Annotated in this window: 46 protein-coding genes, 1 tRNA gene and 1 riboswitch (1 of these 48 running past the window's edge); of the genes, 18 read left to right on the forward strand and 29 right to left on the reverse strand. The window is 41.0% G+C overall.

Annotation, left to right across the window (positions count from 1 at the left end; all coding sequences use genetic code 11):
* Nucleotides 1-144 precede the first annotated feature (144 nt).
* From QZR76_RS08640 to QZR76_RS08660, 5 genes are all read right to left on the reverse strand, one after another.
* Entirely contained in the window at nucleotides 145-606 is a 462-nt protein-coding gene (locus QZR76_RS08640; protein WP_294142252.1) for a hypothetical protein, read from the reverse strand.
* Between the two features lie 12 nt (nucleotides 607-618).
* Nucleotides 619-1,014: a hypothetical protein gene (locus QZR76_RS08645; RefSeq protein WP_294142254.1), complete on the reverse strand. Its 396-nt coding sequence runs from the start codon at nucleotides 1,012-1,014 to the stop codon at nucleotides 619-621.
* Nucleotides 1,015-1,038: 24 nt separating this feature from the next.
* The gene (locus QZR76_RS08650; protein ID WP_294142256.1) at nucleotides 1,039-1,599 is read right to left on the reverse strand and encodes a sigma-70 family RNA polymerase sigma factor; all 561 of its coding nucleotides are present in this window, start codon (nucleotides 1,597-1,599) and stop codon (nucleotides 1,039-1,041) included.
* A gap of 76 nt (nucleotides 1,600-1,675) precedes the next feature.
* Nucleotides 1,676-2,680, reverse strand: coding sequence for a glycosyltransferase family 2 protein (locus QZR76_RS08655; RefSeq protein WP_294142258.1), 1,005 nt, complete (start codon nucleotides 2,678-2,680; stop codon nucleotides 1,676-1,678).
* Nucleotides 2,681-2,716: 36 nt separating this feature from the next.
* Nucleotides 2,717-3,625 (reverse strand): lysophospholipid acyltransferase family protein, encoded by a 909-nt coding sequence (locus tag QZR76_RS08660; RefSeq protein WP_294142261.1) that lies wholly within the window; start codon nucleotides 3,623-3,625, stop codon nucleotides 2,717-2,719.
* A gap of 209 nt (nucleotides 3,626-3,834) precedes the next feature.
* Between QZR76_RS08660 and QZR76_RS08665 the strand changes: the two genes are divergently transcribed.
* The 4 genes from QZR76_RS08665 to tpx all read left to right on the forward strand — a co-directional run bounded on the left by QZR76_RS08665 (nucleotide 3,835) and on the right by tpx (nucleotide 10,023).
* Nucleotides 3,835-5,694 (forward strand): DUF349 domain-containing protein, encoded by a 1,860-nt coding sequence (locus QZR76_RS08665; RefSeq protein WP_294142264.1) that lies wholly within the window; start codon nucleotides 3,835-3,837, stop codon nucleotides 5,692-5,694.
* A gap of 178 nt (nucleotides 5,695-5,872) precedes the next feature.
* Nucleotides 5,873-7,468, forward strand: a complete 1,596-nt coding sequence (locus tag QZR76_RS08670) for a CTP synthase (protein WP_294142266.1) — start codon at nucleotides 5,873-5,875, stop codon at nucleotides 7,466-7,468.
* Between the two features lie 55 nt (nucleotides 7,469-7,523).
* A complete protein-coding gene (gene yidC, locus QZR76_RS08675) occupies nucleotides 7,524-9,368 on the forward strand; it encodes a membrane protein insertase YidC (protein WP_294142268.1) in 1,845 nt (614 codons plus the stop codon).
* Between the two features lie 142 nt (nucleotides 9,369-9,510).
* Entirely contained in the window at nucleotides 9,511-10,023 is a 513-nt protein-coding gene (gene tpx / locus QZR76_RS08680; RefSeq protein ID WP_294142270.1) for a thiol peroxidase, read from the forward strand.
* Between the two features lie 79 nt (nucleotides 10,024-10,102).
* On the opposite strand, the gene ribE (QZR76_RS08685) is transcribed toward tpx, so the two are convergent.
* From ribE (QZR76_RS08685) to QZR76_RS08755, 15 genes are all read right to left on the reverse strand, one after another.
* Nucleotides 10,103-10,564, reverse strand: coding sequence for a 6,7-dimethyl-8-ribityllumazine synthase (ribE, locus tag QZR76_RS08685; protein WP_294142272.1), 462 nt, complete (start codon nucleotides 10,562-10,564; stop codon nucleotides 10,103-10,105).
* An 18-nt stretch (nucleotides 10,565-10,582) separates the two neighbouring features.
* Entirely contained in the window at nucleotides 10,583-11,845 is a 1,263-nt protein-coding gene (locus QZR76_RS08690) for a bifunctional 3,4-dihydroxy-2-butanone-4-phosphate synthase/GTP cyclohydrolase II (RefSeq protein ID WP_294142274.1), read from the reverse strand.
* A 26-nt stretch (nucleotides 11,846-11,871) separates the two neighbouring features.
* Nucleotides 11,872-12,522, reverse strand: a complete 651-nt coding sequence (gene ribE, locus QZR76_RS08695) for a riboflavin synthase (protein ID WP_294142276.1) — start codon at nucleotides 12,520-12,522, stop codon at nucleotides 11,872-11,874.
* Between the two features lie 62 nt (nucleotides 12,523-12,584).
* Nucleotides 12,585-13,700 (reverse strand): bifunctional diaminohydroxyphosphoribosylaminopyrimidine deaminase/5-amino-6-(5-phosphoribosylamino)uracil reductase RibD, encoded by a 1,116-nt coding sequence (gene ribD, locus QZR76_RS08700; RefSeq protein WP_294142278.1) that lies wholly within the window; start codon nucleotides 13,698-13,700, stop codon nucleotides 12,585-12,587.
* Nucleotides 13,701-13,770: 70 nt separating this feature from the next.
* Nucleotides 13,771-13,892, reverse strand: a riboswitch (FMN riboswitch).
* A gap of 54 nt (nucleotides 13,893-13,946) precedes the next feature.
* The gene (locus tag QZR76_RS08705; protein ID WP_294142280.1) at nucleotides 13,947-15,767 is read right to left on the reverse strand and encodes a DUF3810 domain-containing protein; all 1,821 of its coding nucleotides are present in this window, start codon (nucleotides 15,765-15,767) and stop codon (nucleotides 13,947-13,949) included.
* Between the two features lie 6 nt (nucleotides 15,768-15,773).
* Nucleotides 15,774-16,514 carry a DUF169 domain-containing protein gene (locus QZR76_RS08710; RefSeq protein ID WP_294142282.1) on the reverse strand — a complete coding sequence of 247 codons (741 nt, stop codon included), beginning with the start codon at nucleotides 16,512-16,514 and terminating at the stop codon, nucleotides 15,774-15,776.
* 291 nt (nucleotides 16,515-16,805) lie between these two features.
* Complete coding sequence (locus tag QZR76_RS08715; protein ID WP_294142284.1) at nucleotides 16,806-18,842, reverse strand: M13 family metallopeptidase; 2,037 nt, start codon at nucleotides 18,840-18,842, stop codon at nucleotides 16,806-16,808.
* A 150-nt stretch (nucleotides 18,843-18,992) separates the two neighbouring features.
* Nucleotides 18,993-19,310: a 50S ribosome-binding protein YggL gene (locus QZR76_RS08720; protein ID WP_294142286.1), complete on the reverse strand. Its 318-nt coding sequence runs from the start codon at nucleotides 19,308-19,310 to the stop codon at nucleotides 18,993-18,995.
* A 17-nt stretch (nucleotides 19,311-19,327) separates the two neighbouring features.
* Nucleotides 19,328-21,424 (reverse strand): alpha-L-fucosidase, encoded by a 2,097-nt coding sequence (locus QZR76_RS08725; protein ID WP_294142288.1) that lies wholly within the window; start codon nucleotides 21,422-21,424, stop codon nucleotides 19,328-19,330.
* A 155-nt stretch (nucleotides 21,425-21,579) separates the two neighbouring features.
* The gene (locus tag QZR76_RS08730) at nucleotides 21,580-24,216 is read right to left on the reverse strand and encodes a zinc-dependent metalloprotease (RefSeq protein ID WP_294142289.1); all 2,637 of its coding nucleotides are present in this window, start codon (nucleotides 24,214-24,216) and stop codon (nucleotides 21,580-21,582) included.
* 34 nt (nucleotides 24,217-24,250) lie between these two features.
* Complete coding sequence (locus tag QZR76_RS08735) at nucleotides 24,251-25,177, reverse strand: hypothetical protein (protein WP_294142291.1); 927 nt, start codon at nucleotides 25,175-25,177, stop codon at nucleotides 24,251-24,253.
* Nucleotides 25,178-25,188: 11 nt separating this feature from the next.
* A complete protein-coding gene (locus QZR76_RS08740) occupies nucleotides 25,189-26,667 on the reverse strand; it encodes a RagB/SusD family nutrient uptake outer membrane protein (RefSeq protein WP_294142293.1) in 1,479 nt (492 codons plus the stop codon).
* 11 nt (nucleotides 26,668-26,678) lie between these two features.
* Nucleotides 26,679-30,368: a SusC/RagA family TonB-linked outer membrane protein gene (locus QZR76_RS08745; RefSeq protein WP_294142295.1), complete on the reverse strand. Its 3,690-nt coding sequence runs from the start codon at nucleotides 30,366-30,368 to the stop codon at nucleotides 26,679-26,681.
* 92 nt (nucleotides 30,369-30,460) lie between these two features.
* On the reverse strand, nucleotides 30,461-31,624 hold the full coding sequence (locus QZR76_RS08750; RefSeq protein WP_294142297.1) for a FecR domain-containing protein: 1,164 nt from the start codon (nucleotides 31,622-31,624) through the stop codon (nucleotides 30,461-30,463).
* A 111-nt stretch (nucleotides 31,625-31,735) separates the two neighbouring features.
* Nucleotides 31,736-32,284, reverse strand: a complete 549-nt coding sequence (locus tag QZR76_RS08755) for a sigma-70 family RNA polymerase sigma factor (RefSeq protein ID WP_294142298.1) — start codon at nucleotides 32,282-32,284, stop codon at nucleotides 31,736-31,738.
* Between the two features lie 175 nt (nucleotides 32,285-32,459).
* On the opposite strand from QZR76_RS08755, the gene QZR76_RS08760 reads away from it, so the two are divergent.
* The 9 genes from QZR76_RS08760 to QZR76_RS08800 all read left to right on the forward strand — a co-directional run bounded on the left by QZR76_RS08760 (nucleotide 32,460) and on the right by QZR76_RS08800 (nucleotide 40,821).
* A tRNA-Asn gene (locus QZR76_RS08760) sits at nucleotides 32,460-32,533 on the forward strand.
* A gap of 157 nt (nucleotides 32,534-32,690) precedes the next feature.
* Entirely contained in the window at nucleotides 32,691-34,016 is a 1,326-nt protein-coding gene (locus QZR76_RS08765) for a TolC family protein (RefSeq protein ID WP_294142300.1), read from the forward strand.
* A gap of 18 nt (nucleotides 34,017-34,034) precedes the next feature.
* Nucleotides 34,035-35,195, forward strand: a complete 1,161-nt coding sequence (locus QZR76_RS08770) for an efflux RND transporter periplasmic adaptor subunit (RefSeq protein ID WP_294142302.1) — start codon at nucleotides 34,035-34,037, stop codon at nucleotides 35,193-35,195.
* Between the two features lie 20 nt (nucleotides 35,196-35,215).
* Entirely contained in the window at nucleotides 35,216-35,956 is a 741-nt protein-coding gene (locus QZR76_RS08775; RefSeq protein WP_294142304.1) for an ABC transporter ATP-binding protein, read from the forward strand.
* Nucleotides 35,957-35,973: 17 nt separating this feature from the next.
* Nucleotides 35,974-37,194, forward strand: coding sequence for an ABC transporter permease (locus QZR76_RS08780; RefSeq protein WP_294142306.1), 1,221 nt, complete (start codon nucleotides 35,974-35,976; stop codon nucleotides 37,192-37,194).
* Nucleotides 37,195-37,260: 66 nt separating this feature from the next.
* Nucleotides 37,261-38,346: a histidine kinase gene (locus QZR76_RS08785; RefSeq protein WP_294142311.1), complete on the forward strand. Its 1,086-nt coding sequence runs from the start codon at nucleotides 37,261-37,263 to the stop codon at nucleotides 38,344-38,346.
* Nucleotides 38,347-38,358: 12 nt separating this feature from the next.
* Nucleotides 38,359-39,072 carry a LytTR family DNA-binding domain-containing protein gene (locus tag QZR76_RS08790; RefSeq protein ID WP_294142313.1) on the forward strand — a complete coding sequence of 238 codons (714 nt, stop codon included), beginning with the start codon at nucleotides 38,359-38,361 and terminating at the stop codon, nucleotides 39,070-39,072.
* A gap of 172 nt (nucleotides 39,073-39,244) precedes the next feature.
* Nucleotides 39,245-40,423 (forward strand): AIR synthase related protein, encoded by a 1,179-nt coding sequence (locus tag QZR76_RS08795; RefSeq protein ID WP_294142315.1) that lies wholly within the window; start codon nucleotides 39,245-39,247, stop codon nucleotides 40,421-40,423.
* 26 nt (nucleotides 40,424-40,449) lie between these two features.
* Nucleotides 40,450-40,821, forward strand: coding sequence for a hypothetical protein (locus tag QZR76_RS08800; RefSeq protein ID WP_294142317.1), 372 nt, complete (start codon nucleotides 40,450-40,452; stop codon nucleotides 40,819-40,821).
* 46 nt (nucleotides 40,822-40,867) lie between these two features.
* Here the strand turns inward: QZR76_RS08800 and QZR76_RS08805 are convergent, their stop codons facing one another.
* From QZR76_RS08805 to QZR76_RS08840, 8 genes are all read right to left on the reverse strand, one after another.
* Entirely contained in the window at nucleotides 40,868-43,975 is a 3,108-nt protein-coding gene (locus QZR76_RS08805) for an AsmA-like C-terminal region-containing protein (protein WP_294142320.1), read from the reverse strand.
* Between the two features lie 46 nt (nucleotides 43,976-44,021).
* Nucleotides 44,022-45,164, reverse strand: a complete 1,143-nt coding sequence (locus QZR76_RS08810; RefSeq protein ID WP_294142322.1) for a DUF1343 domain-containing protein — start codon at nucleotides 45,162-45,164, stop codon at nucleotides 44,022-44,024.
* A 19-nt stretch (nucleotides 45,165-45,183) separates the two neighbouring features.
* Nucleotides 45,184-46,185: a DUF4837 family protein gene (locus QZR76_RS08815; RefSeq protein ID WP_294142323.1), complete on the reverse strand. Its 1,002-nt coding sequence runs from the start codon at nucleotides 46,183-46,185 to the stop codon at nucleotides 45,184-45,186.
* Nucleotides 46,186-46,231: 46 nt separating this feature from the next.
* On the reverse strand, nucleotides 46,232-46,993 hold the full coding sequence (locus QZR76_RS08820; RefSeq protein ID WP_294142325.1) for a DUF3108 domain-containing protein: 762 nt from the start codon (nucleotides 46,991-46,993) through the stop codon (nucleotides 46,232-46,234).
* Nucleotides 46,994-48,919: an Ig-like domain-containing protein gene (locus QZR76_RS08825; protein WP_294142327.1), complete on the reverse strand. Its 1,926-nt coding sequence runs from the start codon at nucleotides 48,917-48,919 to the stop codon at nucleotides 46,994-46,996.
* 214 nt (nucleotides 48,920-49,133) lie between these two features.
* The gene (locus QZR76_RS08830) at nucleotides 49,134-49,814 is read right to left on the reverse strand and encodes a phosphoribosyltransferase family protein (RefSeq protein WP_294142329.1); all 681 of its coding nucleotides are present in this window, start codon (nucleotides 49,812-49,814) and stop codon (nucleotides 49,134-49,136) included.
* Between the two features lie 63 nt (nucleotides 49,815-49,877).
* The gene (locus QZR76_RS08835) at nucleotides 49,878-50,642 is read right to left on the reverse strand and encodes an energy transducer TonB (RefSeq protein WP_294142331.1); all 765 of its coding nucleotides are present in this window, start codon (nucleotides 50,640-50,642) and stop codon (nucleotides 49,878-49,880) included.
* A complete protein-coding gene (locus tag QZR76_RS08840) occupies nucleotides 50,639-51,856 on the reverse strand; it encodes an FtsX-like permease family protein (RefSeq protein WP_294142334.1) in 1,218 nt (405 codons plus the stop codon). The genes QZR76_RS08835 and QZR76_RS08840 overlap by 4 nt, the downstream gene beginning before the upstream one ends.
* Before the next feature lie 253 nt (nucleotides 51,857-52,109).
* Here QZR76_RS08840 and QZR76_RS08845 point away from each other — a divergent pair, with 253 nt between their 5' ends.
* The 5 genes from QZR76_RS08845 (at nucleotide 52,110) to QZR76_RS08865 (ending at nucleotide 56,341) form a co-directional block, all read left to right on the forward strand.
* Complete coding sequence (locus tag QZR76_RS08845) at nucleotides 52,110-53,429, forward strand: pyridoxal phosphate-dependent aminotransferase (RefSeq protein WP_294142336.1); 1,320 nt, start codon at nucleotides 52,110-52,112, stop codon at nucleotides 53,427-53,429.
* Nucleotides 53,430-53,603: 174 nt separating this feature from the next.
* Nucleotides 53,604-53,831 carry a 4Fe-4S binding protein gene (locus tag QZR76_RS08850; protein WP_041504133.1) on the forward strand — a complete coding sequence of 76 codons (228 nt, stop codon included), beginning with the start codon at nucleotides 53,604-53,606 and terminating at the stop codon, nucleotides 53,829-53,831.
* A gap of 19 nt (nucleotides 53,832-53,850) precedes the next feature.
* Complete coding sequence (locus tag QZR76_RS08855; RefSeq protein WP_294142338.1) at nucleotides 53,851-54,936, forward strand: 3-methyl-2-oxobutanoate dehydrogenase subunit VorB; 1,086 nt, start codon at nucleotides 53,851-53,853, stop codon at nucleotides 54,934-54,936.
* 9 nt (nucleotides 54,937-54,945) lie between these two features.
* Complete coding sequence (locus tag QZR76_RS08860; protein ID WP_110688783.1) at nucleotides 54,946-55,707, forward strand: thiamine pyrophosphate-dependent enzyme; 762 nt, start codon at nucleotides 54,946-54,948, stop codon at nucleotides 55,705-55,707.
* An 82-nt stretch (nucleotides 55,708-55,789) separates the two neighbouring features.
* Nucleotides 55,790-56,341 carry a 2-oxoacid:acceptor oxidoreductase family protein gene (locus QZR76_RS08865; protein WP_294142340.1) on the forward strand — a complete coding sequence of 184 codons (552 nt, stop codon included), beginning with the start codon at nucleotides 55,790-55,792 and terminating at the stop codon, nucleotides 56,339-56,341.
* A 91-nt stretch (nucleotides 56,342-56,432) separates the two neighbouring features.
* Here the strand turns inward: QZR76_RS08865 and QZR76_RS08870 are convergent, their stop codons facing one another.
* On the reverse strand, nucleotides 56,433-57,671 hold the 3' portion of the coding sequence (locus tag QZR76_RS08870) for a hypothetical protein (RefSeq protein ID WP_294142345.1). 120 nt of this gene lie beyond the right edge of the window; the window shows 1,239 of its 1,359 coding nt (coding positions 121-1,359); its start codon lies off the right edge, out of view; the stop codon is at nucleotides 56,433-56,435.

Raw genomic sequence — 57,671 nt, forward strand, 5'->3', positions numbered from 1 at the left:
ATCCCGTACGACAGTTTAGCAAACTGTTGGTTTCAGCCACTCACCCATCTCTCCATTTGCGGAGACAAAAGTAGCGCTTTTTATCGTTCCCGCAAGTTTTTACGGGACTTTTTTATACATTTTTCGATTTAATCGCTAAATAATTCACTTCAAAACCGGTTTTTCCGGTTTCTCTCCCGGACATTTTCCCAACTTTTTCCACAACTGACGATGGAACTTACGCTCCGCTTCCATCATCAACCATAATTTACGGGCAGAGAGCTCTTTTATGATTTTCTGATAATAGTCTTTTTTTAGGCTTTGCATTTGCTCTTCCGCTTTCAAAATCGTTTCGATATTGGCTTGCGCCTCTTTTTCCGTTACGTTTCCGGAAAACTTGGTTGCCAAATCACGGATAACATTCCCTGCTTCGCGGATTTTCTTTTGCATCTCGTTGTACAAAGGCCAAAACTTGACAGCCTCTTCCGGAGTCAGGCTCATCTCTTGTGTGAAAAAAGCTACCTTCTGAGCCTCAAATTCTTTTCTTTTCTCCTCGCTCAATTTTCCTTGTGCAAAAAGAGAGAAAGTAATTCCCAATATTCCTATAATCAATCCTATCTTTTTCATACGACCTCCTCTTTAATTACTCAATCTGATACCGTCAAAAAAATACTTGCCCATATCCACCTCTTGGGCCAAATACTCTATAATCTCCTCCTGTGTAGGATTAAAATCTTCATCCAACTCGATTTCACGCAAACTATTTTCATCGGTTTTTACAATGTTGTCTCCCTCCTTTAACAACATCTTATTTTCGTCCACGAAATGAGGTAAAACCCATTGAACAACGAATATAGCAAACAAGAATATTACCGCCATCCCCAGGTAGGGCTTTACGATCCGCACGAAATTCATTTTCTCGGGATGTTTCTCCTGCTCCACCCGATCCATAATTTGAGATTCCAACGCATCAAAGTATCCTTCCGGAACTGCAAAAGGATTCTTTTTCTTATATTTATCATTCAAATCATCCATGATAGTTCATTTTAAGCCATTTCATTATTCAAATTCCTGTAATGTATCTGAAATTTTCAGACTCTCTTCTATTTTCTTTACCGCCATATGATAAGTCGCTTTCAATGTTCCAACGGCAACATTTAAAACCTCCGCCATATCTTCATACTTCATATCATCATAATATTTCATATTAAAGATCAGGCGCTGACGTTCCGATAACCTTAAAACAGCTTTTTGTAATTCCCGTTGTATATCATCTCCGTTAAAATAAGGATCACTTTCCAACCGATTTTCCAGCATGACTGTTATCTCCTCGGAATTCCCATAAGGTTTCCTTCGTTTTTCATTCAAAAAATTAAGCGCCTCATTGGTAGCCACCTTATACATCCATGTAAATAATTTAGCTTCATAACGAAATTCTTTAATCCCCTTCCATATCTTCACAAAAACATTTTGCAAAATGTCATTGCTATCCTCATGGCTGATCACGATCTTTCGAATATGCCAATACAGTCTTTCTCCGTATTCTTTTATCAACATCCGAAATGCTTGATCTTCTCCATGTCCGGAATGGAACATCTCTATTATCTCTTCATCCTTCATTAATCAACACTATTTTATCTATATGATTCTTTATCTGAGACAACATCTGCCTTCAAAGGTTTATTACATCACTCCATTATTTTAACTTCAAATCCGAAAATTTTTTCTTCCCGAACAGGAAGTAATCCAACACGATACTCCTCTTGTATACGCCTTTCCAAGCTATGTTTTTTCTTGCCGGAACATATTTCGGCTTTAATTTATAGTAAGCGATATAGGCCTGATACACCGACCGGGCATTGGCGAATTCCCCTTTTAGTAAAAAAAGGAAAGCAGCGAATAAATCCAACAGGAGGCGAACGGCAAAAACATTCAGTCTATGCCTGCTTCCCAGATTTTTATATAACATCAATAAATTATTGCGGTAATTCAGGAATAATTTCCGGGGATGATTCATAGGTAATGATCCTCCGCCCAAATGAAAAACCAGTGAGTCCGGAATTACCTTCAATTGATATCCTTGGTTTTTTAAACGCCAGCAAAGATCGATCTCTTCCATATGAGCGAAAAACCTTTCGTCCAGTCCTCCTGCATCCAGATAAGCTTGCCGCCTGATACACAAAGCGGCTCCGGTAGCCCAAAAAACTTCCATGACCTGATCGTATTGTCCGGTATCAGATTCGACATGATCCAGTATTCTGCCCCGACAGAACGGAAATCCCAACCAATCGATAAAACCGCCGCAAGCCCCGGCGTATTCGAATCGATCTTTTTGACAATAAGACCGAATCTTAGGTTGGACACCGACAACGTTCGGTTCTTTATCCAAAACATCGATTAAAGGCTCCAACCATCCTTCAGCAACCGCCACGTCACTATTCAATAAAACGACGTATTCAGACTCCACTTTTTCAATAACCCGGTTATATCCTCCCGCGAAACCATAATTACGATCTAACAAAATTCGCTTCACCCGAGGAAACTCCTGTTTCAACAACTCCACGGAAGCATCGGTCGAACAGTTATCCGCAACAATAACCTCTCCTAACACCATATTGGTATTACGAACAACGGAAGGAAGAAATTCCCGTAACAATTTTTCCCCATTCCAGTTCAATATAATAACAGCGACCTTACACATCCGGTATCATTTAAATTTATTGCTCTTTATCTGCTATTAACGGATTTGTCCCGAATCCGTTTTGTCTTCGTCCATATCTCCGGGCCTCGTATGTTTCCACCTCCTGTGCGACCAAAGCCAATACTCCGGTGTTTCCCGAATAAAAGATTCCAACAAACGAGTATGCATCTCGGTCAATTCTCCGGGAGCTAAATTAGCCGGATGACTGCATAAATCGACAAAATCCACCTCGTAATATCCCCGTTTAATCTTCCTCATATGCACGGAGACAACCGGAATATCATACTTTCGAGCAATCTTTTCCGTTCCCAACAAGATGGGTGTATCCTGATTTAAAAAGTTCATCCAAAAATTCAAATTACGTCGATTAGGCGTCTGATCTCCTATAAAACCTGCCAAAAACAGACGACCTTCCGAACGATAACGATTAATCACCCTCAAGACCTCTTCTTTGGGGATCGGCTTGGATCCGAAACGAGAACGGATCCGAAGGGTCATTTTGTTCATTACCCGATCGTGAATCGGTTTATACAAGGGCAAAAAATCGACGCCATCACTCCATAAACTATAAGAGGACATCCATTCCCAATTTCCATAATGCCCCAAAACACCTATAACACTACGGCCTTCTTGAAAATATTTCTGAGGAATAGAGGTATGACGAAATACACATCGTTTTCGGATCGTTTTTTCCGACATATGCCACAATTTATACAACTCGATGGATAGATCCGATAAATGCCTATAAAATTTCCGTTCTATCTGCCTGATTTCTTTCTCTGTTTTCTCCGGAAAAGAACGACAAAGATTTCTCCTGACCACGGAACGCCTGTAATGGAAAACATAATAAAGCAATCCGTAGTTCATATCCGCAATCAGATACAAAACAGGAAAAGGTAAAAAACTTACAATCCAAAGGACACCATACAGAATATATGAAAACATGACAGTATTTTATTACTTGCCAAAGATAAATCCTTTCGACATGAATTCCAAAAAGAATTTATAACGCTTCCTTATTTCGGGAAGCCTTATCCAGAATTCAAATCTCACCTATTTTTTAACTTCTCACTTTCAATTTTCAATTATTAATTGTGATTCTCAGAATTAATAATTATTTTCGTGGGTTGAATGCGTTAAAAACACGAATAGATATGGAGCAAGATAACTTACAACAATCCGAGGAACTAAACGTTAATGATAACGTATCCCCGGAAACTTCGAATAACGAAACGGAAAATGAGGTTTCAGTTCAGGGGCAACCCGCACCGATAGAAAAAATTACCGTAAAGGAACCTCCTGTATGGGATTTTTCCAGTTTTAACACCGAAGAGATCATTTCTCACGCCAAGGAATTGATCACGGACTTTCCAGTATACCAGCTGAAAGTTTTAGAAACTCTTCCCCAAATATTCGAAACGCAATACGAAAAAGAGCAAGAAAAAGCTCGGAATGAATTTGTTCAAGCCGGACATCCCGTTGAAGAATTCAGTTACCCTAATGACTCTAAAGAACGTTTTTATGGTGTATACCGGCAATATCGTGAAAAGAAAACGGCTTACTACAAAAAAACGGAAGAAGAAAAAGAGGAAAATCTAAAAATTAAACTTCAAATCATTGAAGAATTAAAAGAATTAGTCCAGAAAGAGGAATCATTGAATAAAACATTTCAAGAATTCAGATCTTTACAGGAAAAATGGAGAAACACGGGGATGGTCCCGCAATCCAATGTAAACGATTTGCTGGAGACTTATCATCTGCACGTGGAAAACTTCTACAACTACATAAAGATCAATAAAGAACTCCGGGACTTAGACCTCAAAAAGAACTTGGACAGTAAAATCAATTTATGCGAGCAAGCGGAGAAGTTACTTGAGGAGAATAATATCGGAAACGCATTCAAACAATTACAACAGCTCCATCAACAATGGAAAGAAATAGGTCCTGTTCCCAATGATCAGAAAGAGATTATCTGGGATCGATTCAAGGAGGCCACCAATAAGATAAACGATGCCTATCACAACTTCTTCGAATCCTTAAAAAAGGAGCAGGAGAGCAACCTGAAGATCAAAGAGGAGATATGTATTAAGGCTGAAAATATTTCAATAGGAGAATACAATAGTTTATCCTCTTGGAATGATGCGACGAAAGCAATTCTCGAGTTGCAAGAAGAGTGGAGGCATTCGGGGACTATTCCTCAAAAAGAGAGAAATAAAATCTATAAACGCTTCAGAACGGCCTGTGACGCCTTTTTCGAAAGAAAACGCAAATTTTATCAACAAACCCAAGAAGTTCAACAAAAGAATCTGGAATTAAAAATCGCTCTTTGCGAAAAAGTCGAAGCCATTCAGAATAGCACGGAATGGAGGACTACAACCGATAAAATTATTGCTTATCAACGGGAATGGAAAAAAATAGGCCCCGCACCCAAGAAGTATTCAAACAAGGTATGGAACCGTTTCAGAACCGCTTGTGACTTTTTCTTCAACAATAAAAACGCCCATTTAAAAAATTTAGATTCCGACCAACAAAAGAATCTGGAAATGAAAAAAGCGTTAATTGAAGAAGTTCGTAACTTTGTACTAAGTGAGAACAATGAAGAAAACATCGAAGCCTTAAAAAATTTCCAAGCCAGATGGGTAGAAATCGGTTTCGTACCCATAAAGGAGAAGGATGTCATACAGGCTGAATTCAGAAATTTGCTGAACTCGTATTTTGATCAACTTGACATCAATGAATTCGATAAAAACCTGGAGAAATTCAAATCGAAGGTCAACACGTTCGATAATAGTGAGGACAAAGACACTAAAATTATTCAGGAAAGAGAAAAATTGGTCAATAAAATCAAACAGCTCGAAGCAGATCTGCATGTTTGGGAAAACAACATCGGTTTCTTCTCAAAATCAAGTAATTCAGATTCTTTAATCAAAGAATTTTCGAATAAAATAGAAGCTGCCCGTCATAAATTATCCCTAATGTACGAAAAGCTGAAAGTGATTGATAGCATGATCTGACATGCCCACAATGATACAGAGGCGCTGTAAAAAGCGCCTTTTTTTATGTAATGCATTATATTTTTTCTTACTTTTGCGTCTAAGTTTTAATTTACCGGAATATTTTTGTTTAGACCTGTGTAACAATGATTTTCGGCATTTGGAATAGAGAATAAAAATAACTATAAAACTATATATCGTGTCAACAAAATATGTTTTCGTTACGGGAGGAGTAGCCTCCTCTTTAGGAAAAGGTATTATTGCTTCCTCTTTAGCAAAACTTTTGCAAGCGAGAGGTTATAAGGTGGCGAATCAAAAACTCGATCCGTACATTAATATCGATCCGGGTACTCTTAATCCGTATGAACACGGGGAATGTTACGTAACAAACGACGGGGCCGAAACCGATCTCGATCTGGGACATTATGAGCGTTTCACCAACTGTCCGACCTCACAAGCCAATAACATAACCACTGGAAGAATATATCAAAATGTTATTAACAAAGAACGCCGGGGAGATTATTTAGGAAAAACAGTTCAGATTATTCCTCATATTACGGATGAGATTAAGCGTAACATCAAACTGCTTGGTGCAGAAGGAGATTATGACGTGGTTATTACCGAAATCGGAGGAACAGTAGGAGACATCGAATCTCTCCCGTTTATTGAGGCTGTTCGCCAACTTCGTTGGGAGTTAGGAGAAAAATCTGTTTTTATTCACCTGACATTAGTTCCTTACCTGACAGCATCCGGTGAATTAAAGACCAAACCCACCCAGCACTCTGTAAAATCATTGTTGGAAATCGGAGTACAACCCGACATTCTGGTATTACGCACGGAACACGAGTTAAGCAGTGATCTCAGGAGAAAAGTAGCACTTTTTTGTAATGTAGACCCGAAAGCCGTCATTCAGTCCATAGACGTAGACACGATATATGAAGTACCCATTAAGATGAGAGACGAGAAATTAGATGAAATCGTATTATCTCAATTGGGCTTACCATTGAAACACGAGCCGGACTTGGAATCCTGGGAACGTTTTTTGTACAAATTCAAAAACTATAATCGCCAGATTACTGTCGCTCTGGTGGGAAAATACGTTGAACTGCATGACGCTTACAAGTCCATCGTGGAATCTTTTATACACGCGGGAGCTGTCAACGATTGTAAGGTCAACGTGAAATGGGTACATAGTGAAAATCTGACCCAAGAAAATATAGAAGAGACAATGAAGGGAGTAGACGGAATTCTGGTTGCTCCCGGTTTCGGCAACAGGGGGATCGAAGGGAAATTAATAGCTATAGAATATGCCCGGACGAATAACATCCCGTTCTTAGGAATATGTTTGGGAATGCAAATGGCCGTTATAGAATATGCCCGTAATGTTCTCCATCTGGATGGAGCCGACTCTGTAGAAATGTCGCCCAAAACCAAATATCCCGTAATTGACCTGATGGAATCTCAGAAAGAGATTACGAACAAAGGAGGAACCATGCGTTTAGGAGCTTACAAATGCGTATTGAAAGAAAACTCAAAAGCATTTGAAGCATACGGAGTGAAAGAGATAGAAGAGAGACATAGACATCGGTATGAATTTAACGGACAATTTACCGAACAATTTGAAAAAGCCGGCATGATCACCACGGGTATAAACCCGGAAACAGGACTAACGGAGATCGTTGAGATTCCGTCCCTAAAATGGTTTGTAGGGACTCAATTCCATCCGGAATACAAAAGTACGGTAACGAATCCTCATCCACTATTTGTGGCCTTCATCAAAGCTTGTTTATCTTAATATAAATAACCTGGAAATATCAATTTGAAATCGAAATTAAAATTAAAATCACCCTATGGATAAAAATTCAATCTCAGGTTTAATTATCATCGCCTTAATATTAGTTGGGTATTCCTATTTTATGAGCCCGTCAAAAGAGGAATTACGGGAAATGCATGTCCGGGATTCCATTGCAAGGGTTGAAGCTCAAAGATTAGCTGCCATTGAAAAACAGCAAAAAGAAGATTTCGCTCTTTCTCAGCAAGACAGCAGCTCAAAAATAGAAGCCCCATTTTCTTTATTCAAACAAGATTCCCTGACTCCGGAAGAATTTACGCTGGAAAATAATAAAATCAAACTCCATATTGATAGCAAAGGAGGACGAATCACTTATGTCGACTTGAAAGGGTATCGTACACATGATTCTTTACCTCTGGTCTTATGGCAGGCCCAAACCAGCTCGTTAGGCCTAAATTTCTACATTAAAAACCAGCAGATCAATACGGAAGAACTGATCTTTGTTCCCAATACGGATCATAAGAAGCTGGTTGCCGACCAACAAGAGCAAGTACTAAGCATGAGGGCTTACATTGACGAAAACAAATATCTCGAGTTTGTTTACAAGTTAGCTCCGGACACTTATATGGTGGATTTTAATATCAACACGCATAATTTAAATGAGGTTATCGCACAAAATACGTCATTTCTAACCTTATACTGGGGTGTTGATATGCCTCAATTAGAAAAAAGTAAAGATTTCGAGAACAGGTACACGGGAGTATATTACAACTTCTCCGACGACGACGTGGAGCATCTTTCTCCCTCCGGTAAGGAACAAACGGAATTACCGACCAAAATCAAATGGGTTGCCTATAAGCAGCAATTCTTTTCATCGGTACTTATCGCGGACGATGCATTTGCTAACGTAATGTTATCTTCCGACATCAATAATACTCCGGGATATCTTAAGACAGCTTACGCTGAGATACCCCTTCCTTATTCCGGAAAGGCCATTGAAACATACGATATGCGTTTCTTTTTCGGGCCCAACTCTTATCCCATTTTACGGGAGTATGGAAAAGATATAGACTTACCCGAATTAGTAGACTTGGGATGGAAATGGATCGCCTGGTTCAACCGTTACGTGGTTATTCCTATTTTCAATTTCTTAGAAACACACGTAACCCTCAATTACGGATTAATTATCTTTTTATTGACTCTTATTATCAAATTGGTTCTTTTCCCCTTGACCTATAAATCCTATATGTCACAGGCCAAAATGAGAGTACTAAAACCTCAAATTGACGAGATCAATAAAAAAATCCCGGCAGACAAGGCTATGGAACGGCAACAGGCCATGATGAAATTATATAAACGTGCCGGTGTAAATCCCATGGGAGGATGTTTGCCCATGTTGTTGCAAATGCCTATATTGATTGCTCTTTTTTACTTCTTCCCCGGTGCGATCGAATTGAGACAAAAAAGCTTTTTATGGGCAACGGACTTAGCTTCTTACGATTCTATCGCTACATTACCCTTTAACATACCTTTCTATGGGAATCATGTCAGTCTGTTTTGTTTGTTAATGACCGTTACGAACATCATCTACATGGTCATGAATCAAAAAAATCAGCCTCAAAACGATCAGATGAAAGGTATGCAGGTAATGATGTACATTATGCCCATCATGTTCCTTTTCATTTTTAATAGCTACTCTTCCGGTTTGAGTTACTATTATTTCATTGCAACCTTGATCACCATTGTTCAAACGTGGGTTATCCGTAAATTTGTTAACGACGAGAAACTTTTAAAACAAATTGAGATGGCAAAAACAAAGCCTGTAAAAAAATCCAAGTTCCAACAAAAATTAGAAGAAATGCAACGGCAGCAGGAGCAACGCATAAGGCAAAGCAAAAAATAAAAGATCACAATATCCTCTTTTAAAAGAGGTTTTCTATGCTAAAAAGTTGTTTCTGTTATCAGGAACAACTTTTTTTTTTGTAGAAAAAATTAAAAAACGTCAACCCACTAACCTATCTTATCGTATGTTTATAAAAAAAGATATGGAAAAAGTAACAGTTACAATGAAAGGAAAACCGATTACTTTAATCGGCAAAACAACCCGAAAAGGAGAAGAAGCACTCATGTTCTATGGGATGAGCCGCCAAATGGAAACCATCAGCCTGGAAGATTTCAAGAATAAAACCATCGTTGCTACCTCTTTCCTATCCGTTGACATTCCTGCCTGTGCTGTTCAATTACACCGACTGGAGCAAATAGCCAAAAACTTAGATAAGGACGTGATCATATTAGCTATATCCTGTGATCTCCCGTTTGCGATGGAACGTTTCTGTAAAATAGAAGAGATCCGCAACATCGTCATGTTATCCGATTATAAAGATATCGACTTCGGACTAAAATACGGTTTTCTTATTGATGAATTACGTTTACTTACCCGGGGTATTGTTATCATCGGTCGAGACAGGAAAATAAAATACGTGGAATACGTTCGGGAGATCACACAAGAGCCTTCTTACGACAAACTGTTGACAGCTCTCGAATCTTTAAAACAGTGATTGCCTTTCCCTATAAACAGAAATAGGGTTTAAAACGATCTCTCTTTTCAAACCCCATTTCTTTAAAATTCACGATTGACTACAGTTGCTTCAATAAGTTTATCATTTCAATAGCTGTTGTCATAGCTTCAAAACCTTTATTTCCTGCTTTAGTTCCGGCACGTTCAACAGCTTGTTCGATTGAATCAGTCGTTAAGACGCCGAAAATAATAGGCACACCTGTTTGAAGTCCCACGTTAGCAATACCTTTGGTCGCTTCATTGGCAACCATATCGAAATGCGGCGTAGCCCCGCGGATAACGGCACCAATACATACAACAGCATCGTATTTATGGGTTTCTGCCATTTTTTTAGCTACCAGAGGAATTTCAAACGCTCCGGGTACCCAAGCCAAATCGATATTTTTCTCATCACCACCATGACGGTTAAAAGCATCAACCGCCCCTCCAAGCAATTTACTGGTGATAAACTCATTAAAACGTCCGGCGACGATACCGATACGTTGTCCTTCTGCTAATAATTTTCCTTCCAATAAGTTCATGGTCTCTATTTTTATTATTTATTTACTCGATTCGTTTCCCTTTTCCTGCATCAGTTTCTCTACCTCTTCACGCCCGCGGACATGAAGTATATGTCCCATTTTCTTGTATTTCGTGTACATATAAAACTCATTCTTCTCGTTACAGGTCATCTCGATAGACTCGCGTCCGACGATCTCAATGCCATATCCCTTCAGTCCGCTAATTTTCTGCGGGTTATTGGTCATTAATATCATTTTTTTTACCCCCAGATCGGCCAAGATCTCTGCCCCTGTGCCATATTCTCGCAAATCAGCCTTAAAGCCAAGTGCCAGATTCGCCTCTACCGTATCCATTCCCTCATCCTGTAAATGGTAGGCTCTTAATTTATTGATCAAACCAATCCCTCTACCCTCTTGCCGCATATACAAAAGGACTCCGCGTCCATTCTCGGCTATCCTTCTCATCGCCTCGGCCAATTGATCTCCACAATCACAACGTAAAGAACCGAATACGTCTCCCGTCAAGCATTCCGAATGTACCCGGCACAACACGGGTTCTCCATCCGTCACGTCTCCCTTAACCAAGGCAACATGATGTTCTCCATTGATTTTATTCACATAACCATATGCCTTAAAGTAGCCATATTTTGTAGGCATTTCAGCTTCTGTTACCCGTTCTACCAAAATTTCAGTCCGACGACGGTAAGTAATCAAATCCGATACCGAGATCATCTTCATGCCGTGCTTCCGGGCAAACTCCTTCAACTCGAGAGTCCGCATCATCGTGCCGTCTTCCCGCATGATCTCACAACATAATCCGCACTCTTTCAATCCGGCAATACGCATAAGATCAACCGTCGCCTCCGTATGTCCCATACGTTCCAATACTCCTCCGGGTTTTGCCTCCAAAGGAAACATATGGCCGGGACGACGAAAATCTGTCGGTTTCGCTCCCTCCTCCACGCATTTCATTGCTGTCACTGAACGTTCCAAAGCAGAAATTCCCGTCGTTGTAGAAACATGATCTATTGAAACGGTAAAGGCCGTACAATGATTATCCGTGTTGGTTGTTACCATTTGCTCCAAACCTAACTTGGTCGTTAGCTCGCGACTCATCGGCATACATATCAGCCCTTTGGCGTACGAAGCCATAAAATTTACATTCTCTAATGTAGCATGTTCGGCCGCACATATTAAATCCCCTTCGTTTTCCCTGTCAGGATCATCAACAGCGATAATCATCTTTCCGGCCCTCAGATCTGCCACGGCCTCTTCAATCGTACTAAATTCAAATTCTTCCATATCTTTTATTGTAATAAATTACACCGTTAAAAACCATTTGCCAATAAAAAATCCAATGTCAATCCCGATTTCTTTTCACCAGAAGAAGGAGTCGGTTTCAACAGTTTCTCAATATATTTCGCCACAATATCATTTTCGAGATTAACTACTTCACCTACTGCCTTTTTGACCAAAGTAGTCTCATCCTGCGTATGAGGAATAATCGAAACCTGAAAACGATCTTCGGATACACCGGCAACCGTCAAACTGATTCCGTCTATCGTTATCGAACCCTTGTCTACAATATATCGCAATAATGCTGCAGAAGTCTCAACCGTTATCCAGATCGCATTTTCATCCTTTTCCCGGTTAACAATCTTCCCGGTTCCGTCAATATGACCGGAAACGATATGTCCTCCCAAACGACCGTTCAAACACAATGCCCGTTCCAGGTTCACCCGGTCTCCTGCCCGTAAACTTCCCAGATTACTCCGCATGAGGGTCTCCGGCATAACATCCGCCAAAAAACAGTCTCCCTTTATTGCAGTCACCGTCAGGCAAACACCATTTGTAGCGATACTATCCCCAATATTTACATCTTCCAATATTTTTCGGGCCTCCACCTCGAGTACGACACTACGACTTCCCCGTTTTATCCCTTTTATGGTGCCGATTTCTTCTATAATTCCAGTAAACATAGTAGTTTCAAATTTTATATCTTAACCTCGGAAGAAGTATCCCTGCTTCCTTTTCACAACCATTATCTCGTCTTCCTGTCTATTCTCAATTTCAAAAGTATATCCTGCCCCGCGTTCAAAACATCGGTTATCTTCAAATCTATCGCATCAGCCATTCGGGAAAATCCCTCTCCTTCAACCGCTGTTTTGGCATTCATTCCTCCTATTATTTTCGGAGCAATAAAAGCATAAATCTCGTCGACAAGTCCCTTATTCAAAAAAGAAAAATTCAAAGAACCGCCTCCTTCCAACAAGACAGAATCAATTCCTGATTTTCCCAGTTTTCTACATAAATCTTCTACCCGTACCAATCCCTCTTCTTCATTACATAACAAGGTCTCTACTCCGTGCTCCCTTAACTGCTGTAATTGCTCTTCCGCTGCAAAACGAGTATGAGCAACGATAGTCCGATAAACCGTTGCCGTCTGCACAATCCGGCTATTCAACGGGAGACGGGCATTACTATCCACAATAATCCGGATCGGTTGCCGTACCTCCCGATCAACGATTCGGCAATTCAACAGGGGATCATCCGCCAAAACCGTACCGATACCTACCATAACGGCCATCAGGCGAGCCCGTATCTCTTGCACTTTCGCCCGAGATTCTTCCCCAGTAATCCACTTTGAATCTCCCGTATAGGCAGCAATCTTCCCGTCCAAAGTTGACGCTGTTTTTAAAGCGACCCAAGGCATTCCTGTTTCAATATATTTCAAAAATATTTTATTCTGCTCCCGGATACGCTCTTCTTCCACACCACAAATCACCTCTATACCAGCTTCTCGAAGAAGAGTCATTCCTTTTCCCGCAACCAGAGGATTGGGATCGGCAATCCCTACGACCACTTTGGCGATCTTATGCTCTATGATCGCTTCCGTACAAGGAGGAGTTTTTCCGTAATGACAACAAGGTTCAAGTGTTACATACATCGTAGCTCCTGCCGTATCTTCTTTAGCAGTAAGTAACGCATTACGTTCGGCATGCCATTGTCCATAACGCTCGTGCCAACCTTCTCCTATCACTTTTCCGTCTTTTACGATGACAGCACCCACCAATGGGTTCGGATTCACAAACCCGCATCCTCGATCTGCAAGCTCGATTGCTCGCCTCATATAAATCAAATCCTCTTTTCCCATCATACAAAAACCCCGAATATATGATATTCGGGGCATACATTATTATTATTATAATTTATTATAATCCTAATCCACATTCCTTCTATCATCCGGACTTTTACCGTCGGTTTTGGAATTACACCAAATCAGTCTCCCGAAGGAGAGTCGCGGACTTTTACCGCCGGTAGGGAGTTACACCCTGCCCCGAAGAAACATTTACTCTGCAAAAATATAGATTATTCCGAAGAATAACAAACTTACAAGAAGTAATTAATGATTTTTTTCTGCAATATCACTAACACGCAAACTATCAATCGTTTTCCCTCTCAATTGTTTATAATATTGCCAACAACTCAAAATCTGTTCGACCTTCACTAATGTCTCCGGCCATACGATAAATTCACTTACACCATAGCGATCGGCAGAATCGTTCCAATCATACGTATATCCCATCTGCGTCCAGGGATAAGGAGGGTTACCCGTATAGGAACGAAGTATATTTTGCTCGAACCATTCCCTGTAATCTTTATCGGCATGTATCGTATAATTCAGAGAAGCAACGGTATCATCGATTTCAGGATCCCGGGAAGGTCGGCGAAGTCCCTCTTTCTTTACCCAAAAGAAAACCAGCATATCGTACGAACAGGTCGGCGGTAATCCTAACAACTGAAGCATTCGCATCCGAACTTCCAAAGAATCTTTTAACGGTTGAACATCCATTTTCTGCCTCAACTCAAAAGGCAATACCACCCAACTGATATGGGATGAAGTTTTAAATTCATCTCCCTCGGGCCAATACCTCAATTCTTTTTTTCCCATCATGGAAACGACCAGCAACATCTGATTCGTATCCAAATCCAGCCATCGGATCTGGGAATTCCCCAGCTCTCTTATAATAGGGATCAAACCATTCCACAGTTTGGTAGAATCAACTTTCCGGGCATCTTCAACTGCTTTCAAATACTCCTTTTCCAACCTCTGCAGATCCGGATATCCGATTTCCCGAATTTGATATTGTTCGTAAGAGATCAACAAACCTATCACTTCCGAATAGTTCTTTACCCCGCTTCGTACTTGGTTTCCTTTTAAAAAAAGATTATATAGATATTCTTGTGCATTTCCTATCCAAGTACTATACCGAGAACGCCAATAAGTATTCACCTCTTTATGCAAAGCAACAATACCGGGATTCAATTGCTTTACCACTTTTTTAAAATCGGATTCCGACAATAAATTTCGGGCATTCTGCATAACATAACCCAATAAAGAGAAATACCCGCTAAAACGTACCAGAGGAGAAGATGAACGTATACAGACCAGATAAGCATACAAATTTGCTTCCGCTTCACTCGCGATACCCAATCGATGAGCCAACTCATGAGCGTAACAGGAGGGATATTGTATAAAAGGTAATTCGGCATTCAGATTGAATTCGGAGAAAAAAGGTCCCGCGTATCCCAGGATCGCCATTTTTGACATCATCCGGCTAAACAACATCGATTTAGGAACCATACTTTCCCGGGGAGAAAGCAAGCCAAAGCAAGTATCTATCTCACGATAACCATTCTTTATCTCTGTCGCTACCTCTTGTAATTCTATCATGGGGTTAAAAAGCGTCACCGAATCTCCTACTGATTCATAGGCCGTATTCAAACCCGTCAAATAGTTTTCCAAAAACTGTTGAAAATTTTCAGGAGTGTAATGCACCCGTTCCATATCCGACCGGGTATAGAAATCCTCTCGAAAATAATTTATCCCCCAAGCCATATAAAACCACACGTATATCCACCCTATACCTTCAAGCAAGCGCACAAGCGTATGTTTTACAAACCTGCGTTTCCATAAGCCATATACCACATAAGCGATACCTCCCAAAATAATCAGAAGTATAAAAAGATCCCCTAAAGAAAACGGGACGCACGAGGAAAAGAAAGAGAAAAAAGTCGAAAGGACAGGATACAAATGAAGAGCATACCACTCTCCCCACGAAGAGTTTTCACGCACTAATCCTATTCCGACAATAAGCAAAACCAAAATGGACCATCTGACAATCCGGGCTTTTTTCACCCTTCTTCCGCCTATTCCTGTCATACCATTTTAAATACGTCGCTGTATTTTTGTCCATGTATCCGTAATCAGAAAGCTCTCTTCCATCTGATCGATCATTTCCATAAACTTGTTCATCGGAATGGCTAACGACAACAAATCGGCATCGATACATTTTCGAGCCGAAGGATCAAACATTCCGATTACGGCCCGTTTACGTCCCTCTATCTGTTCTCGATACGGATGATATACAATGGAGGTACACCCGGCCCCGAAAGGAGCAATGACGGCATCCGACGCCGTACTATCAAAGTTCACCCAAGTGAAAAGTCCCGAAATCACATCCGGTTTACCCATAAAAATAACGACCTCCGGACGATCTTCTTCTTCAAGACGATCCCATCGTTTAAACACCAGAAAATCTCCTTCCCGGGGAAGTGAGGGTAATCCTTTCATGATCGTCTCGACTTGCCCGGGAGTACGCTTATAACGTTCACAATATTCCCCCTCTTCTCCATGAGACAAAAAATAATTAAAACGCTCCTTTATAACTTCCGTGTACCCCAAATAACGTTTTCCTCCGCCACACCCGATAGAAGATTCTGAAAAACAGAGCGATTCTCCCCGGCGAACTTTCAACAATTGAGCAATAATACAAGTGTGTCCTTTTGCCTCCCGTACTACGGGTATCCGGCAATCATCTTTCGAATAATAAAAAGTAATCGGCAACTCCGCTTCATTAAAAAAACGATGCCAAAGGGCTATAAACTGATCTCGCTTAACAATATCCATAGGTTCATTTTTATTCTATTTCCCCGAAAGTTACAGATTATTTCGATTAAACCAATAACCCACCATAAAAAACAATTGGCAATTCAATTGTATCTTAAAAGATCAGATAACTCACAGGGACGGGTATAGTGGGTTATTTTTACAAATTTCAGACTACAAATTGCAAATCAGGAAATTAAAGGATTCCAGGATTGAGTGATGAAGAAATTCAGAGATTGGAGAATATATCATTTACAATAAAAAAGGGCTATTCCGATATTGAACAGCCCTTTTATAGCAATACGCTTCTTTTTACCAAATAGAAGCTCGTTTTTCTACCGGAAGGAACAAAGGATCTCCCTCTTTCACATTAAAGGCTTCATACCAAGCCGAAATATGAGGAAGCGCTCCATTTACTCTCCAACGTCCCAAAGAATGGGGATCAGACTTCGTCTGTAAACGAATTTGTTCGTCGCGAATATTACCCGCCCAAACATTAGCGTAAGACAGAAAGAATCGCTGTGCCGGAGTAAAACCATAAGCATCCGCATCAAGTGGATTGGTTTTCATCGCTTTTTGTAAAGCCGCATAAGCTACCTGCAATCCTCCGTGATCAGCAATATTTTCTCCTAATGTCAATTTTCCGTTCCCTTTCAAATCGGGTAATACTTGAATATTATCGAAATAATCCACTAAAACCTGAGCACGCTCTTCAAAATTCTTTGCATCCTCTTCCGTCCACCAATCTTTCAAATTTCCATCCTTATCGAACTGGCGGCCCTGGTCGTCAAATCCATGCGTCATTTCATGACCGATAACCACACCTATAGCTCCATAATTACAAGCATCGTCTGCATTCATATCAAAGAAAGGATATTGAAGAATTCCGGCAGGGAAGCAAATTTCATTGGTCGTCGGGTTATAATAGGCATTCACAGTTTGAGGTGTCATCTGCCATTCGTCCTTATCGACGGGTTTTCCTGCTTTTGCAAGCATGTAATCGTAATCAAAATTATTGGAACGTACAATATTATCCCAATAGGTATCGTTTTTAATTTCCAAACCGGAGTAATCCCTCCACTTGTCAGGATAGCCGACTTTCACGTATATAGTGGATAATTTTTCCAAAGCCTTCGTTTTCGTCTCATCACTCATCCATGACAAATTTTGAATTCGCTCTCCTAAAGCACTCTGCAAGTTGGATATTAACTTCAACATACGTTCTTTTGCCTCTGCCGGGAAATATTTTTCCACGTACATTTGTCCCACGGCTTCTCCCAACACACCATTGATTGCACTTACCGCACTCTTCCAACGAGGTTGCATCTCTTTTTTGCCGGAAAGCGTTTTCCCGTAAAATTCAAAGTTCTGAGCCACGAAAGCATCGCTTAAATAAGAAGCCGCCGCATCGATTACCTTCCATTCCAAATAAGACTTCAATACATTTATATCCATCTTATTCATCAGATCGGCACTCTCTTTAACTGCTGCCATCTGGGCTACGTTCAACTCTTTCACTTCCTTCAATCCTAAGGTCGAGAAATAAAGATCCCATTGAATACCGGGAACTTCTTTTTTCAAATCAACCAATAACATCTTGTTATAGTTGGCATGCGGATCGCGTAATTCGACCGCACTCTTGGCGCTCTCGGCCAAACGCATTTCCACGGTCATCACGTCGGAAGCCGCCTTATTTGATTCTGCCTCTGAAAAACCGGCCAATTGAAACATCTTGGCCACGTGTTGCCGGTATTTTTCCCGAATCTCTTTCGAGTGGTCGTCGTTATCCAAATAATACTCGCGTTCTCCTAAACTGATACCGCTTTGATACAGGATTATTAAATTCATGGTACTGTTCATATCGTCGGAACTCACGTAGAGTCCGAAGAAGGGATCAAAACCATTCCGACGCATTTCACCGATGACTCCCGACAACTCTTTTCTATCTTTAATAGCCGCAATTTTTCCTAATTCGGCTTCAATTGGTTTCATTCCGTCGGCATTCCTCTTGGTACTATCCATAGCCATATTATATAAATCGCCTATCTTTTGAGCAATACTTCCGGGATCTGATTTCTGTACAGCCAACCCTTCAATCAAACCTTTTATCTGTTGTCTGTTATTTTCTGCCAAAAGATCGAATGAACCGAACCTGGCATATTCATCGGTCAAAGGATGACTTTTCATCCAACCGCCACATGCATATTGATAAAAATCAGCATTAGGCATTGCCGCCGTATCAAGATTGGCAATAACGATGCCTCCTTTTTGCACGGTCTCTTTTTTACTATTGCAACTTGTAATCATTAATGCCAAAGCAATAAAAGATAAATAACATTTTGTTTTCATACTTTATATCAATTCTTTAAAATAACTTCTTTTTTCTGTCGAATTTTATTTGCACAAAGGCCAGCAAAAGTAACATTTTACCTCTTATATAAAACGGAAACAAGAAATATCTTTCTCAAATTAATACAAACTTATCCTCTACTCGTACATTTATGCCCATTCATACCAGGCATCCTGCAATTCACCTATCGTGAAACTTTCAATATCAGGACTTTTAGTCTCCAACCAAGCCTTTATGATATTTTGCAACTCCAAAGTAATACTGCCTTTTTCCCGGGTAATAAATCCGCCACACGCTTCCGCATTCCAACCGCCACCCATCTCCAGGTGATGACTTCGCAACAATTCGATAAACTCCTTCAGAAAAGTTTCTACATTTTCTCCATTCTCTCTAAATTTTATCTCAAACGCAAATCCTAACTCCTGAAACTCTCCTTTATGTAATTTTTTCCGTAATCTCTTTTTCATCTCTTTATTATTGTAATTTAATCCATTCTGATTCGTATATCTTGTAAGCCCATATCACAGTTCCGGCTTTCCGGTTTTAGCAGTTCAAGTTTACAGGTGTGCACCTTTCTTGGTAATAAGGGAACCGGTTTTAATCGAAGCTGATAAATTATTTGAGGCACATCCGGATTGATTCCATACTCCATAGTCTCTCCGCTACGATTATAATATTTCACGACTAATTGATTATCTCCCTTGTTCAAAGGTAACATCACCAACTCTCGCTCTTTAAACTTATCCCCGACCGAAATCTGTTTACGAAGCGTTTTGCCGTTTAATACGACCTGCAATCCTTCCGGATTAGACAATTCGACTAAAATAGACTGAGCAGTATCGCTCTCTATCGAACACAGCAAATAAAGAGATTGCTTCGGAGTCATTGCAATAACATAATGAGTTCCGAAACCAAAACGAGGAATTCTTTTCCAAATCACCCCATTTTCTTCCCGGGTAGGATCAATACGACGATTCTCTCCCATACAAAAACTTCCGAAACGATCATCAGAAACTTTAGTTTGATATACAGACTCCCAACGTACCGAACCCGATTGAACCCGTAAGGGTTCCGTTTCTCCTCCCTGCAAGAGTATCTCTTGCTCTTTATTGTCTATCGTCAACTTTATCGTTTTATACCGATCATTATCCGTATAAACGACAACAGGTTCGGCGTATAATTTGTCAAACAGAAACCCCCATGATCTTCCGACGACACATCTGAAACTGGAATAATAGTCCATACTGGAATAAGCATACACGGAAACGGCATTAGAGGCGACTATATGATCCGAAGGAACAATACGGGCAGGAAGAACCTGAAAAGGTTCCGCAAATGTAATCTCGGCAACGATCATATTCCGGTCAGGATACACCGTCTCGGGGATATAAAGCGTGATGTCATTATCCTGTTGATCCAGTCGCAACGGATCCTCCCGCCCGACAAGAACAGCTCTTATTACCTCCCCCTGAATTCCGGACAAATGAATCAAACGATCGTCCGGCAATTGTTCGATAAACAAATAGAGCCTATTTCCTTTCGTTGTAATATCCCCCCACTCCATGACCTGTTCAAAAGGGTTTGCCCGCGTATTATAAATGGCTCGACCGTATCGATTCAGCCATCTTCCCATCTTCAACAAAGCATCCCGCTCGTATTCTACGATAGAACCATCCCCCCGGGGACCGATATTTAACAAATAATTTCCCCCCCGGCTAACCACCTTTACCAATCCAAGTAACTTTTCATTTACCTTTTGGTCTAAATCTTCTCTCTCTTGCCAGGAACGATATCCCCAGGTTTCCGGAAAAAAGGAAGCGGGAGTTTGCCATGGAACCCCAATTTTATAATCCGGATACTGGTTATCTCCCATTACGCAAAAATCACCTTGATTATTTCCCAAACGTCCGCTAACCATACATTCCGGTTGCAGACGATAGACCAGGTCATATAACTCCTTACTCTGTTCCGGCGTTAAGGAACCCATATCAAACCAAAGCTCCGAAACAGGACCGTAATTGGTCAAAATCTCCTCCACTTGCTTCATATTAAAAGCATGGTGCTCCGGTGAAATCGGGTCTGCATTATGCGAAGATATTTTCGTTCCGGGAAAGTGCCAGTCTATCAATGAAAAATATACACCGAAACTTATCCCGTATTTCCGGCAAGCTTCCGATAGTTCTTTCATTACATCCCGTTTGAAAGGGGTAGCATCAACCACATTGTAGTCCGTATAATTTGAATGGTACATGCAAAAACCGTCATGATGCTTGGAAGTAAAAACGACAGACTTCATTCCGGCCAATCGGGCTAATCGTACAACGGCCTCCGCATCCCATTTCTCAGGATTAAAACGAGCGGCAACAGCTTCGTATTCCTCCGACGGAATAGAAGCAAAAGATTGAATTTGTTCACTATACCCGGTAAGCACCGGCTGATCTTTCCATACTCCTCCTAATTCCGAATATAATCCCCAGTGAATAAACATGGAAAATTTTTGATCTACCCACTCAGGATCCGGCTTCACTTGTGCATGAACAACCTGAAAACCAAACAATAACAGCAAAATACATTTATACATAGCATCTACATACTTACAAATTTTGAAGTTATAAATATAGACGTTATAAATCGATTGTACAAATTATTTTTATTTCCGCTTTTTCGAATAAATTAATTCAAAAAAAGCGGAACACTTATAGAGTGTTCCGCTTTAACCGACTTATTTAAAACAAACTATTTTTTCAACATGTTTAATTTCAACAATACAGCTTCATAATGAGCCCTATCGACTGCATTAGCTTGTGGCATTCTGGATTGAATCAACTGTCTGATATTCTTTATCATTGTTGCATAATATCCCATCGATTCATCAATATCATCTATTTTCAATCTCCGTTGCAGGTTATAACCGTAACCGAACTGATCCAGTCCCAAACGATAAGCAACCACCCCTCTGCCGTGAACCTCTTCGATCTCCCTTAATTTATCCTTATAAAGGGTTACCCATCCACTCTGGTCCAAGCCATAAGCACAAATCTCATCGACGGAAGGAGCAAAAGAGTATTTATTCAACGACATATTATCATTCGTCAATCCCATATTATTATACATCTTCATTACGATCAGTTTCACGTTCTCGACAAGGGTTCGTTGCAATACCCGATCTCCTTCGGTCAAGTTACGCCCTTTAATCGTATTTTCAAAAACTCCGTTATAAAGATCGTTGTAATACTCTCCCATAGAATAAGGATCATCCGATAAATGAGCTGACAAGGTCACGTTGTCTCTGGCCGCCAAAAGAGCTCTTACAATCAAATTACGCATTTTAGCAGAAGGATTCACCATCAAACCGAACTTAGCGGTAATCTCCCGGTTATCAATCCATCCGCACTCTTTGAGGTTTTTAAGAATCCAAGCCATCGAAGCTTTTTGTACCTTTTTCGGAACAGATTGATAAACCTGTCCGGCAGTCCCCTCTTTGACTTGTGTCAGATAGATTCCGCCCACATTATAAACGGCATTTAAAATGTAACGATAATATTGTGCAGCAATAGCACTATACAGATCAAAACGATGAGAAGCATCAGGATCGTTTCCGATCCACTGATCCAAATGCCCGAGAATATATTTCAAATTCTTTATCCCATATTCTCCCGCTTTTACCGGGTCATCCCCCAAATCTTCCTCTAATGCACTCGGATCGTAACGGCTATATATCTGTTGAACGCCGTAACGATACCTCGGATCTCCAGCCTTTTCGTCTACCCACTTTTCCAGAATAACGGCTTCCTCTTTTACGGATTTATTTCCGGGGATCGATGAATACAACCATTTTATCGCAAATTCATCATAGGCTCCGAGGTCGGGAGGAGTCAACTTCACACCCTTGTCTCCCGGTTGTGCAACATAATTAAAACGGGCATAATCCATGATAGAAGGAGTCGTTCCATATTTTTGTGTAAAACTGGCAGAACGTAAAGAATCTACCGGATACGCATGGGATGCAGCCATGTTATGCATTAACCCCAACGTATGTCCCACCTCGTGCGCCACCACGTAAGCGATGGATTCTTTCACGATATCATCCGGCATTTTCTTGTTTCGGACCGAGGGATCTACCTGGGAAGTCTGAACGAAACGCCAATTATTAATCAATTTAACAATATCCCCCCAAACGATCACAGTAGCATTGATAATCTCACCCGTAACCGGATCTACCCAGGAAGGTCCCATCGCGTTACCGACACGATCGGGTACATAACGGATACAGGAATATTTCAGGTTATCCGGATCAAAATTCGGATCATCTTTCGGGAAATCCCGTATTTGGATGGTATTCTTAAAACCGATCTTCTCAAATGCTTTGTTCCACCTCAAAACACCTTCACGAATAGGATCTTTCCATAATTCAGGAAAAACATCATCCAGATAGAATACGATCGGTTTAACGGGCTCCACCAATTCTCCACGCTCGAATGCCGCCTGATCACGGGGCTCGAGACGCCAACGATTCACCAAAGTATAAAGCTGTATTTTATCCTCTTTCGTGGATAACAACTGCTTCCCGGTCAAAAATACTCCAATCCGGGAATCGGATATCCTCGGCTTCATTTTCTCCTCCGGTAGTAATAACACCGTTCGAGTGACTTTCGTGGAAACGTCTCCTCCTTGCAAAGTGAAAAACATAAAACTCAAGGTATAGGAGTAGGTCAGGTTTGTCTCTATCGTCACATTATCCTCGAACGACTTCACTTTCCCGAGTGAAGAGAGATCCGATTTTAAATTAGCATTGACCTGAAACATACCGGCAACCTCGCTCATCGGAGACAAACGTTTTTCATCGCCCATAAATAAATTGGTGATTTCAAAAACGACAGCCGTACTATCCGAATTATATGCTTCTACCTTATATTTTTTATAATAAGGAGCCATATAATTTTGTTCCATGGCCCGTTTCATGGCTTCATCCTCCTCATCACAAGTCACAAGAGCATTTATCTTTCGCAGATAAACCAGACTATCAAGCATATCAAATTTCACATGCAAAGGCTGCCGCGGCTTATATCCTACCGTACATACATTCGGAGAACTGGTCTCGGAAACCGTCGAAGCGATCAGCATATCCCGTCCCAAATATTTAGTAGGAAGCTCAAAATAAATTTTATTCTCTACTTTATGTACCGTAATAAATCCTCCCGATGCGACCTCATGTTGTTTATTTTTAAACAATCTTTCGTATTTCGTTAAAGGCTTTTCCGGGGCCTTCTGTTCTGTTTTTACCTTCTTTTTCTTTTTTTTCCACGCGTAGGCAGGCTCTACCACGGGTACAACAAACAATAGTGCTACAAACAATACAATCCACTTTTTCATACATTTTTCTCATTACATATTAAACATCTTTTTATTATTTTCTGGTATCGGCTAAAACTTGAGCTACCACTTGCTTCATTACCTCATATTTTTGAAGAATCAAGGCTGAAGATTCATATTGCTCTTTAAATGCCTCATCTTTCCCAACCAACACTTCTGTGATATACTCCACCATATCCCGTTCCCGCCCCGGAGCCGTGTAGACAAAAGAAGAGAAAAGAAAATCCGGATCGGGGTTTAAGAAACCATAATCCTTATAAGCTTTATAAGGCACGCTCCCTCCGTATCTCGTGATTGTCTGACCATACAGACTAATCGTCACCCCGTTGCTTACAATTTCAGACACACTATAAAAAGGTTGCAATTCTTTGTTATAATTAGCCTGAATATAAGGAGTCATAGCTGTCGCTCTTACCTCCGCAGCGAAGCGATTCAATTCATCTTCCGTCATATCCTTTAGTTCCGACAACCGACCGATAACCGTAGCCGTCATTCCCCGGTATACACCCTCTTCATGTTCATTGAAACTGGATAAAATCAACTCATCTACCAATAAATAACATTGAGGTCGTATCCCTTTATACAAATAAGGAAATACTCTATCTTTCAAGAAATTTACGCCATCCGTCAGCTCTTCCTCTTTATTCGATAAGGTATAACTCACGTAATCCCGATGACTCTCGATAGTGTAATTCAAATCCAATATCTCATAATAGATCACGGGTTCTCCGTAGCCGTCCAATCCTCGGTCTTGCGATCCGATAGTATCATTATAGAAAATAGGAATTCCTGTCTTGTCATATACTTCAAATATCAAATGCTTCAGATCATTTGTCGGGTCATCCTGTATAGCGTACCAATTAACATCCTCATAAGAAGGTTTCAAATTTTTGTCTTCTTTGTCACATCCAGCAAACAGAAGACTTACCATTCCGAGTATTAAATAAAATATATTTTTCATGGGAATCATTTTTATTTTTTTATCAATGTCCGCACGGGACGATCATTATTTACAAGACCGAGACCGTTATAAATCAACTCATAAGAGGGTATAGGCAACACCCAACCACCATCTTCCGGAAAGGCCGCTAAATCATAGTACCCGTCGTTTAAAATCTGATAGTTGGAAGACGAATAAATATAATGCTGGTGTCTGATCTGAGTTTTCAATGCATATTTCGAAGTCACGGCATAACGTCTTAAATCAAACCAGCGATGCCCTTCCATACATAATTCCAATCGACGTTCATTTCGAATAAAATCGACTAATCCTTTTCCTTGTCTGTCAAAGGTAGGCTCACTTCCCGGCACAAATCTTTTCTCCAAATAGGATTGTAACAAATCAGCAGCTTCTGTCTCCTTTCCGGACATCGCCAGTGCCTCTACCTTATTCAAATACACCTCCGCCAATCGAATCAGGAAACAATCGGAAATTCCACCGTCTTTCCATTGTTTTAGCTTGCGAATCAAAAAAGCACCGGAATAAGTACCCATGACATTGTTTATATACCGTAAATCATGCTCTTTATCATAAAAGGCATTCAACAAATCAGCGGAACATTTGTAAGCGGCATCATCTCTCATAATATGATCAAGGCGGTATTCTCCCTGTGAAAAGATGGTTTCGGGTGAATCGGCGAACAAGGTGCTCTCGCCGTTCCCTATTTGATTATAATCCAGCAAACCGTACCCGGCATTCATTACGGTATCGCTCTCCGCAATAGCATTTTCCCAATCTCCCATGTAGAGGTATACACGACTCAATAAGGCATGTGCGGCAGCTTCGCTTGCCTTATAAACAGAAGTCATATTCACCTGTTTCAAATGTTTGATCGCCTCCTTCAAATCAGTAATAAGTAGTTGATACACCTCCTCAAGTGAAGCCCTCGTAAATAATTTATCTTCCACCTCATCACTTAACTTCAAGGGTACTCCAGGAACATTCTCTGCCGTCTCTTTCACGTAAGGCTGGGCATATAAATTGGTCAGTAGAAAATAATAACCGGCCCTTAAGAAATGAGCCTGTCCTTTCACCCGACTATACCCTTCGGTGTCTCCTTCGAACTCTTTCACCTTGTTCAGTATCACATTTAAAGCCGCAATATGTTCATACAACCGACTCCATACCCTATCATCCTCCGGTGCTCCATATTCATTCTGAAAAGGTCTTTCCAACCAGCAATAGAAAGAGGTAAATTGAGGTCTCTCACCATATTGCATCTGCATTTCCACATCGTCGTCCATCACGTGAATCCATCCCGGGATAGCCATATCTCCGAACTCATCGACGGACTGTCTGGTTTGCATATATGCCTCACCGACAAGCAACTCATCTAAATCCGATATACTATTAACATAGATTAAATCCTTTGGATATTCTGAAAGAAAATCTCCGCAAGAAACTAAAAATATCCAAGTTGAAATTATCGTTAAATACACTATTTTCTTCATAATCACATCTCTTAAAATGAAACATTCAGATTCAAAGAATACGTCGGACAAAGAGACATATTAATGGATGGAGCGGTTCCCGATTGGGTTGCCGGATCTTGTCCCTTCAAATTTTTATTACAAACCGTAAAAAGATTCGTACAATAAAAACCGATATAAGCCGATTTCAAATAAAGTTTCTCACAGAACTTGGCGGGTACGTTATAACGTAGCGACAAAGATTGCATTTTCAGGTAGTTGCCACTAACGACCCGTATATCCGAATCATCATACATCTGCCAGATATTCTTAGCAAAATTATAGGGTTTATTCGAGTACCAGGCAGAGTTTTGCAAAGTAGCCTTAAACTCCTGATCGGATAATATACCCGGAATATTAGTGGTTAATTCATCCCCCGGACGTCTCCAGCGACGATTATATTCTTTACGAACATTCTCCGTGGGCTGAGGCGCCAACGTCCCGTATCCATAAGCAATATTAGAGTACAATTTTAACAAACGGACTTTAGAGCCCAAGCTGTAAGTCATATTACAGGACAATGTAAAATTCCGGTAAGTAAAGGTATTTACAATTCCACCCTGTATCACGGGTACCCGCGTTCCGGAATGTTCCATTACAGTTGTAAATACATCTTCTTTTTCCATGTCATCATACTTCTTCTCGATGTTCACTATTTCTCCGTTGATTTCTTCCGTTTGGTTCACATTATGGAAAGTCGGACGACCGTCTTTAGAGTCCAATCCCGCAAAACGATAAGAATAGAACGTATTCAACGGGCGTCCCACGATCTGAGCCGTTCCATTCAGATAATCACGATAGGTTACTATATCCAATAAAGCATTATCCTTCACTTTACGGTTATTAATCAATTGATTCAACACCTGTCCCAACTGAGGATCGATATTCCAGCGGAAACCTTTTGAATTTCCCATTCCCATCGTATTCACGGGGACAAAATTGAATGAAAGCTCAATACCTTTATTCTCCAATGTTCCTTGGTTAACTACATAATTATCCCGACCATTAATACGGGAAATCGTTTTTTGTAAAAAAGCATCTTTTGTCCTCTTGTAGAAGTAAGAAACATTACCCTGAATCTTGTTATTCAACAACGCAAAGTCTAACGTCACATTAAAAGAAGAGGTTTTCTCCCAACGCAAATCCGGATTAGGGTAACGATAAATCGTGGAACCGAATTCATTCACGGTAGGAATCATTCCCCCTTTCTGGATAATCAACTCGGAACTTTCCGTATCCAACATATTACCCTGGTATCCAAATGATCCACGAAGAGACAAGGAGTTAATCCAATTAACGGAGCTCAATATATCCTCTTTTACATTCCATCTTCCGGAGAAAGACCAAATAGGAGCCAACTTATCGTTACTTTTGGTTCCGAATTTATTGGAAGCATCCACCCGTACATTTGCCGTGAACATATATAAATCTTTGTAATCGTAGGCCAAGGAAGCGTATCCAGAAACAATATTTGTTTTCTGATCGCTCCTTATACCCCTGGCTTTAGGTGTCTGAGACCAAATTTTATAACGAGGGTAAGTATCCAAATCTATTTCTGCCATCTGGAAGCCCCGGTCACGCAAATAACCACGGAAAATCTGTTCTCTTCCCGTGTAACGGCTTGAAGAAACCTCTCCTCCTAAAGCAACGGTTAAACCGTGGTATTCTTCTTTATCCATATATTGATGGTAATCAATTTGAGCACGCACTAAATAAGTCTCATTATCGGTATCCTTCTCTTGAAGCTCACCGCCAACAGGCAATTCATTATCTTCATCTCTTGTTCCCCTCAAACAAGCAGCATAATAGGTATTCTCGCTAAAATAGGTATCTTGTTCCGTACTACTTGTACCATACGAAAGAGTTAATCCTATCTTCAGGGGATCGATTATACGATAATCTATTCCGGCAAGAAAATTAATCGTATGAGAATTAATATCCTGAGAACTATTGTTTCTTTCATTAATAATATTAAAAGGCAGCCCTTCTATTGAAGAAACGTCTCCCAAACGAGAATAATACCACAATTTGCCCTCGTTGTCATAAATCGGAACCGCCCGGCTGGTTTTATAAGCATAATCCATCACTCCCGTTTCGGAGGGAGTATACTTCTTATCCGCCACATTACCGTTCATCCCGAACCGAACAGTGAAACGATTTAGGCTTGCATTCAGATTTAGCGTTGCGGAATAATTTTTATTTTGCTCTCCTTTGATCGTTCCTCTACTGTCGTTAAAACCGACAGAAGCGTAATACCTCAAGGTCGAGGAACCTCCTGACATACTCAATGTATGCTTATGAGAATAAGAATCCTGTAATAATATATCGAACCAATCGGTATTCATTGTCTCCAATTCGCTCACCCGACGTTGAAATTCATCGAATTCAATCTTATCCTCGTTCCAATCCTTCAAAGCTCCTTCATATCCTACCCAGGAATCAACCTGCGGATATTCCAATCTCTTTTCATACATTTCCCTCGAAAAAGCAATACGTTCCCTCGAATTCATCATATTTACACTTTGGTCCGAATAACGCGGACGACGCATAAAAGTTCCCGACAAAGAGTAGGTAATCGTCGGAGGACCCGGTTTTCCTTTTTTAGTCGTAATCACAATTACCCCGTTCGCGGCTCTTACACCGTAAATAGCCGTTGCAGAAGCATCTTTTAACACGTCAATCCGTTCTATATCTTCCGGGTTCAACCCGGAAATCGCATTTCCCAACAGGTTTACAAAATCCAAATCATTCAGTTGAGAAGGATCTATATTCACGGGATCCTGTTGAACAATACCATCAACAACCCACAGAGGCTCTTGGTTTCCCAATATGGTAGAGGTTCCTCTGATTCTCAAACGCGGTGTTGCACCGACCTGCCCTGAATTTTGCATGAAAATCATTCCGGGAACATGTCCTTCCAGCATCTGATCTATCGTATTCAAACCGGGAAGCAGAATATCTTTAGCCTCAATAGAAGTCACGGCACTCGTCAATTTGCGTTTATCAATATTCTGATACCCCGTACTGACAATGGTCACTTCTTCCAAGGAAGCCATAGATTCTTTTAACACCACATCAATCGTATCTTTCCCCGCGTACTCTATTTCCCGAGTTTCCATTCCGATAAAAGAAAATTGTAAGATAACGTGTTCCAATTCAGGGATGGTAATTTTGTATTTTCCATCTTTATCGGTTGAAGTTCCCCAATGGGTACTTTTTATCCTGACGGTAACCCCCGGCAAAGGCTTTCCATCTATATCTTTAACCTTTCCCCGGATAAGTAACTCCCTCACTTTACGAACCGAATCCTGAACATTTAGGTTATCGGACTTCCGAATAATAATCAGGTTATTTTCAATCGAGTAAGTCAGGTCTGTCCCTGATAAGCATTCTTTTAAAACCTCATCGATACTTACCGATTTAAAATTCTTATTCAGCTTTCGTATTTTTGCCACTTCACTATCCTTATAAAGGAAATAATAATCGCTACTTCGACGAATCTCATTCATCAGATCCTCAAACGTGGCATTTTTCAACTCAAAACTAAAAACAACATGTTGTGAATAGACGGCTGCAGAAAGATGCATCACCGTACAAAAAAGGAATAGTGTTAGTAACCTCATGGTTAATAAGATCTTTCCAATCCCCAAAAAGTGGAGATTACATTGTCGATTTTTTTTCATACATTTGTACAATTACATTAAACATTGTCCGAGCGGTTGCACCCGTTCGGCTTTACCAGATAACAGGAAAGAGTTACCCCTCTTTCCTGTTTTCAATCAGAACACACCACTACAGTATTATCTTGTATTACGAATTTTATTTCACCTAATTTTTCAAACACACACAATAAGCTTTCTGCATTCTCATAACGTTTTAAACGCCCGGAAAAGACAATATCCTTGACTTTTTCATCCCGATAAACGACATTTACATCATACCATTTGGAGATCAATTTCATAATATCTTCCAATCGCTGGGTTTTAAATAAATAAACACCATCTTTCCAAGAGGTATACAATTCGGTATCCACGATATCGACCCGTCCCTTTTTCTCTTTAACATGATATGTTAATTGTTCGAAAGGAGACAAAATGATCTTTTCTCCCTGTTTGAAGCCTATGGCAATCTGTCCTTCAACCAAGGTCGTCACCACCTCTCCCTCATCCTTGTATCCCCGAATATTAAATTTTGTACCCAATACCCTTATATCCAATTCCGGATGATGTACGACAAAAGGATGGACAGAATCTTTGGCAACCTCCAAAAACACCTCTCCGGAGACCCATATGTTACGTTCTCCCTTCTTAAAGACAACCGGATAACGAATCGAACTCTCGGCATTCAGCCAAGCATGTGTTCCGTCAGACATAACAAGCTGATACTCTCCTCCGCGAGGTACCCTTATCTCGTGGTATTTTTCTACCGTATCCGTAGAAACAAAACTATTCCGCTCATAAACTAAGGTATTCCTCTTATTCGTCAATTGTTGATTTCCTTCTGTTAATCGAAAAGAATCTTTTCCCAAATTTCGGGTACTCCCATCCGAAAGGATCAGACTTGCAACCGGTTTTCCGGGAAATAGCATCCGGGACGGTACAGAAATATTTTTTCCCGAAAAATCATGTAACCAGTAAAACACTCCACTGGAAACAAGGAATAAAATCATAGCCGCAACAGATATATATCTTTTGATGAGAAATCTCTTTTTCCGTGCAATCTTTTTACCTATACGATCATAATCATAATAAACATCAAAACGACGATATATCTCCTGTTTATCTCGAAATGAAGAAGAGAGAATGATCGATTCGAATATTTGTTTATGCTTCGTCGAAGCTTCCAGCCATTCTTGTAACCTCTCGCGTTCTACACCAGTAATTGTTCCCCGGATATAAGCAAAAATAACATCCGCTATTTTGATATTTTCTTCTGACATTTTTCGTGTTTTTCCTTATAACACCAAAAAGTGTCCGACATACTATTTAAAATAAAAAAATTTTAGAAAAAAGAAAGAGAGATTTCTTTTATTTAGAAATCAAGTACATTCTTACAAAAACAATAACACCATCTTATCTTTTAAACGGGATCTTAATATCTCTCTGGCCCTGGCTCGTTGATTACGAACCGTATTTTCGGAAATATTCAACACTTCCGCTATCTCTTGGATAGATTTATCCATTAAAGTCAAATAAAAAACTTTTTTAATAGCCCCGGGCAGCTGTTCTATTTCGAACTCTATCATCCGATGAACTTCCTCTTCGACAATCCAACAATCTTCTTCTTCCAAACAACTGATTGCTAATGTATCGGATATTGAAATCTGTTTTATCCGGGCATTATCCCGGTTGTAATTCAGGCAGGCATTACGTACGGCCAAATACATAAAAGAGCGTAAAGAATAGATTGCCCCGAAATCCTTACGACGCTCCCATACCTTTATAAATACCTCCTGTACGATATCTGCCACGACTGCATCATCCCGAACAAAATGTGATCCAAAAGCACACAAAGCATGGAAAAATAAAAGATATAATTGCTTCAATGCAGTTTCTTTTCCCTGTCGTAGACCCTGCAGTAAATCCACATTAGCACTCATTCCCTGACTTATTTTACACTATTTGCAAACAAATGTATAAAAAATCCCACGACATCACCAAATAATTTATTTACTCTTCCTTAAATTCAATAGAACATCTTTTTTTTGAAAAACATCGATATTTGTTTGGAAGAATTCGAACTAACCTCTATATTTGCATCGCTTTTGAAAAAATTCCTTAGTAGCTCAGTTGGTTAGAGCGGCGGACTGTTAATCCGTAGGTCGTAGGTTCAAGTCCTACCTGAGGAGCCCCAAGCCTTACAGTAGAAACTGTAAGGCTTTTTTATTTCGTCGATAAATAACGACTGACGGTCGATAAAACACTCCTATCTATCTAATTCAGTTGTCTTCCTTTCCATACAGACCTAAATTTGTCTCAGAAACAAACAATTAAGGTATGAATAACATGAATTACATACGATTATTTATCACTTTTTTCATAGTCATTTCATCCATGGCCGGCTTTACCCAAGAAAAGCCGGCCCTCTGGACCCTCCGGGAGTGTATCGACTATGCCAGAAAAAATAATATTCAGGTGCAATCGTCCCGCATCAACAATCAAACAGGAATTGCCAGCTTATTAGAGTCCAAAGCCCAATTATTTCCGTCATTGGTTTTTTCCAGTACGCAAGGTTGGTCCCATCAAAAAACACAAGACACCAATAATAAATTCAACTCCCAAAGTGCTTATACCGGGAGTTATTCGTTAAGTGCCGGCATGACTCTTTATAACGGAAGTAAACTGACTCGCTCCGTGAAAAAACAAAAGATTTCAGCAGAGGTTCTGGAATATGAAATTTCCATAGCCGAAAACGACATTGAAATCTCCGTAACCGAAGGTTATTTGCAGATCCTATATGCCAACGAGGCTCTCAAAACCAACAAACAAAACCTTGAGACTTCCAAAGCCCAATTAGACCGGGCAGAAGAATTATACAATGCCGGTTCTATCGCCGTCAGCGACCGAGCCCAGATCAGAGCCCAATACAGTAACGATCAATATCAGGTCACGTTAGCAGAAAACACGCTGGCCTTAGCGAAATTACAATTGAAACAATTATTGGAATTAGAATTGGACGAGTCTTTTGAGATTTATTTTCCAGAACTATCCGATGCCAAAATACTCACGCTTGTTCCCTCTCTGAATGAGGTATACGAAACAGCCCTGAAAGTAATGCCGGAAATGAAAAGCAGCAAATTAAATGTAGATGCGGCTCTGTTGGATGAAAAGATCGCAGCGGCAGATCGCCTGCCCAGCATCACGTTTAACGCATCCGTGGGAACCAACCACGATTCCGACTCGGATTACTCTTTCAGAAAGCAGTTAAACAATCGGTTAAACGAAAACATCGGAATCAATATCAGTATTCCGATTGCGCAAAACCGACAGGTAAAATCAGCAGTAGAGAAAGCAAAACTTCAAACAGAGACGGCCCAGCTGGATGAGATAAATACCCGTAAAACACTACTGAAAACCGTTGAAACTTTATACCAGAATGCCATCTCGGCACAAAGCCGGTACATGGCGGCAAGCAATAGCGTAAAATCAGCTTCTGAAAGCTATCGTCTGGTACAAGCACAATTCGATGCAGGAATGAAAAACACCGTTGAATTATTAACGGAAAAAAACAATTACTTATCAGCGATACAAGAGCAAATACAGGCCAAATACGATGCGATATTATCCATCAAACTATTGAATTTTTATCAGAATCAACCGATTGAATTATAACACGTAAAACAAAATAAAATGAAAAAAATAGCGATCATCATCATTATTTTGGCTATCATTGCGGGCATATTCTTTATTCTCCGCTCGGGAGAGAAGAAAGCGATCTCCTACGAAACGACCACGATAAAAAAAGGTTCTCTCAACACGACGGTGACAGCAACAGGAACCATTGAACCCATTACAAAAGTAGATGTTGGTACGCAGGTTTCCGGAACCATCTCCCGTCTTTACGTGGATTATAATTCCGTCGTAAAAAAAGGACAATTGATTGCAGAACTCGATCGTACCTTGTTAGAAGCTGCCATGGCTTCCGATTCAGCAAACATGGAGTCCAGTAAAAGTGAATACGAATATCAAAAAAAGAATTACGCCCGGTTATCCGGTTTATATGAAAAAAAATTAATCAGCGACACGGAATTCGAAACAGCCCAATACGAGTATGAAAAAGCAAAACTATCTTACGAGAAGGCTATAGCCGATCTTGTAAAAGCAAAGTCCAATCTAAGTTACGCGACAATCTATTCTCCGATCGATGGTGTCGTTCTCTCCAGAGAAGTAGAAGAAGGACAAACTGTTGCTGCAAGTTTCGAAACACCGACGATGTTTACCATTGCTAATGACTTACGCAAAATGCAAGTAATAGCAGACGTCGACGAAGCCGATATCGGTCAGGTCGAAGAGGGACAACGCGTAACCTTTACCGTAGATGCTTTCCCTGACGATATATTCGAAGGGGATGTTACCCAAGTTCGGCTACAATCCACCACGACGAACAATGTCGTTACTTACGAGGTCGTCATCGATGCTCCGAATCCGGATTTAAAATTAAAACCGGGTCTGACAGCCAATATCACGGTCTATACGATGGAAAAAAATGACATTATGCTTGCTCCGTTAAAAGCATTCCGCTTTACGCCGGAATCGACCAATCCGGTAATGGAAACACCGATAGCGGCCAAAGGAGAAAAAACAGTCTGGATACAAACAGCCGAGGGCATCATTCCCAAAGTCGTAAAGACCGGAGTTTCCGATGGGATTAATATGGAAATCAAAGAGGGAGTACAGGAGGGAGATAGACTGGTTGTCGGAATAAATCGAGGAAAAGCTGTTACAGAAGTACCCGGCGACAACTCTTCCAATCCGTTCATGCCACAACGCCCAGGCAGCAAAAAGAAATAAAAACAAGTAAATATGATCTCATGAACACAATAATAAAAATAGAAGACCTGAGGAGGGATTTTAAAGTAGGATCGGAAACGGTACATGCCTTACGGGGAATTTCGTTTTCCATCCGGGAAGGGGAGTTCGTCACGATAATGGGAACGAGTGGTTCGGGGAAATCCACTCTACTCAATATCCTGGGATGCCTCGATACTCCCACCTCAGGGAACTATTTTTTAGATGGCATACCTGTTCGTGAAATGGGTAAAAACGAACGGGCCACGTTACGAAACCGTAAAATCGGATTTGTCTTCCAATCCTATAACTTATTACCCAAAACCACAGCATTGGAAAATGTGGAACTTCCGTTACTGTACAATCCGGCCGTGTCTTCCAAGGCACGCAAGGAGAAAGCGATTAAAGCCTTGGAAGACGTAGGTTTGTCGGATCGTCTTAACCACCGCTCCAATCAAATGTCCGGAGGTCAGCAGCAACGTGTTGCCATCGCCCGTGCCATTGTAAATGATCCGGTTATTTTGCTGGCTGACGAGGCTACCGGAAATCTGGACAGCAGAACTTCCTATGAGATATTAACCCTGTTTCAACGACTTCACTCGGAAGGGAGAACGATTATCTTTGTCACACACAACCCGGAGATAGCTCAATTCAGCAGCAGAAATATCGTATTGCGAGACGGCCATATTATCGAAGACAAGACAAACCAACACGTTGCTTCCGCTAAAAAGGCATTAGAAGCTCTTCCCAAAGAAAACGATTAATTTAATAACAGCTCACCATGAATTACGGTAACCTGATACAAATTGCCCTTCGTGCCCTGAATAACAACAAATTCAGAGGATTTCTAACCATGTTGGGAATCATCATAGGAGTCGCCTCGGTAATCTCCATGCTGGCCATCGGACAAGGTTCCAAACGCAGTATTCGTGCCCAGATATCCGAAATGGGCTCCAACATGATCATGATCCATCCGGGTAACGGAAAGTTCGGAGGAGTCCGCCAAAGTGCCAGCGATATGCAGACCTTAAAACTGGAAGATTATCAAAGTGTTGTAAGAGAAGTCGATCTCATCAGCAAATGTACTCCAACGGTCAATACCAGCGGACAGGTTATCTACGGTGCCAACAACGCTCCGACAACGATATACGGTGTAAACCAAGACTATCTCGATATCCGGAAATTCACCATCGGAGAAGGAGAGATGTTTACCGACCATGATATAAAAACCTCGGCAAAAGTATGTATCGTGGGGAAAACGGTTGTAGACAATCTTTTCACGAAAGGAGAAGACCCGTTAGGTAAAACCATTCGTTTCAATAAAACACCTTTCAGGATCATCGGAGTCTTAACACCTAAGGGTTATAATTCCATGGGACAAGACCAGGACGACATGATTATAGCTCCCTATACTACCATTCAAAAACGATTGTTGGCCATTACTTACATACACGGCATTTATGCCTCCGCCATTACGGAAGAGGACTCGGAAGAAGCCATAGAAGAGATCTCTGCGGTTCTCCGTCAAAATCACAAAATTCCGACCGGAGAAGAGGACGATTTTCACGTCCGTTCCCAAGAGGAACTCAGTTCCATGCTCAGCACAACAACCGATTTGATGACCGTACTTTTGGCTTGTATAGCGGGAATATCCCTGTTGGTAGGAGGTATCGGGATCATGAATATCATGTACGTCTCCGTTACCGAACGCACGCGGGAGATCGGTCTCCGGATGTCCATAGGAGCCAAAGGACGACATATTCTTTTCCAATTCCTTATAGAGGCAGTGATCATTAGCGTCACCGGAGGTATTATCGGCGTCATTCTCGGTATCGGATCCTCCATGGTCATTAAATACGTTATCGGATGGCCCGTTTATATTCAAATCTATTCGGTTGTCTTATCCTTTTTGGTTTGTACGGCCACCGGGATATTTTTCGGATGGTATCCAGCAGAGAAAGCTTCTAACCTGGATCCCATAGATGCCATCCGATACGAATAATAAGGATAAAACGAAAGTTTTTAACCGTAAATGTAAATCATACATCGTAAATCAGTAGCTTTGCTTATGTCCAATAAAGATAATATGCAGAAAATCGGTAACCGGAAACATTTACGCGTAGCCATTCACGTGATCGGCTGGGGAATTTTCTTTGCTTTTCCCCTATTCTTTACCAGAAACGATCATCAATTCATCATCACGCTAAGATGGTATTTAGGATATTTTCTCGCCCCGTTATCCTGCATGATCGTCTTCTATGCCAACTATTTCTGCTTTATCGATGATATTCTTTTTCAAAAAAAGATTTTCCGTTTTATCGTGATTAATCTGATAGTCATCGTATTGCTCGGACTATTTTTACATTTTTGGCAAGAATTTCATCGTACCTACATCAGTCTCCCCGAACCGGAAGAGCTGATCGCCTTACGAAAAGCACTTCCCAAACCGCCCCGGTTTTTCTTTTTAGGCCGGGATATGCTGTTAATGGGACTCACGGTTGCCCTAAGTATGGCAGTCAAAATGACCAGTAACTGGTATAAGACAGAGGGAGAAAAAAAAGAGTTGGAAAAAGCAAAGGCAGAAGCAGAATTGAAGAACCTGAAGAGCCAATTAAATCCTCATTTTCTGTTCAATACGCTTAACAACATCTACTCCTTGATAGCCATCGCCCCGGAACGGGCCCAATACGCCGTTCACGATCTGAGCCGATTGCTACGTCACGTGTTGTATGACAATAATCAAAATCTGGTATCCTTAGATCGGGAATTCATCTTTATGAAGAGTTACATTGAATTGATGAGCCTACGTCTCCCCAAACACACTCATCTGGAAGTGAACATACCGGAAGAGGGAAAAGGAGTTATGATTGCCCCGTTACTATTTATTACATTGATTGAAAATGCATTCAAACACGGGATAAGTAACACTCAAGACTCTTTTATCCGTATCCGTATGGAATTACAAGAATCCCAATGGGTAAATTGCATCGTAGAAAACAGTTATTTCCCCAAAAATGACAACGACAGGAGTGGTTCCGGGATCGGGATTCAAAATTTACAACGACGTTTACAATTGCTCTATCCGGGAAAATACATTTTAAAAATCGAAAAAATAGACGATCATTTCATGGCCCAACTCATTATTAACCTTTAAAATTCAACTGATATGACGTTAAATTGCATTATTGTGGACGACGAACCTTTGGCTTTGGACCTGCTGGAGAGCTACGTTCGGAGAACTCCTTTTCTGAACCTTGTCGGACGATACGATAATGCATTGGATGTTATCTCTCTGTTGGAAAAAGAATCGATAGAAGTAGCCTTTCTGGACATACAAATGCCCGATTTGAACGGTTTGGAACTCTCCCGGATTATCGGAAATAAAACAAAAGTAATTTTCACGACCGCTTTCGAACAATATGCTCTGGAAGGTTTTAAGGTCGACGCTTTGGATTACCTGTTAAAACCTTTTAATTATGCCGAGTTCTTAAAAGCTGCCACAAAAGCATTGCATTGGTATGAAATGGTACAAGGTTCCACTTTCCGCAAAAATCCCGAAAGTATATTTGTAAAAAGCGATTATAAACTCATACAAATCGAACTGCAGCATATACTGTACATCGAAGGGGTGAAAGACTACATCAAAATACAAACCGAAGATTCGGAAAAAGGCATTCTGACCCTGATGAGCATGAAGACGATCGAAGAATATCTCCCTTCCGATACCTTTATCCGGGTACATCGTTCTTATATTATCAATATAAACAAGATCAAAACAATAGAACGCAATCGTATTGTTTTCGGTAAACTCTATATTCCTATATCGGATTCCTACAAAGACCATTTTATGGAATTACTGGAACGAAGGGCCTTAAACTAAGAGTAATTCCCGGAAGTATCTCACAAGTAAATTCTAAGCTCAGTTTCAATTATTATTGAAAATTATCCCTAACTTTGCAAAAGATAATAAAGAGTGCGTACACGCGTAATCAGGAAATCAATATTCTGATTATAATATCATTAACATCATTAAATCATCGATTTTGTCCGTTATGAGAAAAGACGAAAGATACAATAAAAGGGGGGTTTCAGCTTCTAAAGAAGATGTTCATAATGCCATTAAAAATTTGGATAAAGGTATATTTCCAAAGGCGTTTTGTAAAATTATCCCCGACTACTTAGGTGGCTTAAAAAGTTATTGTAACATCATGCACGCGGACGGAGCCGGAACAAAATCCTCTTTGGCTTACCTGTATTGGAAGGAGACTGGAGATCTTTCGGTGTGGAAAGGTATTGCACAGGATGCTCTAATCATGAATATCGATGATCTTCTTTGTGTCGGAGCCGTAGACAATATCTTGTTATCCTCTACCATCGGAAGAAATAAAAATCTGATCCCCGGTGAAGTCATTGCCGCTATCATTAACGGAACGGAGGAACTAATCGAAGAATACCGAAAATTAGGAGTAAATATTTATTCAACAGGAGGAGAAACCGCCGATGTAGGAGATCTCGTACGAACGATTATCGTGGACTCTACGGTTACTTGTCGGATGAAACGAAAAGATGTTATTTCGAATGACCGCATAAAAGCCGGAGATGTTATTATAGGCCTCTCCTCTTACGGACAAGCCACTTATGAAAGCGAATACAACGGCGGTATGGGTTCCAACGGACTTACCTCCGCCCGGCACGATGTTTTCGCCAAATACTTAGCGACCAAATACCCGGAAAGTTATGACAATGCCGTTCCGCAGGAGCTGGTATATTCGGGGAAATGCAAATTAACGGATAAAATAGCGGAATTGGGAATAGACGCCGGAAAGCTGGTATTATCTCCGACGCGTACCTATATTCCGGTCATAAAGCAGGTATTGGATAAATACCGGAAAGAGATACACGGCATGGTGCATTGTTCCGGCGGAGCCCAAACCAAGGTAATGAATTTTGTCGAAAAAATGCATATCGTAAAAGACAATCTTTTCCCCGTTCCGCCGTTGTTCAAATTAATACAGGAACAATCCGGCACGCCATGGGAAGAGATGTACAAGGTGTTCAACATGGGCCACCGGATGGAGATTTATGTAAATGAAGAGATTGCGGATGAGATCATGGCTATCTCCCGAAGTTTCAATATCGATGCGCAGATCGTAGGACGTTGTTACGATAGTGAAAAAAACGAGCTTACTATTATTAGTGAATTCGGTAAATTTTACTACGATGGTTTATAATTACCGAAAGTTGTATCAAACAGGGCATGAGCGTAGAAGACCTTCTGGCCACGAACATAGGATGCGAGGAAACTCTCGAATACCTAAAAGAGCAAACCCTGTTTCAAAATCATTTCCCCGATAGCATATATTCCTATGGCGTTCTGGACGGGTCTCCTGTTGCTCCTTCGCAGGTAAAAACCCTCTCTCTGGCCAATTCCGCCTCCCCATACTTAGTCCTGGTCACAGACGGTTATCCCAAACTCTTTCCTACCTTATCCGAATCGGAGGCATACCTGGAATATATCTTGAAAAACGATCCGCTCTGTTATCACCTATTCAAATCCACGAAAGGATTAAAAAAAGGGAACAACTCTTTCGACGACAGAGCCTTTGTCAAGATAGAACTGATTCCTTAACGGAAACCCGAAATGTGTAAAACCCGTTACTCGTTGATCCCATGCCTTATTCGTTAGCCACCTGTTTGACGGATTGCAGCAATTGTCGAATCTGCTTTTGCAGGTTAAGTTGTGTACTATCCACTTTCGCCCTTCGGGAAGGGATAAAAATATCTTTGTATTTCGCTTTCGTGATCCGGAACTTCATCTTTTCCAGAGAACCGGAGATATCGATTCCCGCCCTAAAAGGTATGGGGGATTTCAATAGAGAAATATGGTATTTAAAAGTCATGTCGATATGGTGTTCCCCTCCGACAGCCACCTTATAACGGTCCATCTCTATCATAAAGGGAAATATCTCTATGACTCCGTTCTTAATCAAGAAGTCAACCGAAACACTATCGATCATATTGCGTTTCTTATTCTTAAACATTAACATCTTGGATATTTCGGCAAAGGTTTCACCATCCAACAACACCAAATCCTTCCCGTCCAGATAAGCTGCCGCACGCAAAGTAGGCAAATCGATCATCATCGAGGAATCCAAATCTGCTTCCGCTGCAATATGAAAATCAACCATACCCTCGAAAGAACGTAACATCGGAAATAAAGTATCCAGAGAAGGCATAAAATTGATCAACGAAGCTACATGAATATCGTCCATTCGTAAATCAAAACCGGCATAAGCCCGCTCCGGAGTAGAGGCTTTATACAACATCGTAGTTTTCATATCGGCCGCCATAGAACGCAAACTCAGGTCGGACAATTCAATGCATTGATTCCGCATAATCATCTCTCCATGTATACTGTCTAACTCCAACTTACCATACAAAACCTTATCGATTCGAGTTTCAAATTTAAAATCGATACCGGGAGGAACAACAAAAACAGACATGGTACTATCGGCCACATAAGTGGAATCGGCAGAGAGATCTGCCTCCTCCAACTCCTTTTCACTCATCTCTTCTTCATTTATCCCCCAAATTTTAGATCGATTTGCCTCCCCGACCTCCATCGCTTTCATCAATTGATTACAGTTGATCATTTTCGACCTTACGGCCAACTCTGCCTTTAACTCTCCTTTATGCATAAAAGCATCGGCAAGATTATAGACGGCTCCCGTCAACAAAACATCCGAATGTCCCACCCTCAAAATAGCTCCATTCAATTCGATGCGACCGGGAGCCAAGGTGATTTTAGTACCGGGCATCCTCATCCGCAACGGAAACATGGGCGTATACATACCTAAATTCCGGAAACCGATTATACCGGAAGTCCTCCAAACCCGTTTATTATTTTTATCCATGACACTCGTCAAATCAAAACCGGCACTCTCCATTCTCAACCGATTGCCTAACGCCCGAATCCGTAAACTATCCATCTCCACCCTCGCTTTCGCCTGGGGAACCTTTTTATCCGACGGAGAAGGGCCTAACGAGAGTTTTGCCTCACTATTACCCATCATCAGGGAGAGCGTATCATCCACCGTAAGTCTGATCCGACCGAAATGTATGTTCGCGGACATGGAAGCCACCGCCGCCGTATCTCTCAGGGGAGAAGTTTTTACATGCACGTAAGAGGTATCCATATGAAAAACCAACCGCTCTTTTATATTGATGTCCACGCTATCAAATCCGAAAATACCGTTAAGTAAATTCTTCCCCTGCAATATCGTATCATCTTTCATATTCGTACCGAAACCCAATCCGATGGATTTCGAACGGAACAGAAAACTATCCCTTTCACTCTTCAACACCACATCCTTTAAGCGACATCCGCCCCGAATATCCATTTTCCCGTAATTTGCCGCTTTTATATCCGACAATAGTATATTCGCTTTTAAAACCGAATTCAATTCCCCTTTCATGGAGACACCTTCCTCTAACGGAAATATTTGAGTCAAAGAAGTAAAATCCACCACGGCATTAATGTTCGATAATAATCGGGGAGCCGTAAGCAAATCCCGGATTTCAGCGTTCAAATCCACTTCAGTAGAAGCACCTTTCAAATAGAGCCGACTTAATTTTACATACGACGGTTGCTGACGCTGCAGATCCACCTGTCCTTCCACATCGAGTTCCAATTTTTCCAAAGCATAGGGCATTCCCGCGTAACGAATCGCTCCGTTATTAATTTTTATACGACTCGTAATAATCGGAATCCGATCTTTCCCGTATATTCCCTTCACCGTTCCGCTGCATAATACACTCCCTTCTACCTCCGCTTTTTTATCCCGTTTTAAGATCGTAGGGGGTACTAAATCCAGTACCGTTTTCAGAGAAGGAACCTGCATACCGAATTTCATATCCACATCCAACGTACGGGTAACAGAATCTCCCCGGCATTCACCCCCTAAACCGAACTTTAATCCGTTGACATTTACAACAGCACGATCCAACGTATACAACAAAGAATCCCTATCGATACTCATTCCGCTCTTAAAACCCAAAGTAACGTTTTTAACCAACAGTTCTCCCTGTTGCCAGAATAAAAGATTCTCCATTTGGATGTCGACATCCAAACGAGACTTCCTGCGAGCAAAGGCTCCGTCTATCCCCACCCCGAGATTTTCCATCCTCACGTATATCTGATTCGCCCGATCGTCGAACACCAACATCCCTTCCTTAATCCGCACATTCTTTATATCAATAGAACCTATCATCTCCACGGAAGAGGTATCGGAAGCCACTTCCGGCAAAGAATCATTTTTCTCTGTTTTCATCACATCCCAACCGGGAACCCCCTCTTCATTCACGTAAGCGTATATCCGGGGTTTCTCGATTAGCAACTCTTTTATCACAACATCCTTACGAGACAAATAAGCCATAGGATCCACTGTCATCAGACAACGCTGAAAACTCATCAACGAATCGGTAGAGACATAAGTTGAAACACTATCTTGAAAAACCTTCGTTACCACCTCCCCGTTCCGGACATCCAAGCCGAAATTGGGAAAAGTAGAGAAGAAAGTAAGTTCTATCGAATCGAAATGCACCTTTGCGTTTAGCACATCATTAGCGATCCTTTCAACAACAGGAGTCAACTTTTGAGGCGTAAAAATAAAATGAATGAGTATTCCCACTCCGATACCCGCTAATATCAACAAAGAAAACAAGGTAATAATCGTCCACTTTACCAAACGCCATACGATACTTTTTTTCTTTCTTCCTTTCATGATCTTCCACTAACCTAATTTATAATGAATCTTATAGCCATTTCAACTACCTATAAAGCAAATATTTTATCCGTATCTCACGAAATGCCTGTAAACCAGACTGCCAGGAATTCCGAATCTCTTCTTCGCTCTCGCCCGACAATATTGCTTTTCGAAGCAAATCGTTCCCTGCCAATTGATCAAAAAACGGCGTAAAAAAAGACTCTTTTCCTTCGTAATTCCGGTAGGCCAACAACAACCAGGCCAAATTTATCTTTTTCCGCTCCCGAACAGAATGGTACTCCTTCCTCAGATCCATGCCATAACACAATTGTCCTTCACATTTAGGCGATTCGCTCATCCCTTTAATAGAACGAGGAGTATAAGAATATGACATATTTTTTAAATCCGGATGTCCAAAAACCTGAAAAGGTGTCATGGTTCCCCTGCCTTCATTCACAACCGTACCCTCGAAAAAACAGACAGAGGGGTATAAGATAACAGAAACAGAATCCGGCAAATTCGGAGAAGGCTTTTGCGGTAAAGAGACAGCCTCCTCCCGTTTCCAGTTTTCGCAAGGAATAACCGTCAGCCGACAACGCCGTTTTCCGTTTAACCATCCCTCTCCGTTAATCATAAGCGCATACTCCCCTATTGTCATTCCGTAAACCACAGGAACCGGGTGCATACCCACGAAGGAGACATACGACTTTTGCAATACCGGGCCATCCACGTAAAAAGCATTTGGATTCGGTCTATCCATCACTACCAAAGGGATCCCATTCTCGGCACATGCCTCCATAACGTAGTGAAGGGTAGAAATATAAGTATAAAAACGAACCCCCACGTCCTGAATGTCAAATATCATCAAATCTATTCCTTTCAGATCTTCTGCGGTAGGTTTTTTCTTTTTACCATATAACGATATGACCTCCAAACGACTTTCTGCATCCGTATAATCCCCCGTCAATCGTCCTGCTTCTGCCTCCCCCCGAAAACCGTGTTCCGGTGAAAATACCCGCACCAAATTTACCCCTTTATCCCGCAAAAAATCTACACTATGCTGCTCTTTTACCATAGAGGTATGATTGGCCACGATACCCACCCGTTTTCCTTCCAATGCGTCATGATAGATTTCATATCGTTCTATCCCATTTCGAATATTTACGCAAATAGCATCCGTTGGTACGGATGCTATTATCAATAACATAATCACGAACTTCATATGTTTATTCCTCTTTTTTCGGTTCTTCGTAATTAATCTCCATCGTGCTTAGAATCGCCTCAACCTGTTTAACCATATTCCGCTTATTCTCATTAGGATAATATACATATCCCATCATATAAATAATGCGATTATGTTCCTGATCCAAAACGACATTCAACACGAAAGGTCCTGCCATAAAATCATTTATCACGGTCCACAACCCCCGGATCATAATCGCATAACTCCCATGATAATCGTATTGTACGGCCGTATAACGTATATCCGTATCAATAGCCATATAGGAATTTTTCAAAGGGCCGGGTATAAATTGTTTCAACTTTTCATTCACGGTTTCGATAATCACCCGGTCATTAAATTGATTCTGATCCTTATACTCCTCGGTAAAGAAGCAAATTCCCTTACTATCCCGAGTTGTCTCGCTGGATATCCAGACAAATCCGGTTGTATCTTTATTAATATAGTATCCGGTAGGGCAATACAGCAATATATCATATTTCTTTTTAAAAAGATTGAAAATACGGGAATCTGCCGTCCGCTTATAAATGGAAACCAACCGATCCTTTTCTGCTTTTGTATATACCCCCAACATTCTTTTTTTGTTCGCTTCAAAAATTTTCAGGAACTCCTGATTATTAGGAGCTTTAATTTTGAAGTACACCTGACTCTTGGCCCACGGACTATTCACATACTGAATTGAAGCAGAATCGACAGAAGGAGAAATTTCCACTTTCAATATATTACGATGTCCCTTTATATTTTTATCAAAATGCAATTCCGGCAAATTCAGCATATCAAAAAGCGGTTCTACTTGCGGTAATCCTTCCTGATCCTGTTGGAACCACGCACGAATAGAATCTCCGACCTGCCCATCCCAAACGTTTTTTTCAGCTATCACCAAGATCTCGTTTACCTTTCCGGAGACCGCGGGAGACATATTCTTGATCGCATTTTTACAACCTACAAAAAACACGACAGACACCAGAATAATTATCAATTTCTTCATATTTCAAATTTTAAATTTCCGATTCTTCCCAAACAAAAAATTCCAGTTACCAATAAATACTATTCGCCTCATCCAGAATTCCTTTCACCGATCCGACCAGAATCTTCGCCTCTACCATAACCGGTACCCGGTACTCATCATCGCTCACCCAAATTTTCATATTCTCTCCCCCTTTGAACACTTCTCCTTCCACCAACAAAGGAGAAAACACATGGCACTGACGCTTCCCTTTCCCTAATTTTACTTTATCCTTTCCCAAATAACGAACATAAAGTTCGTAAATTTTTTCATCAATCAAAATACGAATCGGGATCATATCGTTTTTTTTATATTTTTCAAAATCCAGGTTCCGGGCCAGCCAAGCCACGGAAAGCATATCATAGGTCCCCTCCAACAAAGGGATGGTATCTTTACGGACATACTTTCCGATCCGTTCTACCTCCGAATAGATGACATTATTACCATAGTCCCAAACATAATCGAACGTTTTATGGTAATTTCCTTCATGAGCCTTTCTTGAGAATTCATAAGGCATGAACGTAAGGCTGTCATGATAAGAGATCAGCGTATCCCGTAACCTGAAAACCCAATCCCAGGAAGGATTGGAACTTCCCACGGCAAACAACCGCTGGGCGTTGGGATATTTATCGGACGACGCCAGCGTAAATTCCACAGACCCTGCCTTAATCCATACGAACCCCCAGTTGTAATACCCGGTATAAGTCAATTTTTCCAATGGCTTAACCTTCTCCTGTGCAAAAAGAGGCAAACTAAAAAATAGTACACCGATTAATAATATTTTCTTCATTTATCTGCTCCTACCTCTCTTTTTATTATTTTCTTCTTCATTTTTCTTCTTGCTCGGGTCCTCCCTCACGTAGGTTTTCTTCACATCAAACTCCTGCTCCACGTCAAAATTCCGTTTTATCTTAAAATCCAACGGGAAATATTTTATCTCCTCAGGCTGAATTCGCTTCAGGTAATTTCCGGTATCCCATTTCCCATTTCCATTCCTATCCATGATAGCCCGGATCATATAAGTTCCTTCATTCAAATAATCGAACGTTACTCTACCGTCTTTAAAAACCTGCTTCTCCTGCAATATTTTCAAATCTTTATCGCTTCCCTGATAAAGTTGCACGACCACAGGCATCTCGACTCCCGTAACATTCAAAAATATCTTTCCATAATCCTCTTCTGCTTTTGTCTTAAACGTCTTCTCAAACTTTTTGTTATATAAACCATATAAGTTATGCATCGCCATGGAATCAATCGTCAGCTGGTATTCCGTCTCGGGTTTCCATTTATTATCCAAGTAAAACCGACGGATTTTTAAACTATCCTGGCTTATCTCAAAAGGAATAGCGACCCAATTCGAATCCACTTTTTCAAACAGTTTTATTTTCTCCATTTCAGAGGGCCGAATCGGCTTATCGAAATCCAACACGATATTTCGATTCAAATCAAAGGTAGGAGCAATATTCGAAGTAAATTCCAAAAACTTCAACTCCGGTTTATCCTCCTCCTCATCGTCTTTTTTCTTCTTTTTCTTCGGTAATACTTTATCTTTATAGTTTAATTTTACCGTATCTTTTGTCCAGACCAAACGACGCAGAGAATCCGTTCTCATATAGGTCAACTCGACAAGCAAAGAATCGATTTTATATATGGAGGAATCCTTTATCCACAATTTTAAAGTATCGTTACCGGCCGAACGTTCCGTAATATACCAATCCTTATCCACGCCGTCCAACAAATGCAATCCTAATAACCTTGCCTTTAATTGATTATCTCCAGGAATACTAAATAAAAAATCCAGCCGTTCCCGTTCATCCCGAAGTTCGTTGTCCAAATACAATTGGGTAGGCTCCTCCTCGAACATACTCATGAACAAATTAGAAGGACCATACAATATATACTCCCGTTGCACGATCGTATCTTTGGTCAATTGTTTAACACTTAACTCGCCTTTCCTCGAACGCCTTACTTCTATTTGGGTCGTATCGGGCCGTATCGTATCCCATCTCATCACCCGGCTCATCACAGGCCTGACTAATGTATCCACAAAAGCGACCCGGTCATTCTCCGGCGTAAACTTATTATCCCGATTCGCATCCTCAATAGCCAACACCCGATACACGGTATCCTTAATGTTCGTCACCCGAAACATTCCGGCACTATCCGTACGAGCCAGATAGCTGGGTAATTCCAGTATAGCCGCGGAATCGGCATGATTTTCATAAAACAACACCATGGCATTGAGCAAAGGTAACTGAGTCTGAGCATCGATTACCTTTCCGCTTAACTCCAAAGAATCAATGGTGTTACCCGTGGAAAAAACATAGCGATAATATCCTAACGGATTTCCCTCGTTATTATCCACGATAGCATCGGCAAAGTCCAACGTATAAGTAGTATTCGGTTTCAAAGTATCGGCATTCAAATCCACGACAATATACTTCCCGCGTAAACTGACCTTAGGATTTTTTTTGGCAGGAGGAGACATTACAAATTTGTTGTTAATCTCCTTTAACTGTACAAATTCATCAAAGTAAATGCTTACCCGTTTTGCCTTAAAATCGGTAGAGAAAGAGACAGGTTCTTCTTTAATCACCTTAGGAGGGATTTCATCCTTTATTCCCCCCTCCGGATAACCCCTGTTAGCACAAGCATATATGATTAAAGACACGACAATAGCCGCAAAACAAAAAGCATTCCAAAAAATCTTACTCATAATCCTCCTAAAATTAATTCTACAAATTTATAAAAAAGTTCGGACTACCTTTCCTCCATCTCTATAAACCTTAAAATTAATCGTTTTTTTTACGACTTTATTACCTCTTGTCAGAAAACACAGACTATCTTAACACTTTTCCTCCATAAATCACGTTAAAAATATTGACACGGACAGTAAGACAAGGCCAATACAATATAAGAAATTGATACGATCAATCCTTCGCCACCGCAAGACAAGCCACACTTACCGTCAAATCAGGAATTTCATTTAAAACTTCGAGAAAAGAGGTTAAGGTTGATCCCGTCGTAATAACATCATCAATGACCAGTATGTGTTTCCCTTGCAACGAAAGAGTCTCTTCCAACCGAAAGATACGCTTCACGTTTTCAGCTCGTTGTTCGGCCGTCAAGCCCGTTTGGGAAGGATTATTGATAACCCGGGAAACAACATGATCCATCACGGGTACTTGCAACACCTCCGCAATACCGACCGCAATTTCCCGGGCCTGATTAAAACCTCGTTTTCGTTCTCGCTTCGGATGGAGAGGCAAAGGAATAATACCATCGAATTCATCTCTTCCAGCCATTCGTTCTCCCAACATAGCCCCCAGAAAATGTCCGATATCTTTTTTGGATCGATACTTTATAGCATAGATCAAATTTCGGTAATCGCTATATCGGCTATAATAAAACAAGGAGTGGACTGCTTTCATTCGACATACCCGGTCGAATTGCAAAAACAGGTCATCATGCAAGCCATAACTATACGGAAAGTCATATAAACATGCAGAACAAATATGTTTTTCCCCTGTGACCAACACCTCTTTACAAACTTCGCACATCCGGGGATAAAACAGATCTATAAAGGCTAAAAAATAGGAAACGAGAGTCATATTTTATTTATTAAATTACACCTATATTGCTCTCCCTCTGGTTTCCTTTTGGTTCTATCTAAATTATTGTTTTACAAAATTATACGTAATTGTTCCTGTCTGATACTCCGAAGCCTTGTCATCTTGATTAAACCGGGAACGCAAAGCGGCATCCACGGCTACGTCCCTCAGGCAATCGTCTTGTTTAGACTCCTTATCTATGACTTCCGCCTTCACCACATGTCCCTTTTGGTTCACAACAATAGCCACGACCACCTTTCCCCCGTATTCGCATTTAAAAATGGGTATGGGTAAAAAAACTTTATACCGCCCTTCCAACTTATACGAAACACTACTTTTCCCCACGTAAACGATCGATTGCAAGGAATCCAGCTTCCGTTGCTGTTCGTCTTTCGCATGTTGCAGACTATCCGTTTTATAATGTTTATCTTTTTTAGTTTCGTAACGATTACCATAGCTTCCTTTCAGCTCCTCCTGTATCTCTTTGATATATTCCTGTACGTTTTCTATCGGCTCGCGATCGGGTCGTTTTTCATTTTTCACCTCCTCGTTTACGGCAATCGAACGCAACATCTCCTCTACTTCATCATTAGCCCGTTGACGAATTAACTCTTTCTTCTCTTCTATCATCTGCTGAATAACTTCCGGCTCCGGCATTTCCAGCACAATTTCGACCTCTTTATGCACGTTCATCTTCGATATCCCCATACTCAACAATCCGATGGCCAATAGCAAATGGAAAATAAGAGTCCCCATTATGCCGTGCTTATGAGCATAAATAAACTCTTTCCATTTTTTCAAATATGTATCCCAACCTTTTATTTTCATTCGAACCGGATTGACTTTATCGGATTAATTTTAGATATCAACATGGTCGGAACAATCAACATAAGTAATGTTACCGCAATTACACCCACATTCAAGAACAGTATATACCATCCGTTAAAATAGATCGGCACGGTACTCATGTAGTAAGTGACCGGATCCAATTTCACCACTTTAAAATAGTATTGTATCCCTGCCAGTAAAAAAGCCAGCAAATTCCCCCAAATCATACCCTTCACGATCAATCCGGCAGAAATATACAAAAACAGACGTCTCAATGATATATTTTTACAACCGAGAGCCTTCAACATACCGATTAACACCGTCTTATCCAAAATTAAAATCAACAAACCGGACACCATGTTAAATCCCGCCACGGTCACGATCAGGATCAGGATAATCCAAACGTTCATGTTCAACAGATTCAGCCAATCGAATATTTGCGGTGCAATATCCCCTAATGTTTTTACCTCACAGTTTTCATTCATATCATAAAGCAAATCATCCACCCGATCCCAATACTCGTTCACCTTTTCCACATCGGACAACTCCACGGCAATTCCCCCCAGTTGCCCCGGTTCCCAACCGTTCAATCTTGCCAGATGCCTGCGGTCCGCCAATACCGCCACATCATCGTATTCCTTGAATCCGGTATCATAAATTCCCGACACCCTAAAAGCCCTGACACGAGGAGGTTCCTGCACAAAATGAGCAATGATCTTATCTCCCGTGTTCACATTCAAATAATCTGCGACAAAAGCCGAAATCAGTATCTCTTCAGAAGCTTTAGGCGTTGAAAAATCCGGCATTTTGCCTTCTTTCAAATTTCGTTGAAAAAAATTTCGGTTATAAGTAGAATCCACTCCTTTCAATACCACTCCGTGAATTTCCGATTTACTCTTCAGTATCGCAGGCTTCTCGATATAACCATACACCTCGTTCACCCCATCCATTCGCTTCAATCTCGCCATTAAGGAATCAGCCTGTAAAATAGCCCCGTTCGACGTCTCATAAGGAATGATGTTCAAATGTGACGTAAAACCGGATAACTTCCACGTGATTTCATGCTTAAAACCGATAATGATAAATATAGAAAGTAGCATCACGCACAACCCTAACGCTATCCCGCCGATTGCGATCCTAACGATGGGAACGGACACGGATTTCTCCGTGTCACCCTTTAATAACCTGCGTGCAATAAACCACTCTATATTCACGAAATCCAATTTTAACGTTTAGACAAAAGTAAACAAATTTCTACGGCCTACAAAAGAAAGAAGAGCTTTCCCCACACTTCTCTCCATTCGTCGTATTCGAACCTTAACAGAGGCTTTGATTTGAAATTAAATTATTTTAGCCATTCTCACTTCAAATTTAAAACGATTTCGAGAGTTATCCTGATAAATTTTTATTAAACTTGCACCTACGCGAAAAGATGAAAATAAAATCCAGATAAATATTAAATTTCATATGCAGAACAATCTAATAGACACGAAAATTGTCGACCAGAAACTGGAGGTCTGTGGAATCCGAGACATGGAAGACGCAACCATTCGGGATATCGTAAAAGTGGTAAATATGGTCGAAGCCGAAAGCGGAGAAAAATTTATTCGCATGGAGATGGGAGTACCGGGTCTCCCCCCCTCATCAATTGGCATAGAAGCCGAAATTGACGCTCTCCGGCAAGGTGTAGCCCAGTTCTATCCTATGCTCGAAGGACATAAGGAATTCAAAGAAGAGGGTTCCAAATTCGTGAAAAACTTCATGGACATAGAGATTAAGCCGGAAGGTATTATTCCTACGGTCGGTTCCATGCAAGCCTGCTATGCAGCATTTATGGCTGTAACCGAATGCCAAAAAGGCAAAGATACCGTACTGTTTATCGACCCGGGATTTCCTGTTCAGAAAACCCAGATGCAAGTAATCGGCAAACCGTTCGAATCGTTTGATGTCTATAATTACAGGGGCGATAAGCTACGGGAAAAATTAGAGGAACATCTTTCAAAAGGTAATATCGCAGCCATCCTGTATAGTAACCCGAACAATCCTGCCTGGATTTGTTTTACGGAAAAAGAGTTACAAATCATCGGAGAGTTGGCCAATAAATACGGAGTAATCGTTTTAGAAGATTTAGCCTATTTTGCCATGGACTTCCGCAAAGACCTTTCCAATCCGGGAGTTCCGCCGTTTCAAGCGACCGTTGCCAAATACACCCCGAACTACATCGTCATGATCTCAGGTTCCAAGCTATTCAGCTATGCCGGACAACGTTTGGGAATCATGTGCATATCCGATGCCCTATACAATCGTAAGTTCGAAAACTTACAACACCGTTTCGGCGGTCTGGGCACTTTAGGCTATACCCTTGTCAACCGGATCATTTACACCCTCTCTTCCGGGACGACTCACTCCTGTCAATACGCCATGAGTGCTATACTAAAAGCCGCCAACGAGGGCAAAATAAACATTCTGGACGGGGTTCGCGAATACGCCGAACGGGCACATGCCATGAAGACACTCTTCACCCAATACGGATTTGAAATCGTTTACGATAAAGATATCGATCAACCTATCGCCGATGGATTCTATTTCACTATCATCTACCCGGGAATGACCGGAGCTGAATTGACGAAAGAGATACTATACTATGGTATATCGGCCATTCCTTTGCGAGACACGGGTTCCAAAAAACAAGGACTAAGGGCGTGTGTTTCCCAAACAGCAATGGATAGAATGTCGACATTGGAAGAACGTTTGAAATCTTTTCAAGCCGATCACGCGGTAAAGTAGGAAGTTCCGAAAATCAGGTATAAAAGGCATTCATTAAATAAAATCAAAACAAAGTTAAATTTATGGCAAACTATTTTTACTATTCGATTTTAGTTTTTAATTTTATACCCGAAATTTTGTTACAAAATCAAAGATAAACACCAAAATAATTTATAAATCATAATCTATTCAGTTATGGCAAAATTTAGAGGCGCTGTAGTCGTAGATACAGAAAAATGCAAGGGATGTGGCTTGTGCGTGGAGGCGTGCCCCACGAAGACACTTGGACTTGCCAAAGAAGTGAATGGTAAAGGATACCATTACTCCGAGATGGTAAACCCGGAAGCATGTATTGGTTGTGCCAGTTGTGGTATGGTATGCCCTGATGCAGTAATCACCGTTTACAAAATGAATGTACAATAAAGAATAAAAACTACCGAAAATGGCAGAAGTAAAATTAATGAAAGGTAATGAGGTAATAGCTGAAGCAGCCATTCGTTGCGGATGTGACGCTTATTATGGATACCCTATTACCCCGCAATCCGAAGTCATGGAGACTCTCATGTTAAGAAAACCGTGGGAGGAGACAGGAATGGTCGTATTGCAGGCCGAAAGTGAATTGGCCTCTATTAACATGGTATACGGAGCCGCAGCATGCGGTAAAAAAGCGATGACCTCGTCATCCAGCCCCGGAGTATCGTTAATGCAAGAAGGTGTGACTTATCTGGCAGGAGCCGAACTTCCTTGCCTTCTTGTGGATGTTGTACGCGGAGGCCCAGGATTGGGAACCATCCAACCGGCACAAAGTGACTATTTCCAGGCAACCAAGGGTGGTGGACACGGAGACTATCGTCTCATCGTACTGGCTCCGGCATCCGTACAGGAAATGAACGATTTCGTGGGTCTTGGTTTTGACTTGGCATTCAAATATCGTAACCCGGCTATGATCCTTGCTGACGGTGTTATCGGCCAGATGATGGAAAAAGTAGAGTTAAGCGAATACAAACCCCGTTGGACCGAGGAAGAAATTTCCAAAATGTCTGAAGGATGGGCTCTGACCGGTAAAAAACCGAACCGTAAGCACAACATCATCACTTCTTTGGAGTTGGATTCTTACAAACAAGAGGTATTCAACCACAAACTTCAGGCTAAATACAAAGAGATGGAAGAAAACGAAGTACGTTTCGAAGAGATAAGCACAGAAGATGCAGAATATCTGTTCGTGGCCTACGGTTCCAGTTCTCGTATTTGTCAAAAGGCCGTTCAATTGGCCAGAGCCAAGGGTATTAAAGTAGGTATCCTTCGCCCGATCACCTTGTATCCTTTCCCGACAAAAGAGATTGCCAGACTGGCAAAACAAGTGAAAGGAATCCTTACGGTTGAAATGAGCGCCGGCCAAATGGTGGAAGACGTTCGTTTGGCTGTGAACGGATTAATTCCGGTTGAACACTTCGGCCGTTTCGGTGGAGTGATCCCGACACCTGAAGAGATCGTTGAAGCACTTGAAAAACAAATTATAGGAGCATAAGCTATGTCAATAGAATTAAAAGATATAATTAAGGAAGAGAATCTTGTTTACAAGAAGACTCCCGTACTTACCGATAACATTATGCACTACTGCCCGGGTTGTTTACACGGGGTTGTTCATAAACTCGTTGCGGAGGTAATTGAGGAAATGGGTATTCAGGACAAGACTATCGGTGTATCTCCGGTAGGTTGTTCGGTACTCGCGTACAATTATTTGGATATCGATTGGGCTGAGGCCGCCCACGGACGCGCTCCGGCCGTTGCAACCGGAATCAGTCGTGTTCACCCCGAGAAATACGTGTTCACGTATCAAGGAGACGGAGACTTGGCTTCCATCGGTTGCGGTGAAATCATGCACGCCTGTAACCGGGGAGAAAACATCGTTGTTATCTTCATCAACAACGCCATTTACGGTATGACGGGAGGACAAATGGCCCCGACAACGTTGTTGGGTCAGGTAACCGCTACCACTCCTTACGGACGTGATGCCAAATTAAACGGTTTCCCCCTGAAGATTACCGAACTGATCGCTCAATTGGACGGAACCTGCTATGTAACTCGTCAGGCTGTTCATACTCCTGCTGCTGTTAGAAAAGCAAAAGCTGCCATCCGGAAAGCTTTCGAAAACACGAAGAAGGATAAAGGAACCTCTTTCGTGGAAGTAGTAAGTACTTGTAACTCCGGTTGGAAAATGGATCCGATTCAGGCTAACAAATGGATGGTGGAGAACATGTTCCCCAAATATCCGTTAGGAGACATGAAAGACATTTAATCATTGTAGATTTTAGATTGACGATTGTAGATTAGCAGTCTGGATCGCAAATCATAAATCACAAATCGTAAATTTTAAAATTATGACAGAAGAAATTATTATAGCAGGATTCGGAGGACAGGGAGTTCTTTCTATGGGAAAGATTTTAGCTTACTCCGGAATTATGCAAGATCAGGAAGTTGCCTGGATGCCTTCTTACGGTCCTGAAATGCGTGGAGGTACTGCCAACGTGACCGTAATCCTAAGCGACGAACGCATCAGCTCTCCGATCTTAACCAAATACGACACCGCTATCGTTCTTAACCAACAATCCATGGATAAGTTCGAGTCGACCGTAAAACCCGGCGGAACCCTGATTTATGACCCGAACGGAATTACCCACGAACCGACAAGAAAAGATATCAACATCTACAAGATCGAAGGTACCGCTCTTGCCGTTGAAGCCGGTAATCCGAAAATTTTCAACATGATCGTTCTCGGTGGTTTCCTAAAAGTGAAACCTATCGTGAAACTGGATAACGTTGAAAAAGGGTTACAAAAATCACTCCCACCCCGTCATCACAAGATGATCCCGATGAACATCGAGGCCATCCAAACGGGAATGAAACACGTTGAAACCGTAAATCAACTATAAATAAAAAACCTCGCCGGATCGGCGAGGTTTTTTATTGTTCAAAACAAACAGGAGGAATACCTGTCGACAAGACCTTCCTCCTATCTTAAATCTATTTTTTGTAAATCATCCGGACGATTTCTCCTGCAACTCCCCTTCCATGCCAAAGGAGCGCCTTGGTATTCACGTCGTAGCAATAAACACACCCTTTATAATCTCCAGATGCGGCATCCAATGCCACGTAAAGTTTCTCTTCATCCGCATCGAACACCATACTTTTAATCACATCCCCCGTCTCTCCTACCGTATAATCCGAATCCTCCGGGAAATTTCCTTCAGACAAATAATTGTATCTAAAAATTTGATTACCGACTGAATAATACAAAACAGTCTCTTTCTTACTTGTCAAAAATACGCTTTCGGAAGTTATATCCGCCGGAGCCTGGTAGGACGACTTCATTGCATTCTCAAATACCTTAATATGTATCACCCGATTGATCCCATCTTTATCCTTCAAGATGCTTATAACCTCAGAATTGGGATTACACTCGACGATTCCATATATATATCCCCCTGTCAAATCTTTAATAACATGTTTTGTCGGCATATTACTTTCACCCGTGAATAACACGTTATCGGATTTACTCACTACCAGGAAGTCCGAGCGGTACGAACCTACTTTTTTAACAGGCAAATAATGCTCCATCAATTTTACATCCGGATATTCCAGTCGCAAGTTTTGCTGAAAATAGTTCGAAAAAAGTTCCAACTTACAGTCCATTGTCAACATACGTCCTTGCTCAAAAAACACCAATGAATAACCGTTACCATACATTCTATCGATATGCTCCTCGGGATAGACAATATCATTCACCACTTCCATCGTCCGATAATCCACTTTTATCAACTTCACAGGATTCTCCGTGGCGATATAAATATAGTTGGGAGAATAATTATCCTCAACATATACAATATCTTTCGGTTCACTTCCTAACGGCAATCTCGGGTTATTTAAAGCATACACTCCTATTTTAAACTTCTCTCCCGGTTTATCGGTGCTTCTGAAAGAAAGCAAAGATTTCTCATCGTACTTACTTAATAACAAAAGTCCTTCTTCATACGGGAAAGGCACATTCAGCTTAAATTCTTTAAAAATCGCACCATCTTCATTATATATTTTCAGCCGGCAAGGGAAGAGTCCACTTTCCAAGCACTCGTATTCCAAATGCTTGGCAGTCGAAACTACCTTATAATTTATCTGCCACTCGTAAAACAACTCTTTATCCCGTGTTGTTTGTACCACTTCCGGAGCATCCAACTCAAACGTTAAGAATTTCTCCGATTGATAGGT

Source organism: uncultured Sanguibacteroides sp. (assembly GCF_900543425.1).
Lineage (GTDB): Bacteria > Bacteroidota > Bacteroidia > Bacteroidales > Marinifilaceae > Gabonibacter.

What these genes read in the sequence shown, in the direction of transcription:
- QZR76_RS08640 (WP_294142252.1), bottom strand. Translation starts at nt 606, where the DNA reads ATGAAAAAGATAGGATTGATTATAGGAATATTGGGAATTACTTTCTCT.
- QZR76_RS08645 (WP_294142254.1), bottom strand. Translation starts at nt 1,014, where the DNA reads ATGGATGATTTGAATGATAAATATAAGAAAAAGAATCCTTTTGCAGTT.
- QZR76_RS08650 (WP_294142256.1), bottom strand. Translation starts at nt 1,599, where the DNA reads ATGAAGGATGAAGAGATAATAGAGATGTTCCATTCCGGACATGGAGAA.
- QZR76_RS08655 (WP_294142258.1), bottom strand. Translation starts at nt 2,680, where the DNA reads ATGTGTAAGGTCGCTGTTATTATATTGAACTGGAATGGGGAAAAATTG.
- QZR76_RS08660 (WP_294142261.1), bottom strand. Translation starts at nt 3,625, where the DNA reads ATGTTTTCATATATTCTGTATGGTGTCCTTTGGATTGTAAGTTTTTTA.
- QZR76_RS08665 (WP_294142264.1), top strand. Translation starts at nt 3,835, where the DNA reads ATGGAGCAAGATAACTTACAACAATCCGAGGAACTAAACGTTAATGAT.
- yidC (WP_294142268.1), top strand. Translation starts at nt 7,524, where the DNA reads ATGGATAAAAATTCAATCTCAGGTTTAATTATCATCGCCTTAATATTA.
- tpx (WP_294142270.1), top strand. Translation starts at nt 9,511, where the DNA reads ATGGAAAAAGTAACAGTTACAATGAAAGGAAAACCGATTACTTTAATC.
- ribE (WP_294142272.1), bottom strand. Translation starts at nt 10,564, where the DNA reads ATGAACTTATTGGAAGGAAAATTATTAGCAGAAGGACAACGTATCGGT.
- QZR76_RS08690 (WP_294142274.1), bottom strand. Translation starts at nt 11,845, where the DNA reads ATGGAAGAATTTGAATTTAGTACGATTGAAGAGGCCGTGGCAGATCTG.
- ribE (WP_294142276.1), bottom strand. Translation starts at nt 12,522, where the DNA reads ATGTTTACTGGAATTATAGAAGAAATCGGCACCATAAAAGGGATAAAA.
- ribD (WP_294142278.1), bottom strand. Translation starts at nt 13,700, where the DNA reads ATGATGGGAAAAGAGGATTTGATTTATATGAGGCGAGCAATCGAGCTT.
- QZR76_RS08705 (WP_294142280.1), bottom strand. Translation starts at nt 15,767, where the DNA reads ATGACAGGAATAGGCGGAAGAAGGGTGAAAAAAGCCCGGATTGTCAGA.
- QZR76_RS08710 (WP_294142282.1), bottom strand. Translation starts at nt 16,514, where the DNA reads ATGGATATTGTTAAGCGAGATCAGTTTATAGCCCTTTGGCATCGTTTT.
- QZR76_RS08715 (WP_294142284.1), bottom strand. Translation starts at nt 18,842, where the DNA reads ATGAAAACAAAATGTTATTTATCTTTTATTGCTTTGGCATTAATGATT.
- QZR76_RS08720 (WP_294142286.1), bottom strand. Translation starts at nt 19,310, where the DNA reads ATGAAAAAGAGATTACGGAAAAAATTACATAAAGGAGAGTTTCAGGAG.
- QZR76_RS08725 (WP_294142288.1), bottom strand. Translation starts at nt 21,424, where the DNA reads ATGTATAAATGTATTTTGCTGTTATTGTTTGGTTTTCAGGTTGTTCAT.
- QZR76_RS08730 (WP_294142289.1), bottom strand. Translation starts at nt 24,216, where the DNA reads ATGAAAAAGTGGATTGTATTGTTTGTAGCACTATTGTTTGTTGTACCC.
- QZR76_RS08735 (WP_294142291.1), bottom strand. Translation starts at nt 25,177, where the DNA reads ATGAAAAATATATTTTATTTAATACTCGGAATGGTAAGTCTTCTGTTT.
- QZR76_RS08740 (WP_294142293.1), bottom strand. Translation starts at nt 26,667, where the DNA reads ATGAAGAAAATAGTGTATTTAACGATAATTTCAACTTGGATATTTTTA.
- QZR76_RS08745 (WP_294142295.1), bottom strand. Translation starts at nt 30,368, where the DNA reads ATGAAAAAAAATCGACAATGTAATCTCCACTTTTTGGGGATTGGAAAG.
- QZR76_RS08750 (WP_294142297.1), bottom strand. Translation starts at nt 31,624, where the DNA reads ATGTCAGAAGAAAATATCAAAATAGCGGATGTTATTTTTGCTTATATC.
- QZR76_RS08755 (WP_294142298.1), bottom strand. Translation starts at nt 32,284, where the DNA reads ATGAGTGCTAATGTGGATTTACTGCAGGGTCTACGACAGGGAAAAGAA.
- QZR76_RS08765 (WP_294142300.1), top strand. Translation starts at nt 32,691, where the DNA reads ATGAATTACATACGATTATTTATCACTTTTTTCATAGTCATTTCATCC.
- QZR76_RS08770 (WP_294142302.1), top strand. Translation starts at nt 34,035, where the DNA reads ATGAAAAAAATAGCGATCATCATCATTATTTTGGCTATCATTGCGGGC.
- QZR76_RS08775 (WP_294142304.1), top strand. Translation starts at nt 35,216, where the DNA reads ATGAACACAATAATAAAAATAGAAGACCTGAGGAGGGATTTTAAAGTA.
- QZR76_RS08780 (WP_294142306.1), top strand. Translation starts at nt 35,974, where the DNA reads ATGAATTACGGTAACCTGATACAAATTGCCCTTCGTGCCCTGAATAAC.
- QZR76_RS08785 (WP_294142311.1), top strand. Translation starts at nt 37,261, where the DNA reads ATGTCCAATAAAGATAATATGCAGAAAATCGGTAACCGGAAACATTTA.
- QZR76_RS08790 (WP_294142313.1), top strand. Translation starts at nt 38,359, where the DNA reads ATGACGTTAAATTGCATTATTGTGGACGACGAACCTTTGGCTTTGGAC.
- QZR76_RS08795 (WP_294142315.1), top strand. Translation starts at nt 39,245, where the DNA reads ATGAGAAAAGACGAAAGATACAATAAAAGGGGGGTTTCAGCTTCTAAA.
- QZR76_RS08800 (WP_294142317.1), top strand. Translation starts at nt 40,450, where the DNA reads ATGAGCGTAGAAGACCTTCTGGCCACGAACATAGGATGCGAGGAAACT.
- QZR76_RS08805 (WP_294142320.1), bottom strand. Translation starts at nt 43,975, where the DNA reads ATGAAAGGAAGAAAGAAAAAAAGTATCGTATGGCGTTTGGTAAAGTGG.
- QZR76_RS08810 (WP_294142322.1), bottom strand. Translation starts at nt 45,164, where the DNA reads ATGTTATTGATAATAGCATCCGTACCAACGGATGCTATTTGCGTAAAT.
- QZR76_RS08815 (WP_294142323.1), bottom strand. Translation starts at nt 46,185, where the DNA reads ATGAAGAAATTGATAATTATTCTGGTGTCTGTCGTGTTTTTTGTAGGT.
- QZR76_RS08820 (WP_294142325.1), bottom strand. Translation starts at nt 46,993, where the DNA reads ATGAAGAAAATATTATTAATCGGTGTACTATTTTTTAGTTTGCCTCTT.
- QZR76_RS08825 (WP_294142327.1), bottom strand. Translation starts at nt 48,919, where the DNA reads ATGAGTAAGATTTTTTGGAATGCTTTTTGTTTTGCGGCTATTGTCGTG.
- QZR76_RS08830 (WP_294142329.1), bottom strand. Translation starts at nt 49,814, where the DNA reads ATGACTCTCGTTTCCTATTTTTTAGCCTTTATAGATCTGTTTTATCCC.
- QZR76_RS08835 (WP_294142331.1), bottom strand. Translation starts at nt 50,642, where the DNA reads ATGAAAATAAAAGGTTGGGATACATATTTGAAAAAATGGAAAGAGTTT.
- QZR76_RS08845 (WP_294142336.1), top strand. Translation starts at nt 52,110, where the DNA reads ATGCAGAACAATCTAATAGACACGAAAATTGTCGACCAGAAACTGGAG.
- QZR76_RS08850 (WP_041504133.1), top strand. Translation starts at nt 53,604, where the DNA reads ATGGCAAAATTTAGAGGCGCTGTAGTCGTAGATACAGAAAAATGCAAG.
- QZR76_RS08855 (WP_294142338.1), top strand. Translation starts at nt 53,851, where the DNA reads ATGGCAGAAGTAAAATTAATGAAAGGTAATGAGGTAATAGCTGAAGCA.
- QZR76_RS08865 (WP_294142340.1), top strand. Translation starts at nt 55,790, where the DNA reads ATGACAGAAGAAATTATTATAGCAGGATTCGGAGGACAGGGAGTTCTT.